Here is a 48,822-nt window from a genome sequence, read left to right as displayed (position 1 = left end):
CCCACAGCAACAACATCGTCGGCTCGCCGCACCTGCCGGCGCGGGCCATCGTCGACGCGCGCAGCAGCGCGGTGGTGGCGGTGCTCAGCGCGCAGGACCCGACCCGCGGCGGCGACTTCGAACTCAATATGCGCAGCACCCCCGGCGACCCGGACGCGCGCGCGCGCAACGTCGACTACCTGCTGCCGCTGCAGCAGCAGCAGTTCCGCATCGACCAGGGCTACGGCGGCCATTTCAGCCACAACGAGCCCGAACACCGCTACGCGGTCGACTTCGCCGCCGACATCGGCACCCCGGTGCTGGCCGCGCGCGACGGCACGGTGATGCAGGTCGAGTCCGACTTCGACAAGGCCGGACTGAACCTGGAGAAGTACGGCGACCGCGCCAATTTCGTCCGCATCCTCCACGAGGACGGCAGCATGGCCCTGTACGCCCACCTCAAGGACGACGGCGGAGTGATGGTGCGGCTCGGCCAGCGGGTGCGCGCCGGGCAGCAGATCGGCTTATCGGGCAATACCGGCTTCAGCACCGGCCCGCACCTGCACTTCGCGGTCCAGGTCAACCGCGGCATGCGCCTGGAATCCATCCCGTTCCGCATGACCGGCCCGCAAGGCCCCCTGCACCTGAGCGGCGGGGCGCGCTGACCCGGCGCCGCCTCCCCCGCCCCGGGTCCCGCCCGCCTCCGGCGGTCCGCCGCCCTGCCGCCGGCGCGGGTGCCGCCCCCGGGTATAATCGCCGCCTTCCTCTCGACTCCCGACGCGCCCCGGGCGCGCCGTCCTCATGTCCGAAGTCACCCAGCAAGCCCTCCGCCGCCGCACCTTCGCGATCATTTCGCACCCCGACGCCGGCAAGACCACCCTGACCGAAAAGCTGCTGCTGTTCGGCGGCGCGATCCAGATGGCCGGCTCGGTCAAGGGCCGCAAGGCCGCGCGCCACGCCACCTCGGACTGGATGGCGCTGGAAAAGGAGCGCGGCATCTCGGTGACCTCCTCGGTGATGCAGTTCCCCTACGAGGGCCGCATCGTCAACCTGCTCGACACCCCCGGCCACGCCGACTTCGGCGAGGACACCTACCGCGTGCTCACCGCGGTCGACTCGGCGCTGATGGTCATCGACGTGGCCAAGGGCGTCGAGGAACGCACGATCAAGCTGATGGAGGTGTGCCGCCTGCGCGACACGCCGATCATGAGCTTCATCAACAAGCTCGACCGCGAAGGCAAGAACCCGATCGAACTGCTGGACGAGGTCGAGTCGGTGCTCGGCATCCAGTGCGCGCCGATCACCTGGCCGATCGGCATGGGCCAGCGCCTGAAGGGCGTGGTCCATCTGATCAGCGGCGAAGTGCATCTGTACGAACAGGGCCGCAACTTCACCCGCCAGGACTCGACCATCTTCGCCTCGATCGACGACCCGGCGCTGGAAGCGCGGATCGGCGCCGGCATGCTGGCCGAACTGCGCGAGGAGCTGGAACTGGTCGAAGGCGCCTCGCACCCGTTCGACAAGGCCAAGTACCTCGCCGGCGAGCAGACCCCCGTGTTCTTCGGCTCGGCGGTCAACAACTTCGGCGTGCAGCTGCTGCTGGACTTCTTCGTCGAGCACGCGCCGGCGCCGAAGCCGCGCGAGACCACCAGCCGCGACGTGCAGCCGGGCGAAGACAAGCTGTCCGGCTTCGTGTTCAAGATCCAGGCCAACATGGACCCGCAGCACCGCGACCGGGTCGCGTTCATGCGCATCTGCTCGGGCAAGTTCAGCGCCGGCATGAAGGCCTTCCATCCGCGCACCGGCAAGGAAGTGAAGCTGGCCAACGCGCTGACCTTCATGGCCAGCGACCGCGAGATCGCCGAGAGCGCCTGGCCCGGCGACGTGATCGGCATCCACAACCACGGCACGATCTCGATCGGCGACAGCTTCAGCGAAGGCGAGAACCTGTCCTTCACCGGCATCCCCAATTTCGCCCCGGAACTGTTCCGCCGCGCCCGCCTGCGCGATCCGCTCAAGCTCAAGCAGTTGCAGAAGGGCCTGGCGCAGTTGTCGGAAGAAGGCGCCACCCAGTTCTTCCGCCCGCTGATGAGCAACGACCTGATCCTCGGCGCGGTCGGCGTGCTGCAGTTCGACGTGGTCGCTTACCGGCTCAAGGACGAGTACGGCGTCGATGCCAGCTTCGAGCAGGTCTCGGTCGCGACCGCGCGCTGGATCCGCTGCAACGACGCCAAGAAGCTGGAAGAGTTCCGCGACAAGAACGCACTGAATCTGGCCCTGGATGCCGCCGGCCAACTGGTCTACCTGGCGCCGACCCGGGTCAACCTGCAGCTGGCCCAGGAGCGCGCCCCCGGCGTCGAGTTCCTGGCCACCCGCGAGCACGCCCACGCGGTGGCCGTCGACTGATGTCGCGCCTGCGCCAATGGTGGTTGTACTTGTTGAGCAAGCGCAGCGAAGTCGCCGCGCTCGACTACAAGGACGCCTACATGGCCAAGGTGATCATGGACATCCACCGCCTGCGCGGCGACAAGGCGCAGGCGCTGGTGCCGCTGCGCGAACTGCAGCCGATCCACCGCATCGACCGCGAGTCGGCGCAGCAGGCCACCCGTGCGCGGGCCCAGGCGCTGGCCGCGCGGCGCGAGGAATTGCTGGCCCTCGGCCGGCTCGATCTGGCCGCGCTGAGCGAGATCATTCCCTCGGTCTCGCAGATCAAGGTGGTTCGCGACGGCGCGCGCTGGCTCGCCTTCGAAGGCAACGGCCGCCTCTATGCGATGCGCGAAGCCTTCGGCGAGGGCTGCGGCTTGCTGGTGGAAGTGGAGGAATACCGTTTCCCCAAGCCGCAGAAGATCCAACGCCGGCTGCGCAGGATCCGCCGCCTCAACGAACTCGAGTGAGCCTCGGCGTCTGCGCGCCACAGGCTCGCTGCCCCCGCCCTCCCGATGCTGCGCGGCAGCATCGACTAGCATCGACCCGGTCGGCCGAGCCGGCCGGCGTCCATACGGGAGGGGGTCATGTATTACCTGGGCATCGCGCTGTGCCTGATCGGCGGTCTGTGGATCGTCGTCAACGCGTTCCGCAAAAGCATCTGGTGGGGACTGGGTTCGCTGTTGATACCGTTCGTGGCGCTGGTGTTCGCGATCATGAATTTCGCCGCCAACAAGATTCCCTTGGTCATTTACGTGGTCGGCATCATCCTGCTGTTCGTCGGCATGCCGTCGATGTCGCAGTACGGCGCCGTGCCGGCCGGCTGAACGCCGACGCTTCCGTCCGCGGAGCCCCGCCCGGGACTCCGCGGACGACGGGTGCCGCAACGCCGGCGTGATCCGGATCGCGAAACCGGACCGGCGTCGCCTTACCCCGTCGGTCGGTTCGCGCCGGGGCCGAGCATTTGCTCCAGACCGCGCTAGGATGCTGGGACCATGACCGCCGCCCACGCCCCCGCACACGGCGACCACTCGATCCGCGAGGAAATCGCCAACGCCCTGACCCACGGCCTCGGCGCCACCGCCGCGTTGGCCGGCGGTTCGGTGATGATCACCCTGGCCGCGCTGTACGGCGATGCCTGGCAGCTCGGCAGCTCGATCGTGTTCGGGATCAGCTTGCTGCTGCTGTATCTGGCCTCGACCCTGTACCACGCGATCCAGCACCCGATCGTCAAGGGCCGGCTCAAGGTGTTCGACCACTGCGCGATCTATCTGCTGATCGCCGGCACCTACACGCCGTTCACCCTGATCGGCCTGCGCGGTCCCTGGGGCTGGGGGCTGTTCGCGGCGATCTGGGGCCTGGCCCTGGCCGGGATCGTGTTCAAGCTGTTCTACACCGGCCGCTTCAAGCTGCTGTCGACCCTGATCTACATCGCCATGGGCTGGCTGGTGCTGGTGGCGATCAAGCCGCTGATCCAGGCGCTGGAACCGTGGACCCTGGGCTGGCTGCTCGCCGGCGGCCTGTGCTACACCCTCGGCACCGTGTTCTATCACCGGCCGTCGCTGCGCTACTCGCATGCGATCTGGCATCTGTTCGTCATCGCCGGCAGCGTCTGCCACTACATCGCGGTGCTGTCGCAAGTGGTGCCGTCGCCGGCCTGAACGCCGCACAGCGCGTCCACGACGCGTTCACCCCGGCTTTACCGGTGCCTGGCGATGGTGAGGCCATCGTCGAACTGGTCCCCACGCGCGGGCCGAACGGAGCGCGCCGACGCGCGCCTCCGCCACGATCGGCCGGCGCCCGCCCGCGATGAGCCACGACAAACCGCCGATACCGCCCTCCACCGCCACCGCGACGCCGTCCTGGCGCGCGCGTTTGCGCCGTCACCCGCTCCGCGTCGGTGTCGGCCTGCTCGCGCTGGCCGTGCTGGCGTTGATCCTGCTGTGGGACTGGAACTGGTTCAAAGGCCCGATCGAGCGCGAGGTCGAAGCGCGTACCGGGCGCCGGCTCGACATCGCCGGCCCTCTCGACGTCGATCTCGGCCGGGTACCGGTGATCCGCGCCGACGGACTGAGCTTCGCCAATGCGCCGTGGGCGCGGCGGCCGCTGATGGCCAGCGCGCAACGCCTGGAACTGGCGATCGAACTGTGGCCCTTGTTCAAGGGCGAGGTCCGCATTCCCGAAATCCGCCTGCGCCAGCCGCGGCTGAACCTGCAGAGCGACGCCGAGCATGGCGGCAATTGGAAGTTCGAACGCGACGGCGACGGCGAGTTGCCGGTGTTCCGGCGGATCTGGATCGACGACGGGCGGATGGAATTCCTCGACCCGGCCGGCAAGACCGATCTGAACCTGCATGTCGCCAGCCGCGCCGCGCAACGCGCCGACGCCGCGCCGCCGGTGCAGGTCGAAGGCAGCGGACGCTGGAAAGGCAATCCGTTCAAGCTGCTCGGCCGCGCCGAATCGCCGCTGGAGCTGCGGCATGCGCAGCGCCCGTACCGCATCGACGTTCGCGCCAGCGCCGGCGCCACCCGCGCTCACGCGCGCGGCGAACTGATCGACCCGTTCCACCTGCGCGACTTCGAGCTGCAACTGGCCCTGGCCGGCACGAACCTGGCCGATCTGTATCCGCTGCTGGGGCTAGCGATTCCCGACACCCCGCCCTATGCGCTCGACGGCCGCCTCAGCCGCGAAGGCACGACCTGGCGCTATCGTCGTTTCAGCGGCCGGGTCGGCGACAGCGACCTGTCCGGCGACGCCAGCGTCGCCACCGGCGGGCCGCGTCCGTACCTGCGCGCCGACCTGGTCTCCAAGCGGCTGGACTTCGACGATCTGGCCGGCTTCGTCGGCGCGCCGCCGCAAGCCGGACGCGGCGAAAGCACCAATCCCGAGCTCGCGGCCGAGAACGCACGCCTGCAGGCCAGCGCCAAGCTGCTGCCGGACACGCCCTACCGGCTCGACAAACTGCGCGCGATGGACGCCGACGTACGCCTGCGCGCCGGGCGCATCAATGCGCCGGGCTGGCCGTTGGACGACATGCAGGCCCGTTTGCTGCTCGAAAACGGCCTGCTGAAGCTGTCGCCGCTGAACTTCGGCGTCGCCGACGGCGAGATCCGCTCGACCGTGGTCATGGACGCGCGCCAGGCGCCGATCCGCACCCGTGCCGACATCGACGCGCGCGGCCTGACCCTGGCCAAGCTGCTGCCCAACGTCAGATTGGCCAGCGACGCGGTCGGCAAGGTCGGCGGCCGCATGGCCCTCAGCGGCCGAGGCGACTCAGTCGCGCGCATGCTCGGCAGCAGCGACGGCGAGGTCGCGGTCGGCATGGGCCCGGGCCGGATCAGCAACCTGCTGATGGAATTCACCGGCATCGACCTGGCCGAGATCCTCAAGTTCAAGCTCACCCACGACCGCAAGATCCCGATCCGCTGCGCGTTCGGCGACTTCGCCGTCGCCGACGGGGTGATGAGCGCGCGCGCGCTGGCCTTCGACACCAGCGATACCTTGCTGGTCGGCAAGGGCACGATCGACCTCGCCCAGGAAAAACTCGATCTCACCATTCGCGCCCGGCCCAAGGACCGCAGCCTGCTGGCGCTGCGCACGCCGTTGTACATCGACGGTACGTTCAAGCATCCCCGCGCGCGTCCCGATTACAAGCGCCTGGGCCTGCGCGGCGCGGCGGCGTTGGCCCTGGGCAGCATCGCACCGCCGGCCGCATTGCTGGCGACGCTGGAGCTGGGACCGGGCAAGGACGCAAGCTGCGCCGGACACGCGGCGAACTGAACGCGTGCGCGGCGCCGGCTACAGTTCGGTGTCTCCACCCGGATGGGACAGGTCGTAGACCAAGTTCGCTTCCATGTGGCTGCCATCGGGCAACCGCTGGCTGAGCGCGTACTCGGTACGCCCATCGCGCAGGCGCCGTTCGCCCGCCAGGCGAATCCGATTCAGGCAGGACACGATCACCGCCGAGTTGCCGACCGTGCCGCCTTGGGCGTCGAACGCCAGGTTCTGCAGCGTCACCTCGCGGCCCTTGCGGCAGCGCCCGCGCTCGGCGTCCGGATCGCTAGAGGCTTCGACGCGCAGCAACAGGTCGAAACGCTCGCCGCGGTCTTCCTGGCCCAGGATCGCGACGCGTTCGATCCGCCGCACCGGATCGGCGAAGATCTGATCGATCGGCAGCGCAAACGTGCGCACCGCGGTCGCGATCTGCAGACTCCCACCATCGGCGGCGATGCCGACCTGCGCCGGGCGTTGTTGCGCACGTCGCGCCGGCAGCGACTTGGGGCCGGCGTCCTGTGGCGCCATCGGCCGCGGATGCGACGGCGACGGCGGCGTCGCTGCGGGCGCGCGGCCGCTCGTCTCCGGTGGTGCGTCCGCCGGCTGGCATCCCAGCATGGCGGCGACGAGGCAGGCCGCGACCGGCATGCGCACGGCAAGGAAAGAGCATCGATTCATGGCGGTCCTTCACTAAAGCCTGGGCCGCAGCCCCGTCGCCTCACGGCCCGGCGCGCGAAACCGGACACCCTGCGACCGCGCCGGACGCCGGCGGAGCCGCTGCCGCGCAAGCCGGGCCCGCGTTACATCGTGATGTCCGCGCCCGGATGGCGCAGGTCGTAGACCAGATAGACCGGCCAGGTATCGCCTTCGGCGTAGGTATGTTCGAGGTCGTATTCGACCCGGTCGCCCTCGCGGCGCTCGGCGACCAAGCGAGTGCGCTTGAGGCAGGACTCCAAGTCGTGACTGCCGCTGACCTGGTTGTCGTTGGCGTCGAACGCCAGAGTGCGCAACACCACCTCGCGGCCGTCGCGGCAACGCCCGCCCTCGGCCTTGGGATCGCTGGCGCCCTCGATGCGCAGCAGCAGATCGAAGCGTTCGCCCTTGTCCTCCTGGCCCAGGATCGTCACCCGGTCGATCTTGCGCGCGCGGCCGTCGAACACCTCGGCGATCGCGATCGGGAACGCGCGGATCGCCGTGACCACGTCGACGCGCTGGCCGTCGGCGGCGACGCTGGCCTGTGCCGGACGCGCCGGCGGCGGGGCGGGAGCCGGCTGCGCCGCGGCAGGCTTGACCGCGGCCGCGGCCGGTTCCGAGGCCGACGGCGAACACGCGGCCAGGGTAACGGCCAGGGCGGCCAACGACGACCGCAGCACAACGAAACGACTGGAACGCATGGTGATCCTTCACTCGGGCATGCGACGAAACGTCGCCGCCGCGCAGCATAGTCGAATGCGCGCGCTCTGCGGCAAGGGGCGCCGCCGCGGCCGCGCTCAGCTGACGATGTAGCGCTGCAGTTGGTCGAGTTCGAGCTGCTGGTCTTCGATCACCGCCTTGACCAGGTCGCCGATCGACACCACCCCGACCACCCGGCCCGCATCGATCACCGGCAGATGGCGGATGCGCCGTTCGGTCACCACCTGCATGCAGTGGTCGGCGCTGTCGCCGAGCCCGACCACCACCACCTCGGCGGTCATGATCGCGCGCACCGGCGTGTCCGCCGACGAGCGCCCCTGCAGCACGATCTTGCGCGCGTAGTCGCGCTCGGACAGGATGCCGGCCAGCCGCGGCCCCTCCATCACCAGCACCGCGCCGATGCGTTTCTCGGCCATCAGCCGGATCGCGTCGATCACCGGCGCGTCGGGCCCGATGGCGTGGATCTCAGGGGCTTTCGCCTCCAACAACTGTCGTACCGTGCGCATGGCCGTCTCCTTCCGCACGCTGGGGAAACCGCTTCGGTTCCGAGCATACTCCTCGCGCGGGCTGCCAGGTGTCGATCAGGTACAGCGGCCGCTGTTTGGATTCCTCGTACAGCCGGCCCAGGTACTCGCCGATCAGGCCGAGCGCGATCAGCTGCACCCCGCCCAGGAACAGGATCACCGCCATCATCGTCGGCCAGCCCTGCACCGGGTCGCCGAACAACAGCGCCTTCAGCACCACCTTGGCGCCGAACGCGAACGCGACCAGGGCCGTGGCCAGGCCGAGATAGGTGGCCAGGCGCAGCGGCGCGGTGGAGAAACTGGTGATGCCTTCCAGCGCCAGGTTCCACAGCCGCCACAGATTGAACTTGCTGGCTCCGGCCATCCGCGCCTCGCGGTGGTAAGGCAGGGCGATGCGGTTGTAGCCGACCCAGCCGAACAGGCCTTTCATGAAGCGGTGCCGCTCGCGCAGCTGGCGCAGCGCATCCAGCGCGCGCGGCGAAAGCAGGCGGAAGTCGCCGGTATCGGCCGGAATCGGAGTGCGCGAAAGCCGGCCGATCACCCGGTAGAAGGCATGCGCGGTGCTGCGCTTGAGCCAGCCCTCGCCTTCGCGCTCCATGCGGGTGCCGTAAACGTCGTCGTAGCCCCGACGCCACAGCGCCACGAACTGCGGGATGAGCTCCGGCGGGTCCTGGCCGTCGGCGTCGAGGATCAGCGCCGCGCCCTCGTCGATCCGGTCCAGGCCGGCGGTCAGCGCCGCCTCCTTGCCGAAGTTGCGCGACAGGCGCAGCAGGGCGATGCGCGGATCGCGTGCGGCGAACTCCTGCAGGAGCGCCCACGTGCGGTCGCGGCTGCCGTCGTCGACGTAGAGCACGCGCCCGTCGATGCCGTCGGCGGCCAGGACGTCCAGCGCCGCGGCGATGCGCGGCTGCAGCAGCGGCAGGCTCTGCTCCTCCTCGAAGGCGGCCAGGACGACGGTGACGCGTTCGCGATTCATGCCGCGCATAGTAGCCGCGCGGTCGCGTTGCGGAACGTGATCGGCACGGCTGCCCTCATTCGATCCGCTTGAGGTAGCCGTCGCCGCCGATGTAGCGCATCTGGCGCTGGATCGCGCCGGCCCGCCGCTGCACATAGGGCCCCGGCCGGGAGATGCTGTAGCGCTTGGGGTTGGGCAGCACCGCGGCCATGCGCGCGGCCTCGGCCGGCGCCAGCCGCGCCGCGTCCTTGCGGTAATAGGTGCGCGCCGCCGCCTGGGCGCCGTATACGCCGTCGCCGAACTCGGCGATGTTGGCGTAGACCTCGATGATCCGGCGCTTGGGCCACAGGGTCTCGATCAGCAGGGTGTACCAGGCCTCGATGCCCTTGCGCACCCAGCTGCGGCCGCTCCACAGGAACAGGTTCTTGGCGGTCTGCTGGCTGATCGTGCTGCCGCCGCGGACCTTGCGGCCGCGGGCGTTGTTCTTGCGCGCTTTCTCGATCGCCTTGAGGTCGAAGCCGAAATGCTCGGCGAAGTTCTGGTCCTCCGCCGCGACCAGGGCCACCGGCAGGTTCGGCGAGATTTCGTCCAGGTCGCGCCAGTCGTAGGCGATGCGGAAACCGAGATCGCCCTCGCCCCAGGCTTCGAACTGGCGGATCAGCATGAACGCCGACAGCGGCGGGTCGACGAAGCGCAGGGTCGCGACCTGCAGGATCGAGGCCAGCGCGAACAAGAACGGCAGCGCCATCAACCAGCGCAGCCAACGCCGCAACCGGCGCGGCCGCGGCGGGACGACGGCAGTCCCGGGGTCCGGCACCGGGGAGGTCAAGTCTTGCACCGGCACGCCTCCGCCCCCACTGTGGTGGCGACACGGCCCGCCCGCCTCGTTGCCTTCGGTACCGATCGCGTCGGCATGCTTGCCCCCCTTTCACTCAAAACGCCCACCAGAACGCGCGCATTATCCGCGAAGCCGCGCCCGCATTCGCAGCCGGGGCCGCTTCGCGCGCTCGAGACCACGACGATGACCGATTCCCAGACCGCCGCCCCCGCCGACGACCGCGACCGCCTGACCCGCTTCATGATCGAGGGCGCCGGGGTCCGCGGCGTGCGCGTCCACCTGCACGACACTTGGCGGCAGATCCGCGAACGCGCCGAGTACCCGGCCGCGGCGGCCGAACTGCTGGGCGAAGCCGCCGCGGCGGCCGCCCTGTTCACCGGCCACGCCAAAGTCGACGGCCGCCTGTCCGTGCAGTTGCGCGGCGACGGCGCCCTGCGCACCCTGTTCGCCGAGTGCACCTCCGCCGGCACCCTGCGCGGCATCGTCCAACTGGCCGAGGACGGCGGCGCGGTCTCGCGCGACCTGCGCGAACTCGGCTCCGAGGCGATGCTGGCGATCACCATCGAAAATCCCGGCCTGCACGGCCGCGAGCCGGTCCGCTACCAGGGCCTGGTCGCGCTCGAATCCGACTCCCTCGCCGGCGCCTTCGAAGGCTATTTCCGCCAGTCCGAACAGCTCCCGACCCGGCTGCTGCTGGCCGCCGACGAACACCAGGCCGCCGGCCTGATGCTGCAGAAGCTGCCCGGCGACCAGGGCGACGACGACGGCTGGGCTCGGGTCGGAGCGCTGTTCGACACCCTGCGCGCCGGCGAACTGCTGGCGTTGCCGACCGCCACCCTGCTGACCCGGCTGTTCCACGAAGACGGGGTCCAGGTGCTCGGCGGCAAGCCGCTGGGCTTCGCCTGCTCCTGCTCGCGCGAGCGGGTCGAGGCCATGCTGGTCTCGCTCGGCCGCGAAGAGGCCGACGCCGCCGCAGCCGAGGGCGAAGCCCGGGTCCGCTGCGAGTTCTGCGGCCAAAGCTACCGCTTCGACCAGGACCAGATCGCCGGCCTGTTCGCCGCCGCCGCGGCCGAGGTCGAGGCGCCGCACCGCCTGCAGTGAGCGACGAACGGTCTGGCGGATCCGAGATTTGGGACCCCTATCGGATTGTTAAATAAACATAAACCGACTATAGTCGGAGTCGCCTAACGGGGAACTTCGGCCGGCTTCATCCGGTCATAACGGTCGGTCCACGCACTGCGAGATCCATGCTCAAGCTCCTGCGCCCATTGTCGCTTGCCCTGACGCTCGCCTTCGGCGCGGTGTCGGGTGCGCACGCACAGGCGTTGCCGGGCAAGCGCGCGGAGACCACCTATCTGCCGGTCTGGAATCAGAACAACGGCAAGCTGGAGTATCTGTTGCAGCTGGAACCGGCCAAGCAGGCCGGAGGACGCTGGAAGCTGGGCAACAATTCCTTCGACGCCGCCCTCGGCCTCGATGCCGGCGACGGCCTCGGCCTGGTCTGCGACCGCAAGACCGGCCTGGCCGGCGCGATCGGCAACCTCGCCAATCACTGCCTGCTCGCGGCCGTCGACGACGACGGCGACGACAACCGCCAGCTTTCCGCCGGCGCCAGCCTCAACCGCCCCGGCGGCCGGGTCGGCGTGAGCATCGGCAGCGGCCGCGATACCCTGCCGGCCTGGCTCAGCCCCAACAGCCGCACCAGCCGGGTCGACCAGAACACCCTCACCGTCTACGCCCAGAAGAACATCGGCCGCGAGGCCATGGTCTCGATCGGCGGCACCTTGGCGCACGCACGACTGATCCCCGCCGGCGAAGTACCCAGCGTGGCCGACCGCTGGAGCAGCAAGAGCCTCAGCATCGGCGCCGGCATCGGCAACTTCACCGCCAACATCATCGGCCGCGTAGTCGACACCCCGCAGCCCGGCCAGTGGGAAGGCCTGGGCGTCGGCCTGACCTGGCGCACCCCATGGAGCGGCCAGCTCACCGTCGGCGCCGAAAACGTCGTGACCCGCGGCAAGAACCCGTTCGCGCCGGGCAACGGCGACAAGGACGAGGGCACTGTGCCCTACGTCCGTTACGAACAAGACCTGTAAGTCCGACGCCGCTCGCGGCGCATCTTCGGTCAGCATCCTTATATAAGTGGACGGCAGCACTGCCGTGCCGATCTGGCGGACATTCCGGGCGCCAGCGCCCTGGTGGCGCCCGACGACGCATGCGCAGCGGCGCCACGGCCAACCCGCTCGACTCGAAGCCGCGCCCCGCCTCCTGCCGACCACGCCGTTGCGGCGGCGAATGAGCCCAGCCGCCGTGGGGATCGCGCCGGGGACGACGGCACGACCCGACCGCATCCGCCCCCTTCCACGGCCGAATTCTCAGCGCGCCCGCAGGCACCGACCGGCCCATAGCGCGCATCGGGCACCCCGCTATAGATCGCCTCGCCCGGACCCGCGCCCAGCCGGCACTCGGGACCGCCGCCTCCGCGACAGCGCCGGCCCGGCCAACGGATCGCCCGATTCAGCAAAGCCCCTCGCCCGACGAGAATGGATTGCATTCAGGCGCCATTTCTGGGTCTGAACGCAATTTTCACCACCCTAACTCCCTATTCATCTTTTATCTAGCGACCTGTTTGCCGATTCACTTTGCACGAATCGCTCACACGAATGCCGCAAATCGACAATCTGCGACGCTTAACAACACTTTAATTTTCCGAAGTGTGCAGTTACGATCCGGCGAGCTTGCTGGATTTGGTGTGCCTATTTGCCCCACCCAGCGAGTCCACGGGTAATACAAAACAGACTCGGAGAGAGAGAAATGACCTTCAAGACCACCCAGCTCCGCGACGCGATTGCATTCGCGCTCGCGGTGGGTAGCACCGCCCTGGTCGGCACCGGCGTCGCTTTCGCCCAGGAAACCGAAAGCAAGGAAGCGACCACGCTCGATCGCGTCGAAGTGACCGGTTCGCGCATCCGCCAGGTCGACATCGAAACCGCCGCGCCGGTCCTGCAGATCAGCCGCGCCGAAATCGAGAAGCAGGGCTTCAAGTCGGTCGCCGACATCCTGCAGAACATCACCGCGGCCGGCTCGCCGGCGATCAGCCGCACCGCCCCGCTGAGCTCGGGCGAAGCCGTCGGCGGCTACTACATCGACCTGCGCAACCTCGGCGCCAACCGCACCCTGGTGCTGGTCAACGGCAAGCGCCTCGGCGCGACCAACGACGGTCTGCAGGACGTGGCCTCGATCCCCTCGGCCCTGGTCGAGCGCATCGAAATCCTGAAGGACGGCGCGTCGACCATCTATGGTTCGGACGCGATCGCGGGCGTGATCAACATCATCACCCGCAAGAACTTCGAAGGCGCCGAAGCCAACGCCTACATGGGCCAGTACGGCGAAGGCGACGGCACCCGCCAGAACTACGACTTCCTGATCGGCTTCACCGGCGACCGCGGTTCGATCACCGTCGGCGCCGAGTACTCGAAGGAAGATCCGGTGTGGGCGCGCGACCGCTGGTTCTCGCAGGCGGGCGCCCCGACCGGCCCGAAGAGCGAGCCGCGCGATTTCTTCTTCTCCAGCACCACCCAGTGGGGCGCGCTGCTGATCCCGACCGGCGCCCTGAATCCCAACGGCACCCCGGTGCTGGGCGCGCCGCGCTTCCTGCGCCGCGAAATTCCGGGCCTGGATCCGCGCAACGCCGCCAACTTCCGCGCCCGCAACAGCTCGGACGTCTCGCTGCCGTCCTCGCAGTCGACCGTCTATAGCGGCATCGAGCGCAAGTCGCTCTTCGTCAACGCCAGCTACGACATCACCGATTGGCTGCGCTTCGAAACCGACATGCTGTACACGGATCGCGAATCGTTCGCTCAGAACGCCGGCTATCCGTACCAGTCGGCCGTGCTGCCGCCGGGCTTCAACACCCCGATGTCGGTGGACAGCTACTTCAACCCGGTCGGCAACCAGGCCGTCGCCGCCGGCACCATGCCGGCCGGTCAGACCCCGACCTTCGTGCACTTCGTGCGCCGCGGCTGGGAAGTGCCGCGTGAAGTCCGCAACAGCCTGACCACCTACCGCTTCACCGGCACCTTCAGCGGCTCGTTCGAAGTCGGCGAGCGGATCTGGGATTGGGACGCCGGCTACCTGTACAACCAGAACAAGGGCGTGCAGATCAGCACCGGCAACCTCAACGTCGCCAACGTGCGCGCTGCGGTCGGTCCGTCGTTCCTCAACGCCCAGGGCCAGGTCCAGTGCGGCACGCCGGGCGCGCCGATTCCGCTCGGCAACAAGGCCGGCCAGTGCACCCCGTGGAACCCGCTGCTGCCGTTCGGCTATGCCGGCCAGAACGGCCTGAACGACCCGAACGTGCAGGCTTACCTGTATCAGCCGGGCCAGGCCGTGTCGGAGACCGAAACCAAGAACTACTTCGTCAACCTGAGCGGCGCGATCGCCACCCTGCCGGCCGGCGATCTGAGCCTGGCCGTGGGTTACGAGCACCGTAAGGAAAGCGGCTTCTTCTCGCCGGACGGCCTGTCGCAGAGCGGCGGCTCCACCGATCTGGCCAGCGGCCCGACCGGCGGCGGCTACAGCCTCGACGAGTTCTACGCCGAGTTGCAGATCCCGGTGCTGGCCGACGTCACCGGCGCGAAGGAACTGACCTTCAACGTCGCGACCCGCTACTCCGACTACGACACCTTCGGCAATACCACCAACAGCAAGTTCGGCTTCAAGTGGAAGCCGATCGACTCGCTGCTGGTCCGCGGCACCTGGTCGGAAGGCTTCCGCGCCCCGACCATCGCCGACCTGTACGGTGGCCAGAGCCAGAGCTTCTCGTTCTACACCGACGCTTGCGACTCGCTGTTCGGCGACGCGCGTGGCACCGCGGTCTGCGTTGCCAACCCGGATCCGCGTCTGCGCGTTCCGGCCGGCTTCCGCCAGTCGGCGGCCCAGCCGAGCGGTTTCGCTCCGCGTCCGAACTTCCAGACGGACACCCCGTTCCTGTCCGGTTCGAACGATCGCCTGGTTCCGGAAACCTCGACCTCCAAGACCCTGGGCGTGGTGTGGAGCCCGGACTTCGTCGAGAACCTGAACCTGTCGCTGGACTGGTGGAACATCAAGATCGAGAACGCGATCACCGCCGACAGCCCGACCCAGGTGCTGGACGACTGCTATACCCGCGGCATCACCTTCCGCTGCAACGCCGAACAGGATCCGTCGCGCTCGCGCTTCACCCGTGATCCGATCACCGGCCGCATCACCAACTTCGTGTTCGCGCCGATCAACGTGGGTTACAACGAGGTCGAAGGCTTCGACTTCGACGTCAACTACCGTCTCGACACGCAGTGGGGCCGCTTCGGCGTCGCCTGGTTGAACAGCTACACGGTCAAGAACGAGCTGCAGACCGACGTGCTGGGCCAGGCCGAGCCGTCGCAGCAGAACGGCTTCGGCGGCTTCTTCCGCCTGCGTTCGAACCTGAACCTGAGCTGGGACAAGGGTCCGTGGGGCTTCACCTGGGGCATGCGCTACTACTCCGGCGTGAAGGAAGACTGCAGCTTCGACGACCGTTGCTCGCTGCCGGATTACACCGCTCCGGAGTTCAACGGCAACATCTCGCCGAAGAACGAGCTGGGCTCCAACACCTTCCACGACATGCAGGTCCGCTTCAACGCGCCGTGGAACGCCACCATCGCGGTCGGCGCCAACAACGTGTTCGAGCACTACGCCGCTCCGAACTACGACAACCCGAACTCGGGCTATGCGTACTACGGCGGTTTCGACATCGGCCGTTTCGTGTACTTCAAGTACCAGCAGCGCTTCTAAGCAACACGGCTGCATCGCAACATGAACACGGCCCCCTCGGGGGCCGTGTTTTTTTGTGCCTTCGGAACTTGGTCTCAAAACCGCAAGCGACTCGAATTCGCTCTTAACAACACTTTAATTACCTCGCCAAGACGTCTACTATCGACGCGGCTTTGCCAATTTAGGCCTGTTTTTTCACGCCCCTTGGCCGGCCCCCATACGGGATTCGTTCGTTCAGGACACTTGGAGAGAGAGATGACCCTGAAGACCACCAAGCTGCGCGACGCGATCGTGTTCGCGTTGTGCGTGGGCGCCACCAGCCTCGCCGGTACCGGCCTGGCCACCGCCCAGGACACCCCGGCGCCCGCGCCGGCCGCGTCCGAAGAAGCCACCACCCTCGACCGCATCCAGGTCACCGGCAGCCGCATTTCGATTCCGGGTCTGACCACCAACAGCCCGGTGATGACCGTCGATCGCGAGGAAATCGCCCGTAACCAGCCGGTGGCCGCGGAAGACTTCCTGCGCGTCGTGCCGGGCGCCGTGCCCTCGATCGGCCCGGGCACCAATAACGGCTCCAACGGCGGCGCGACCATCAACCTGCGCGGCCTCGGCGACAACCGCACCGTGGTGCTGATGGACGGCCGCCGCGTGGTGCCGTTCAACCTGTTCGGCGTGGTCGACACCAACGTCATCCCGGTCGCGCTGATCGAAAGCGTCGACCTGGTCACCGGCGGCGCCTCGGCCGTGTACGGCGCCGACGCGGTCGCCGGCGTGGTCAACTTCGTGCTCAAGCGCAACTTCGAAGGCATCGAGGTCAACTCGAGCTACGGCCAGTCGAGCAAGCAGGACGCCGACCGCCGCAACACCACCGTCACGATGGGCATGAACCTCGACGACGGCCGCGGCAACTTCGTGCTGAGCCTGGGCAAGACCGACAACGACCCGTTGCTGCAGGGTTCGCGCGGCTTCTCCGAGTTCAACCTCGACTCCACCGACGGCTCGGAGGGCGGTTCCGGCACCGGCATTCCGACCCGTGCCGGCGTCCTCGGCCAGATCGATCCCGCCACCGGCCGCTTCACCGGCCAGACGGTGCCGTTCAACTACAACCCGTACAACTTCAACCAGACCGCGCTGGACCGCTGGCAGGCCACCGCGCTCGGCCGCTACGAGATCAACGAGCACGCCGAGGCCTACACCCAGCTGCTCTACACCCGCTCCAACGTGTTCTCGCAGATCGCCCCGGGCGGCCTGTTCGGCGGCCGCTTCAATGTCGGCATCGGCAACCCGCTGATCCCGGAACCGGCCCGTCAGCAGCTGTGCTCGACCTTCGGCGTGACCGGCGGTCCGTGCTCGGTCGGCAGCGCCGGCGTGGTCAGCACCACGCTCAACCGCCGCACCACCGAGCTGGGCACCCGTTCGACCGACTTCCAGAACAAGGTCTTCCAAGCCACCATCGGTCTGCGCGGCGACATCAACGACAACTGGCGCTACGACGCCTACTGGTCGCACGGCGAAGCCGATCAGCTGACCGTGTCGGCCGGCTTCCTGTCCAAGGCCCGCACCCAGCAGGCGCTGCTGTCGACCGACGGCATCAACTGCGTCGATCCGAGCGGCGGCTGCGTGCCGCTGAACCTGTGGGGTCTGGAAGGCACGATCAGCAAGGACTCGAAGAAGTTCCTCGAAGTGCTGACCTTCGCCACCCAGCGCGTCGAGCAGGAAGTGTGGTCCGGCTCGGTCAACGGCGACCTCGGCGACAGCTTCAAGAGCCCGTGGGCCGATTACCCGATCGGCGTCGCGTTCGGCTTGGAAGGCCGTAAGGTCGAGGCCATGAACAAGGCCGACGCGGCCTCGCGCGACCAGAACGAAGTGCAGGGTTCCGGCGGCGCCAACCCGGACGTCGACGGCAGCTTCACCCTGCGCGAAGCCTACGTCGAAACCATCATCCCGATCATCAGCGGCAAGACCGGCGCGCAGTCGCTGAACTTCGAAGCCGGCTATCGTCATAGCCAGTTCAAGTCCGGCCAGACCGACACCGACTACGGCAGCTACAAGTACGGCCTGGAGTGGGCGCCGATCGAACAGCTGCGCTTCCGCGGCATGTTCCAGCGCGCGACCCGCGCCCCGAACGTCAACGAGCTGTTCCAGCCGGTCGTGACCGGCCTGGACAACACCGCGGTCGACCCCTGCCAAGCGTCCGAGCTGGCCAAGCACGGCGGCATCAACGGCCCCGTCGGCCAGCTCTGCGTGGCCACCGGCGTGCCGCAGGCGATCCTCAACTCGCAGGGCGGCGTGGAAGAGCCGAGCGCCGGCCAGGCCAACGCCTTCGTCGGCGGCAACCCGATCCTGGGCCCGGAAAAGGCCGACACCCAGACCCTGGGCTTGGTGTGGCAGCCGGTGCAGGACCTGTCGATCACCCTGGACTACTGGAAGATCGACATCAAGGACGCGATCACCCGTCCGGTGCTCGGCGACGCGCTGTTCGGCTGCTACAGCCAGGAGTTCAATCCGACCCTCAGCGTCAGCCACCCGATGTGCCAGCTGATGATCGGCGCACGCGAATCGCAGGACGGCTCGCTCAACGGCGAAGCGCGCGGTCCGTTCCTGGACCGCTCGAACAAGGGCCGCATCACCACCAGCGGCTGGGATCTGGGCGTGCGCTACGGCCTCCCGCTGGCCAACGAGTGGGGCCGCCTGGACTTCTCGCTGGATCTGACCAAGACCGACAAGTACGACTACCAGGGCGACCCGGCCGTGGCCAAGCACGACTGCCTCGGCGTCTACGGCGTCTCGTGCAACGTCATCGCCGGCATCGTGTACGACTACAAGTCGAACTTCCGCGCGGTGTGGTCGATCAAGGACTTCGAGCTGGGCATGAATTGGCGTCACCTGAGCTCGGTGGACGTCGAGCCGGGCCCGATCGAATGGTTCCCGGCCTACACCTCGATCGATGCGTACGACTACTTCGATCTGACCATGGCCTACGAACTGCCGTGGAACGCGCGCATCAACCTCACCGTGAACAACATCGCCGACAAGAAGCCGCCGGTCGTGGGCAGCAACATCGGCAGCACCGGCTTCAACAGCGGCAACACCTTCCCGCAGTACTACGACACCCTGGGCCGTTACTACACCCTCGGCCTGACCATGCGCTTCTGATAAGAACGACGATCCGAGTCGATTTGAAGGCGGGCTTCGGCCCGCCTTTTTTTCTTTGTTGCCGGGATTGGAGATTCGGGATTCGGGATTGGCAGGTCGGCCGGCTCTTCCCGTCTCCGGCTCCCCCCTGAACTTCAGCCGGTCAGGAATTCCCGGTGCGCGCGCATCATCGCGTCGACCATGTCGCGCTCGGCCAGCGACAGCAGCGGGTTCCACACGTCGAAGATCAGCACCACGCGCAGTTCGTCGCTGTCGTTGCGCGCTTCGTGCTCGATCGAGTCGTCGAAGATCAAGGTCTCGCCGACCGTCCAATGCCGGCGCTCGTAGCCGACCCGGTAGCTGCAGCCTTCCGGCACGATCAGCGGCAGATGCACCACCAGGCGGGCGTTGGTCTCGCCGTGATGCGGCGGGATATGGGTATGCGGCGCCAGCGCCGAGAACATCGCGTTCGGGCAGACGTCGGCGATCTGCGCCATCTCCACCGCTTCCAGCGCGGCGCGGGTCTGCGGGCAACGCTGCAGGTGCTCGTGCACCGGCTGGGCGTAGCTCCACAGCTTGTAGGTGCTCCAGCGGCGCGAGTGGTTGAGCTCGCGCCACTGATTGACCGGATCGCCGGGCTGGTACTCGATGTAGGGCGTGAACTCGGCCTGCTCGTTGCGCAGCACTTCGCGCATCTCGCGCACGATGTCGTAGGTGCGCGCCTCCAGCTCGGGCACCCAGGGGAACCGGGCACGGTCGTAGAACGGGATCGCCGGCAGCCGCGGTACGTACAGTTGATTGCTGTCGGAATGGTAGGGCTTGCTGCGTCCGACCATGATCGACGCGGCTTCGTCCCAGCGCCCCAGCGCCCCGGCCTCCAGCGCCGCGCGCGGGCCGCCGACGCGATGGGCGAGGAACTCGGCGAACTCGTCCTGAAACTGCCCGACCCGCGCCTTGGCGTGCGAGAGCTGCTGGCGCAGCATGTCCGGCCAGTGCGGCTCCGGCGGCGCCACGGTGAGCGCGTTCTTGTAAGCCTGCGCGGCTTCGCGCGCGCGCCCATGGCGCTCCAGATAAGCGGCCTTGGCTAGCAGCCCGGCGAGGAAATACGGGTCCAGCGTCAGCGCGGCGCCGATCGCCTCCCATTCGGCCTGCGCGTCGCCGCGCTCGCGCTGCACCATGCCCAGCGACAGCAGGATCATCGGGTCGTTCGGCGCGGCGCGGTGCGCGGCCTGCAGCAGCTCGACCGCGGCGCCGGCATCGCCGCGCTGCAGCGCATGGATGCCCAGGCTGTACAGCGCCTGCGGATGCTGCGGCGCCAGTGCGCGGACCTGCTGCCACAGCCGCTCGGCCTCCTGCCAGCGTCCCGCGCGCGAGGCCAGGCCGGCGGCCTGGACCAGTTGATCGATCTGTTGGCTCAAGTGCGGCCCCGCCCCGGTGGATATCGGCGCAACATACCGCGACCGACGCGCCGCGTGGCGCGGTCCGCGCAAAAAAGCGGTGGGCAGGCGCGTCGCCGCGCCTGCCCGCCGTTCATGCCCGAGGATCGCTTGCCGCCCGCCGGCCGTGGACGCGACCGGTGCGGCTCAGTTCAAGTCCAGCCTCGCGTCGCCGGAGAAGGTCTCGATGCGGACCTTGCCGCTGCCGCTGCCGTAACGGTGCTCGAAGCTCGAGCCCGGGCCGTGCTTGGGCCGCTGGATCTGCGCGTCCGGCGCTTCCAGGTCGCCGCTGAAGCTCTGTCCGCGCACGGTCGCCGAGAGGCTGCGCGGCAGAGTCAGGCGCACGTCGCCGCTGACCGTTTCCAGCGAGATTTCGCCGCCCTGCGCCAGCGCGACATTGGCGCGCAGATCGCCGGACACCGAATTGCCCGACAGCTTGCTCAGCTGCGACTGGTGCGTGGCCAGGTCGATCTTGCCCGACACGGTTTCCACGTCGACCTCGCCGCCGAGCCGGCCGCGCAGGCTGAGATCGCCGCTGACCGTCTGCGCCGACACTTTGCGGCTGTTGAGGGTCAGCCGCAGGTCGCCGCTGACGCTGTCGATCTCGGCCTCGCGCGGCGCGCCGGCGACGGTGACGTCGCCGCTGACGCTGTCGATGCTGAGCTCGCGCGAGGCCACGCCGTTGACGTCGACCGTGGCCGAGACCGCGTCGATCTCCAGCTTGGCCTGCAGCGGCACGGTCACCCGCAATTCGGTCGGCTCGCCGCTGTCGCCGCCGCCGACCAGGAAGCCCATGCCGCTGCCGCGGTTGGGGTAGCGCACCTTGATCGACAGCTGCTGGCGGTCGCCTTCGATCTCGAGCTTTTCCACGCCTTCGCCCAGGCTGCCTTCGATCTTGACCTCCGGCCGGTCCCAGACCCGCACCTGGATCAGGCCTTTGACGTTGTCGATTTCGACGCTGCCCAGCGGGTCCAGCGGCCGGCTCTGGTTGATCGGCGTCGCCGCCAGCGCCGGCATCGCCGCGGCCAAAGCCAGGCTCAGCAAGCCGAACGCGGTGCGGGCGCGGAGAACGCGGCGGAACGAAGTAGGGACATGAGACATGAGCGTCCTCCTGGGATCAGGTGTAGGCCACGCGCTGGGCCAGCGCGAGGCGTCGTGCGTAGGTACGGCGCAGTTGCTCCAGCAGCAGCCGCGAATCGGGGTCGTGGGCGAGCGCGTCGAGAATCAGCGCCGCGTTGCGGTCGAGCTCGTCGAACGCCGGCTGCAGTTCGCCGGACTGACGCGTCGCCGGGGCGATTTCCTGCAGCGCCGCCTGGTACTGGCGGGTCATGCCGTCGGCTTCGCGCTGGACCAGGCTGGCCGGCGCGCCGCTCTGCGCGGCCAGACCGGCTTCGCCCGGACCCGCGTCCGGAGCGCGGAAGTGCGCGGCGATACCGATCGCCAACGCGGCGACGCCTGCCGCCAGCGCGACCGGCGCCATCCAGCGCGAGCGCCCGTCGCGTTCGCGACGCGGCAGCACCACGACCGTGTCGGCCTGCGCCGCCGGTGCGGGCGCCGCGGCGGGTTCCACGCCCATCGCCTGCTGCGGACCGAGCCGGGCCGCGATGCCGGGCCACAGGTCGGCGGCCGGCGGCTGGTCGCGGCGCATCGCGCGCAGTTGCCAGCGCAGCGCGTCGGACAGGTCGACATCGCGCGCCGACGGGTTGGACGGGGGAAGCTGCTCGTTCATGCCTGTTCTCCGAGCCGCGCGCGCAGCAGGCCGCGCGCGCGATGCAATTGCGCCTTGGAACTGCCGACCGCCATGCCCAGTTCGGCGGCGATCTCCTCGTGTTTCCAGCCTTCCACGTCGTATAGGACCAGCACCGCGCGGGCCCGCGGCGGCAGGGTCGCGACCGCCCGCTCCAGGTCCATCGACAGCGCGGTGACGTGACCGGCGGAGTCGGCGCTGCCGATCCCGTCGAAGGCGTCTTCGTCGTTGTCTTCCAGTGGCCGGCTGCGGCGCCCGCGCAGTTCCATCAGGGCGGTGTTGACCGCCAGCCGGTGCAGCCAGGTGCCGAAGGCCGACTCGAAGCGGAAGGTCGGCAGCGCTTGCCAGGCGCGCACGAAGGCTTCTTGGGTCAGATCCTCGGCGCGGGCGCCGGCGTGGCCGACCAGGCGCGCGATCACGCCATGGACCCGGCCGGCGTGGCGTCGGTACAGCGTCTCGAAGGCGGCCACACCGCCGGACGCGGCCGCCGCCACCAGTGCGCGGTCGTCGTCGGCCTCGGCTGGGGCGGCGAAATCGGGTAGGGAGTCGGTCACGGCGGTCAGCATACTGAGTCCGATGCGGGGCCGGGACTCAGGGTTTAAGCGCATTCGCAGCGGAACAACGCAGCCCGCCGGCTCGGCCGCCGCAACCCGCGCGCCCTCCCCTCATCCGGCCCTTCGGGCCATCGTCTCCCGCAAACGGGAGAAGGCAACTGCGGCTCGGCTTAAGCGCCTCTCCCGCTTGTGGGAGAGGGTTGGGGTGAGGGCAAACCCGCGCAGCGGCATCTCGACCACAGCCGCCCGCTCGCCCTCACCCGGCCCCTCGGGCCACCTTCTCCCGCTCGCGGGAGAAGGGAGCGCTCACCCCCGCCGCACGCGAGAGAGGCAGGTTTCGGCCATCGCTCGCTCAGCCCTTCAGCGCGGCCGCGATGCGCTGCTGCTCGTCGTGCAGGGCCTGCGGCATGCGCGGGCCGTACTCGCGCAGGTACTCGCCGATGCTGTCGAATTCGGCGCTCCAACCGGCGTGGTCGAAGCCGAACAGCTTGGCCTGGGCCTCCTCGCTCAGGCTGACGCCGTCGAGATTGAGGTCGCCGGCCTTCGGCAAGTGGCCGATCGGCGTTTCGCTGGCGCCGGCCTCGCCCTTGACCCGGCCGATCATCCACTCGATCACGCGCAGGTTGTCGCCGAAGCCCGGCCACAGGAACTTGCCGTCGTCGCCCTTGTGGAACCAGTTGACGTGGAAGACCTTGGGCAGCTGGGCGCCGGCCTGGTTGAACGACAGCCAGTGACCGAAGTAGTCGGCGAAGTTGTAGCCGCAGAACGGCTTCATCGCCATCGGGTCGCGGCGCATCACGCCGACCGCGCCGGTCGCGGCGGCGGTGGTTTCCGAGCCCATCGCGGCGCCGACCAGCACGCCGTGGGTCCAGTCGCGGGCCTCGAACACCAGCGGCACCAGCGAGGCGCGGCGGCCGCCGAACACGATCGCCGAGATCGGCACGCCGGCCGGGTTCTCGGCTTCCGGCGAGTAGCTCGGGCACTGCTTGGCCGAGACGGTGAAGCGCGCGTTGGGATGCGCGGCCGGGCCCTTGGCGGCGTCATAGGCGTTGCCGCGCCAGTCGGTGACCGGGGTCTGGCCGTTGTCCAGGCCTTCCCACCACGGCTGTCCGTCGGCGGTGACGCCGACGTTGGTGAAGATGGTGTTGTTCTGGATCGACTGGAGCGCGTTCGGGTTGGACTTGGCCGAAGTGCCCGGCGCGACGCCGAAGTAGCCGGCTTCCGGGTTGATCGCGTACAGGCGGCCGTCGGCGCCCGGACGCATCCAGCAGATGTCGTCGCCGACCGTCCACACCTTCCAGCCGGCCTGGCGGTAGCCTTCCGGCGGAATCAGCATGGCCAGATTGGTCTTGCCGCAGGCCGACGGGAACGCCGCGGCGACGTAATGGGTCTCGCCCTGCGGGTTCTCGATGCCGACGATCAGCATGTGCTCGGCCAGCCAGCCCTCCTGGCGCGCCTGGTGCGAGGCGATGCGCAGGGCGTGGCACTTCTTGCCGAGCAGGGCGTTGCCGCCGTAGCCCGAGCCGAACGACTTGATCGTCAGTTCGTCGGGGAAATGCATGATGAAGCGGCGCTCCGGGTCGAGCTCGCCGATGGAATGCAGGCCGCGCACGAACGAATCGCCGCGCTCGATGCGCGCGAGCGCCGCGGCGCCCATGCGGGTCATCACCCGCATGTTGGCGACCACGTACGGCGAATCGGTGATCTCCACGCCGCAACGCGCCAGCGGTGAGTCGATCGGGCCCATGCAGTACGGGATCACGTACAGGGTGCGGCCCTGCATGCAGCCGTCGAACAGCTCGTCCATCTTGGCGTGCGCTTCGGCCGGCGCCATCCAGTGATTGTTCGGGCCGGCGTCGTCGCGTTCGCGGGTGCAGACGAAGGTCAGGTGTTCGACGCGGGCGACGTCGTCGGGATGCGAGCGGTGCAGATAGCTGCCCGGATGAGTGTCCTGATTGAGCTTTTCCAGAGTGCCGTCGGCGAGCATCTGCGCGATCAGCGCTTCGTTCTCGGCATCGCTGCCGTCGCACCAGTGGATCTTGTCCGGACGAGTCAGCGCGGCGACCTGCGCCACCCAGTGATTGAGGGCCGGCAACGAACTGCCCGCGCTCCCCGGCACGGCAGTCGCGGGGGCGGGATCTTTCAAATTGGCATTCACGGCATTGCTCTCCAGCCGGGGAAACGATAGGGAAACTTGTTTACGACGACGGAATGAGCGTGGCCATCATGTGCTCGACATAGGCCTCGAATTCGTCGTGTTGCATGCGGGTCTGGTGCAGCTGCAGGTTCAGCTGCAGGAAGCCGACGTAGGCGGCGTAGAGCAGGCGGGCGCGATGCTGCGCATCGGTGCGGCTGAGGCCGGCCTGGCGGAAGGAAGCGGTGAGGTAATCCAGGCGGCGTTCGGAAACGCGGCCGATCACCGGCTGCACGGCGGGATGATCCAGCGCCTTGAGCAACTCGGAATAGATGATGTGCGACTTGACCTCGTGCGCGACGAGGTGGAACAGCGAGCGCAGGCGCTGGCGCGGGTCCGGAATCGGTTCGAGCTGGCCGAACACGGTTTCCTGCTCGACTTTTTCCCAACGCTCGAGCGCGGCCACCAGCAGCGCATCGCGCGAGGGGAAATGCCAGTAGAAGCTGCCCTTGGTGACGCCGAGCCGGCGCGCCAGCGGCTCCACCGCCACCGCCGCGACGCCTTGTTCGGCGATCAGATCGAGCGCGGCCTGCGCCCAATCGTCGGCGCTCAATCGTCCGCTGCGCTCGGGTTTCGCCTCGGCCTTGGACTCGGTCGCGGCGGTCGTGTCGAGCTTCGGCTCGGGCTTGGTCGGGGCGGTCTGGCTCATGGATGACAAGTTTAACCATACGCCATGGTCGGGAACAGTACGCAGTGCAGCAAAAGCGACGGGAGTAGGGATTTGGGATTCGGGATTCGGGATTCGTTCAAGCAAAAGCCCGAGTCCCATTCAGAAACCCCACGCCCTTCCGGCCGCCGCGCACGAATCCCCCAATCCCCACTCCCCAATCCCGCGCCCGGTTGACAGCTCAGAAACGCGATTCCATACTCGGCCGTATGTTACGCGTTTGATGCCAGCGTTTGAATGCCGGGGCGCCGCACGGAGGCCGGTCCCGCCATCGCCGCCGGCGTCACGCGCATCCGACTAGCTTGAGTCTTAGCCGCATCCTCCGGAGCGCCGCCATGAGTATCGCGATCCCCTTCCTTGCCTTCCTTCTCGTCGGCGCCATCGCCGCCTACCACCGCCTCCGTCTGCCGGTCTGGGCCGCGTTGACCGCCACCGTGCTGGTCGGCTGTTACCTGCTCGGCGCCAATCCGACCGCGACCGTCGTCGCCGCGGTGCTGGTCGCGCTGATCGCGGTGCCGCTGCTGATCCCGCAGATCCGCCTGCCGCTGATCACCAAGCCGCTGCTCGGCTTCTACACCAAGATCCTGCCGCCGCTGTCGGAAACCGAGCGCACCGCGCTGGAGGCCGGCACGGTCGGCTTCGAAGGCGAGCTGTTCTCGGGCAAGCCGGACTGGCAGCAGTTGCTGTCGCAGCCCAAGCCGGAGCTGACCGCCGAGGAGCAGGCCTTCCTCGACGGCCCGACCGAAGAGCTGTGCAAGATGACCAACGACTGGCAGATCACGCACATCGATGCGGACCTGTCGCCGGCGCTGTGGGACTTCGTCAAGAAGAACAAGTTCTTCGGCCTCAACATCCCGAAGGAATACGGCGGCCTGGGCTTCTCGGCGCTGGCCAACCACAAGGTGATCCAGAAGCTGGCTTCGGTGTCGAGCGTGGTCAGCTCCACCGTCGGCGTGCCCAACTCGCTGGGCCCGGCCGAGCTGCTGATGCACTACGGCACCAAGGAGCAGAAGGAGCATTACCTGCCGCGCCTGGCCGACGGCCGCGAAGTGCCCTGCTTCGGCCTGACCGGCCCCTGGGCCGGTTCCGACGCGACCTCGATTCCAGACTACGGCATCGTCACCATGGGCGACTGGAACGGCGCCCGCGTGGTCGGCGTCAAGCTCACCTTCGATAAGCGCTACATCACCCTGGCCCCGGTCGCGACCCTGATCGGCCTGGCCTTCCGCATGTACGACCCGGACGGCCTGATCGGCGACAAGCGCGACATCGGCATCACCCTGGCCCTGCTGCCGCGCGACACCGCCGGGGTCGAAGTCGGCCGTCGCCACTTCCCGCTCAACTGCACCTTCCAGAACGGTCCGATTCACGGCAAGGAAGTGTTCATCCCGCTGAGCCAGCTGATCGGCGGCGAAGCCTATGCCGGCAAGGGCTGGCAGATGCTGGTCGAATGCCTGTCGATCGGCCGCTCGATCACCCTGCCCTCCTCCGGCAGCGGCGGCGCCAAGATGGGCGCGGTCGTGACCGGCGCCTACGCCCGCATCCGCAAGCAGTTCGGCCTGTCGGTCGGCCGCTTCGAAGGCGTCGAGGAAGCGCTGGCCCGCATCGCCGGTAAGGCCTATGCGATCAGCGCGCTGTCGCAGGCCACCGCGGCCGCGGTCGCACGCGGCGAAAACCCGGCCGTGCCCTCGACCATCGCCAAGTACCACTGCACCGAGATGGCGCGCGAAGTCGCCACCGACGTGATGGACATCCACGGCGGCAAGGGCATCATCCTCGGTCCGAAGAACTACGCCGGCCGCAACTGGCAGGCGCTGCCGATCATGATCACGGTCGAAGGCGCCAACATCATGACCCGCTCGCTGATGATCTTCGGCCAGGGCGCGATCCTGTGCCACCCGTGGGTGCTCAAGGAAATGAAGGCGGCGATGCTGCCGGACAAGGCGCAGGCGCTGCGCGAGTTCGACCAGAACCTGTTCGGCCACATCGGCTTCGCGATCTCCAACGCGGTGCGCAGCTGGTGGTTCGGCATCACCGGCGCCAAGCTCGGTGCCGCCCCGGGCGACACCTACACCCGCCGCTACTACCGCAAGCTCAACCGCTACTCGGCGACTCTGGCGCTGATGGCCGATACCTCGATGCTGCTGCTCGGCGGCAAGCTGAAGTTCAAGGAGTCGCTGTCGGGCCGCCTGGGCGACGTGCTGAGCCAGTTGTACATCGCCAGCAGCATGCTCAAGCGCTACGAGGACCAGGGCCGTCCGGCCGGCGACCAGCCGCTGTTGGCCTGGGCCTTCCACGATGCCGTGCACAAGATCGAACTGGCCCTGTCCGGCGCGCTGCGCAACTTCCCGATCCGTCCGGTCGGCTGGCTGCTGTGGGCGCTGATCTTCCCCTGGGGCCGCCGCGCCCAGGCGCCGAGCGACCGCCTCGGCCACCGCGCCGCGTCGCTGCTGATGTCGCCCAACGACGCCCGCGACCGCCTCGCCGAGGGCGTGTTCACCACCCCCTGCGCGAACAACCCGGCCGGCCGCATCAACAGCTACCTGCAGAAGGTGATCCTGGCCGAGCCGGTCGAGCGCAAGTTCCTCAAGGCGCTGAAGAACAGCGACATCCAGGCGCTGGACTTCGCCAGCCAGCTCGACGAAGGCGTGCGCGAAGGCTGGATCACCGCCGAGGAGCGCAAACAGCTGGAAGAACTGCGCGAGATGACCATCGACACCATCAGCGTCGACGACTTCGACGCCGCGGAACTGCGCTCGGCGGGCTACAAGCCCTACGCCGACGACGGCGGCCATCACGGCGATACCCGCGCGGCGGCGTAAGCCTTGCGGAACCGAAAACGGCGGCCTGGGGCCGCCGTTTTCGATATGGGATTAGGGATTAGGGATTAGGGACTAGGGATTAGGGATTAGGGATTAGGGATTAGGGATTTGGGATTTGGGATTTGGGATTTGGGATTTGGGATTTGGGATTTGGGCATCCGGCATCCGGCATCCGGCATCCGGCATCCGGCATCCGGCATCCGGAACGATCATGCCTCGGCGGAGTCCAGATCCAGCCGCGCGCACATCCCGTCTACCGTCATCCTCGCGAAGGGAGGACCCCGAGCCTTCAAAGCCATCTCGCGATAGAGCCGCTGGATTCATGCCCTAGCGGGATCGACGTCCGGAAGCCATCCGCCCCTTTCATCATTCAATTCAATTCAATTCAATTCAATTCAGCCCAGCCCTGCCACCGCCATGAGCGCCAACGTCCTCGCCCTCTACCGCAAGCTCACCCGCTACCCCGCCGGCCACTGGCTGTTCAGCCGCGCCGTCTGCTTCAAGGCGCCCTACTTCGCCAGCATCTCGCCGCGTTTCGAGTCCCTCGAACCGGGCCGTTGCAGCGCGACCATGCGCCACCGCCGCGCCATCACCAACCACCTCGGCACCGTCCACGCCATCGCCATGTGCAACCTGGCCGAACTCACCGGCGGGGTGATGACCGACGTCAGCATCCCCCGGTCGATGCGCTGGATCCCGGTCGGCATGAGCGTGGAATATCTCAAGAAAGCGGTCGGCACGGTCCGCGCCGTCGCCACCCCGGCCGCACCCATCGTCGAATCCGACAGCGCCTACGACCTGCCGGTCGACGTCGTCGTCACCGATCCCGCCGGCGACGCGGTGTTCCGCGCCCGCATCGCGATGCGCGTCTCGCCCAAGCCCAAACGCGGCTGATCCCGCGCTCCGGGCACAACCTGCGGCCGCAGGCCGGCGTAGCATCCGGCCCTAAGGCACTCGGCATCGGGAGACCTGCCATGAGCGCAAGCGCCTGGATCTGGCTCGGCGGCCTGCACAGTCTGGCCTTCGCCGCCTTCCACATGGCCTTCTGGAAACTGTTCGGCTGGCGCCGCAACCTGCAGGCCGCCACCGTCGCCGACCGCGCGATCCTGCAGATCCTCAACCTGCGCCTGATCTACGTCCTGCTCGGCATCGCCGCGCTGTGCTTCTTCTACACCGACGAGCTGCGCAGCACCGCGCTGGGCCGCGCGGTGCTGGCCGGCATGGCCTTGTTCTGGGTCGGGCGGACGATCGAGCAGTTCGTGTTCCTGCGCATCAACCGGCCGATGATTCATGCGCTGACCGCGCTGTTCGTGCTCGGCGCGGCGGTTTTCGCTGCGCCGTTGTTCTATTGATCGGCACGCCCGGCAGCCCGGCGGCGACGATTCAGGCGACTGCGCCCTCGCCCGCCTGCGGCGGCCGGCCGCCCCCTGCCGCCAACAACAGCAGGCCCAGCAATACCGACACCGCCACGATCGCCGCCGCGGCATAGCCCAGCGCGCCGACGCCGATCGCGTCGATGACCCGGCCGCCGACGATGGCGCCGACGCCGATGCCGAGGTTGGCGCCGGAGATATTGAGCGAGGCGGCGAAGGCCGGGGCTTGCGGCGCCGACTTCATCACCCGCACGTGGCTGACCGGAAACAGCGCGGCCTGGGTCACGCCCCACAGGGCCAGGGTCGCTGCGAACAACGGCAACGACTGGATCGAGGGCACCACCAGGACCAGGCCAAGCGCCATCGGCACGCTGAAGATCAACGACACCGCCAGCGGGTGGCGGTCGACGTAGCGGCCGCCGAGGCTGTTGCCGATTAGGCCGACCGCACCGAAGGCCATCAGCGCCCAGCCCACCACTTGCCCGTCGAAGCCGGCCAGGCGCTCGAACAGGTCGGCCAGGTAGGTATAGGCGGTGAACATGCCGGTGAACAGGATCACCGACAGCAGCACGTGGCCGCCGACGCGCGGGTCGCGCAGCACCCGGAACTGCTCGAGCAGGCGCGGTTGCGGCTGGTCGTTGCGGTGGTCGGGCAGGAAGGCGAACAACATCGCCGCCTTGACCAGCGAGGCGATCGCCAGGGCGACGAAGGCGGCGCGCCAGCCGAAGGCGTCGGCGATCAGGGTGCCGGTCGGCACGCCGATCACGGTCGCGCATATGACCCCGAACGAGATCACCGAGATCGCGCGGCCGGCGCGCTCCTGCCCGGCCAGGTCGACCGCGGTCTCGCTGGCCAGGGCCCAGAACACCGGCACGCCGAGCGCGGGGATCAGCCGCGCCAAGGCCATCACGCCCAGGTTGGGCGCCATCGCCGCGATCGCATTGGACGCGGCGAACAGCAACAGCACCACGATGAACAAACGCTTGCGTTCGAAGCGCGAAAAATACGCGGTCAGGAACGGACCGCTGGCGGCGACCGCGAACGCGAACAAGGTCACCAGCAAACCGGCTTGCGACACGCTGACACCGAGATCGCGCGCCAGCGGCGGCAGCAGGCCGACCAGGATGAATTCGGTGGTCAGCACCGTGAACCCGGCGGCCGAAAGCAGTAGCAGGGGAAGAAGCACGACAGACTCCGCGAGACGAATACCGGAAGACGAAAGCACGCGCGACAGCGGCGCAGGGCCGCTACGCGGACGCAAGATCGGGAAGGAGGAGACAGACACCGCACCGCGAGCCGGTGCATGCGGGTCAATCTAGCGGGCGGCGGCAGGCCGATAAACCGCGTCGCATGCAGCCTCATCGTTCCGCAGCGCGAACGGCGGCCGCCGGCCTTGCGAACTGCGCACTTAGCGCGTTTGCGACGATTCGGGACTGTTTATCCCGCGATGCGGGCTGGTGCCTCCGGCTCGATTCGGTCAGTCTGGCCGACGCCTGCGCGGTCGTGGATCGCGCCCAGGCACCGCATCGACGCAGCGCGCAGCGAAGCCCGGTGCGGACAGCGGGAAAGGTCCGTGGCCGGGGCGATCAGCGCAGTCGCGCCGCACGACGCCCCTCGATGCCGGCTACAGCAGCCACAACGCCGCCAGCGCGGCCAGCGCTGGCACCGCCTGCACGTAGAAGATGCGCCGGCTGACCGTCGCCGCGCCGTAAACGCCGGCGACCACCACGCAGGCCAGGAAGAAGGTCGCCACATCGGTCCGCGCGCAGGCCAGGCCCCAGACCAGGCCCGCCACCAGGAAGCCGTTGTACAGCCCCTGGTTCGCCGCCAGCACCCGGGTCAGCTCGGCCTTTTCCGGCGTGTTGCGGAACACCTTCATGCCCAGCGGCTTGGTCCACAGAAACATTTCCAGCACCAGGAAGTACAGGTGCAGCAGCGCGACCAGGGCGATCAGGGCGATGGCGATCCAGGGCATGGCGCGGTCCTAGGCGGGAATCCACGCCAGCATAGGGCAGAAGAGAAGAAGGCCGATAGCGGACCGGAAGCGGCGCAGCGGCCGCCCACCGGGCCGCTTTCGCCATCGCCTACGTCGTCCGGGCATGCCAGGCCTTGAGCACCTCGGCCTCGCGCTCGGGCGCGATGCCCGCCTTGGGCTGGGCGCGGCGCTCGGCCGGCAATTGCCGCCAGTAGGCCAACGTATCGCGGACGGTGTCGCGCAAAGGTCGATGACGCAAGCCGGCGGCCTGGGCCTTGGCCACCGAGGTGCGGCCGAAGCCGGCGTATTCGCCGCGCGCCGGAATCCACGCCGGCATGTCCTGCCACGGCGAGACCTTCTGCGCTTCGAGGAAATCCGCCGGCACCCAGGTCAGGCTCGACTTGGCCCCGGCCGCGCGCCGCGACTCGTCCAACACCGCGCCCATGGTCAACGCGCCCGGTGCGGCGTCGGCGTTGTAGATGCCGAAGCGACGGCGCTCGATCATGGTCAACAGGAACTCGGCCAGGTCGCGCACATCGATGAACTGGGTCGGGTCCTCGGCGCTGCCGGGCGCGAGGATCTCGCCACCGCGGTCGGCGCGCGCCGGCCAGTAAGTAAACCGATCGGTGCGGTCGCCCGGGCCGACGATCAGGCCAGGACGGACGATGGTGGTGCGCCCCGGCGCCTCGCGTTCGGCCGCCGCTTCGCACAGCGCCTTGAGCCCGCCGTAGGTCTCGCCGGTCACCTCGCTCACGTTCGGATCGGCGAGCTGGGCCAAGGGCGAGTTCTCGTCCGCCGGCAGGTCGTTGCGCGCGTAGACCGAGATCGTCGACACCAGCAGATACTGGCCGATGCGCGGCGCCAGCAGGCCGGCCGAGCGGGTCACGTCGGCCGGCAGGTAGGCCGATGTGTCCAACACCGCATCCCAGCGGCGCTCGCCCTCCAGCGCCTTCATGTCGGTCTTGCGGTCGCCGTGCAGTTGTTCGATGTCGCTGAACTCTTCGCCGGCGAATTTCTCCGGCGCGGTCTTGCCGCGATTGAACAAGGTCAGCTTGTGGCCGCGACGGCGCGCCGCCTCGACGAAATGCGGGCCGAGGAAACCGGTGCCGCCGAGCACCAGCAAGCTCAGCGGTTGGGTCTTGGCCTTGATCGCGGCGCGCGCATAAGCCGGCAACGCCAGCAGGCCGGCGGCGGCCGCGCCAGCGGCGAGAAAATCGCGGCGGCGGGTAGTCATGTCTCACCTCGCAAAGGTTGGGCGGAAGTAGGCAGGGCCGAGACGGAGGCCGCCTCGCCGAGACCGCGGCGTGCGCGCAGGATCGCGCAGACGCCGCCGAGCATGCCGGCCGCGGCGATCGCGCCGGTGGCGAACACCGTGGCGGTGCCGGCCGCGGCCACCGCCTTGTGGATCCAGACGAAAGCCAGGTCGGTGCCGCGGAACACCGCGGTGTCGATCACCGCCTTGCCCTGGTAGCGGGAGGGCCGGTCGACCCGGGTGTACAAGGTCTCGCGCGCCGGCTTGGCCAGGGCGAACTCGCCGGCCCGCTGCGCCACCTGCACGATGGCGACCATTACCGGCAACGGCGAGGCCAGCAGCAGGCCGAAGCCGAGCAGCAACACCAGCGCCGGCATCAGCAAGGCCGGCGCCGGCCCGAAACGACCGAGCAGCCAGCGCGTGAGCAGCAGTTGGGTCAGGATCGCCAGCAGGTTGACCGCGCTGTCGATGCGGGCGAAGTACGCGGTCGCCGCAGCCGGATCGGGATAGAACTCGCGCGCGATCGCGGCCTGCTGGTTGTACAGCAGGGTCGCCGCGCCGACGCTGAAGAACAGGGTGATCGCCATCGCCCGCAACAGCGGCCGCTGCCAGACCAGGCGCAGGCCGGCCCAGACCGAGCCGCCCATCGCCGCTTCGCCGCTGGCCAGGCCGTGCCGGCGCTCGCGCCGGATCGCCCAGCCGCGCAGGCGCACGATGCACAACACGCACACCGACAGCAGCGCCGCTGATACCAACAGCAGATGGGCCACGCCGATGACCCCGACCAGGGCCTGGGTCAGCAACGGTCCCAGCACCGCGCCGGCGGTGCCGCCGGCGCCGATATAGCCGTACAGCCGCCGCGCCTGATGCTCGTCGAACACATCGGCCATGTAGCTCCAGAACACGGTCACCGCGAACAGGTTGAACACCGCGATCCAGACGAAGAACAGCATGCCGCGTCCGGACGCCTGGGTTTGGAACGCCCAGTGGAAACCGAGCAGGCAGACGATGAAGAACAGATACACCAGCGGCAGGAACACCCGCCGCGGGAAACGCGCCACCAAGGCGCCGTAGACCGGCTGCAACAGCAGCATGACGGCGAAGGTGCAGGTGAACAAAACCTGCAGCACGAAGTCCTTCAGCGCCCACCCGTGCGCCTGCGCCCAGTCGATCCAGGCCGCGGGAAACACCGCCGTCGCGTCCGCCGACGCGCCCATCGCGTCGCGCACCGGCCGCAGCACGTAGTACCCGCAGAGCAGGCAGAAGAAGTACAACAGCGCCCACCACAACGGCGAGGCGGAGGCCTCGCGCAGTCGCGCGGACACGCTCATGCGAACGCATCCTGCGATGGCGAATTCCCGCCGGCGACGTGCGCAGCCGCGCACGCGCGCGGCGCCGCGGCCTCGCGCATTCCGGTCCTCCCGTTACCCTTCGCTCACGCTAGCGCCGGCATCGCGGACGGCCATCTGCGGATGGTCATCCCGACCTTCGGCACGGGGGCGCGACCGCCGCCACGCTTTGTCCGGCGCAACGCCGCCGCCGCCGGACCGAGCGTCAGCGCGCGCCGGGAACGGCGCCGACCGGCGCGGGCCCGGCGCGGCGGGAAGCGCTGATCGGATGCGGCGACCGCAACGCGGCGCGCAAGGTCAGTCGGGAAATCTCCGGCGGCACACCGAAGCGCACCGGCAGAATGCTGGTACCGATGCCGGTATTGACGAACAGATGCTTGCCGCGCTCGATCAGATGGCCGGCGGCATAGCGCTGCTCGGCCGGCAGCACCGGCGTGCCGATCCAGGGCAGCTTGACCTGGCCGCCATGAGTGTGGCCGGCCAGGGTCAAGGCGGCGCGCGGCGGAATGTCGGGGAAGATGTCCGGATTGTGGGTCAGGGCCAGCGCCGGCGCGTCGTCGCTCACGCCCGAGAAGGCGCGCACCACGTCGTGGCGGGTCTCCCATTTGTCGCCGATCCCGACCACCCACAAGCGGCAGCCGCCGAGTTCGGTGGCGCGCGCCTGGTCCTCCAGCACGATCACCCCGGCCGACTCCAGCGCCGCGCGCACCCTGTGCCCGTCCTTCCACCAATCGTGGTTGCCGAGCACCGCATAGACCGGCTTGCGCGCGGTCAACGGCTTGAGGTGCGGCGCCATCTGCTCGGCGGAGATATAGGTGCCGCCGAGCACGCTGAGGATCACGTAGTCGCCGGCCATCAGCACTGCGCGCGAGTCGCTGGCGATGAGGCGGTTCACCAGCCGGTCGAGCCGGTCCAGGCCGTTGTGCGGCGAGCCGGTGTGGATGTCGGCGACCACGTCGACGCGCAGCCCGTCGCACTGCGGGCTCCAGTGCGGCAGGCGCAACTCGTAGCCGCGTTCGACCAGTTGCCGCGGCTCCCAGAAGAAGCCCCAGCTCAGGCAGCCGACCGCGATCAACACCGTGCCGACGAACAACCGTTGCAGCCACGGCTGGCGCGGCCAGGGCCGCCAACCGCGGTTCATGCGCGCGGCCCGGATTCGGCGGCGGCGCCGCGCTGGACCCAGCGCGCCAGGTTCCAGCCGATCAGGCCGGCGCCGGCGGCGACCGTGGCGCTGATGCCGGCCAATCCGGCGACGCCGACGCCGGCGCTGCGCAAGGCCACCATCGCGGTCGCCACGGCCACGTCGCCGAAGCGCCAGGCCGCGGTGTCGACCGCATTCTTGCCCTTGTAGCGCAGGGTGCGCGCGGCGCTGGCGAACAGGCTTTCGCGCGCCGGGTTGGCCATGCCGTAGGCCAGTCCGCGGCTGACGATCAGGGCCAGCGCCACCGCCGGCATCGAGCCGAGCATCGTCGCCAGCGCCTCCGGCAGCCACGAAAGGGCAGCGCCGAACGCGGGGAAGGTCCGCGCCAGCGGCGCGTGAGGATCGGCCGCCAGGGCCACGGTCAGCAGCGCCGCGACCGTGACCAACGACCAGGCGCCGATCACCGTCGCCGCGCCGCGTCGCGCCAGCAGCCACGGCGTGATCAGCAACTGGGTCGCCAGCGCCAGCAGGTTGGTCATCAGGTCCAGGTCGGCGGCGAAACGGGTGCGCGCGACCGCATCGACGAAGGTCGCCTTGGAGTAGTCCACGACCAGACCATAGTTGACCGTGCCGATCCAGTCGCCGAGCAACAGCAGGATCGCCATCGAGCGCATGAACGGGTTGGCGAACACCTGCTTGAGGCCGTCGAACATGCCGCCGCCGATCGCCGCGTCGTGCGCGGCCTCGTGCCGGCGCGCGCCGTGCACCCGCGCCCAGCGCCCGAGCAGGCCGACGAACAGCAAGGACGAAGCCAGAAGCCCCGCCGAGACCAGCAGCAGCGGCGCCACGCCGATGCGCTCGACCAGCACCCGGGTCAGTGCCGGACCGGCCAGCGAACCGACCGTGCCGGCCACCGCGATCAGCGGGAACAGCCGCCGCGCCTGGCCCTCGTTCCAGATGTCGGTCATGAAGCTCCAGAACACCGACACCACGAACAGGTTGAACACGCTGATCCAGACGAAGAACAGCGTGCCCAGCGCGCGCGGGCTCAACGGTCCGTGCTCGGCGAACAGCGGCACGAAGCCGAGCAGGCAAGCGATGAAGAAGCCGTACACCAGCGGCACCACGATCCGGCGCGGATAGCGCGAGACCAGGCCGGAGAACACCGGGGTCAACGCCAGGGTGGCGATCAGAGTCGCGGCGTAGAACCACGGCAGCTGGGTCGAGCCGACCGCAGCGCTGAGTTGGTCGCGCAGCGGCCGGATCACGTAGTACGCGGTCAGCACGCAGAAGAAATACCCCAGCGAGAACGCGACCGCGGTCCATTCTCCGGTGTGGACGCGCCCCGGCCGCAGGCTGGCGTCTTGGACTGCCGACATTCCGTCGCTCCGTGAGGGCGCCGGCTCGCGGCCGGCGCTTCGGGGGTGATCGGCGTGGGTCGGCGCGGCGCAAACCGGGCCGGACCGCATCGCCGTCGGCGGGCCGGTCGCCGCCGGTCCTCCATTGGCCGGCACGGTAGCCGAACGGCTCGAGGACCGCCACCTCCGCGGCTGGCGGCAAGCCTGGCCGCATCGCCCGACGCGCATTGGGAGCATTTGCTCTAGTTTTGCCGCTTACGGTCGCGGCACGGCGCCGCGCACGGCGCACAACGGCCTCAGATCCCGTGTCCCAAGAGTTCGACTACATCGTCATCGGCGCCGGCTCGGCCGGCTGCGTGCTCGCCAACCGGCTCAGCGAAGACCCCGATACACGCGTGCTGCTGATCGAGGCCGGCCCGCGCGACCGCCATCCGTTCCTGCATATGCCCGCTGGCCTGGCCAAACTGGTCGACAAGAAAGGCGTTAACTGGAGCTACGACACCGCGCCGGAGCCGCAGTTGAACGGCCGCAGCCTGTGGTGGCCGCGCGGCAAGGTGCTCGGCGGCTCCAGCTCGATCAACGCCATGTGCTACATCCGCGGCGTGCCCGGCGACTACGACGACTGGGCCGCGGCCGGCGCCGACGGCTGGGACTGGAACGCGGTGCTGCCGTTCTTCCGCCGCAGCGAACGCAACAGCCGCGGCGACGATGCCCTGCACGGCAGCCTCGGCCCGCTGTACGTCTCCGACCTGCGCTACACCAATCCCCTGTCGTCGGTGTTCATCGAAGCCGGCGTCCAGGCCGGCTATGCGCGCAACAAGGACTTCAACGGCCCCGAGCAGCAGGGCTTCGGCTTTTACCAGGTCACCCAGAAGAACGGCGCGCGCTGCTCCAGCGCGGTCGCCTACCTCGACCCGGCGCGCGAGCGGCGCAACCTGCACATCGTCACCGGCGCCCTGGTCAGCCGCATCACCTTCGAACGCGGTCGCGCCACCGGCGTGGTCTACAGCGCCGGCGGCCGCGCCTACCATCAGCGCGCCGCGCGCGAGGTGCTGCTCAGCGGCGGCGCGATCAATTCGCCGCAGTTGCTGATGCTGTCCGGCATCGGCCCGGCGGCGGAGCTGCGCCGGCACGGCATCGAGGTCGTGCACGACGCGCCGCAGGTCGGACAGAACCTGCAGGACCATCTCGACGTCTGCACCCTGCAGCATTCGACCCAGCGCATCACCTACGACCGGGTCAGCGACGTACGCATCGCCTTCGACTACTACCTGCGCGGCCACCGCGGCCCGGGCAGCAGCAACATCGCCGAGGCCGGCGGTTTCGTGCGCTCGGCGCTGGCGCCGGACGCGCGCGCCGACGTGCAATTCCATTTCGTGCCGGCGATGCTCGACGACCACGGCCGCCGCCGCCTCGCCGGCGACGGCTACACCGCCCACGCCTGCTTCCTGCGTCCGCGCAGCCGCGGCGCGATCTCGCTGGCCAGCGCCAGCGCCGGCGACAAACCGCGCATCCAGGCCAACTACCTCAGCGACCCGGAAGGCTTCGACCTGAAGATGATGGTCGAATGCGCCAAGCTCTCGCGCGAGCTGTTCGCACAGAAGGCCTTCGATCCCTACCGCGGCGCGCCGATCTTTCCCAAGCGCAGCGACCTCAGCGACGCCGAGTTGGTCGAGTTCGTGCGCGCCAAGGCCGAAACCGTGTATCACCCGGTCGGCACCTGCCGCATGGGCCGCGACGACGCGGCCGTGGTCGATCCGCAGCTGCGCGTGCGCGGCGTGGAGGGCCTGCGGGTGATCGACGCTTCGGTGATGCCCAGCCTGATCGGCGGCAACACCAACGCGCCGACGATGATGATCGCCGAGCGCGCCTCCGACCTGATCCGCGGGCGCCTGTAAGCCCCCGCGACGAGGATGTCTGCGTGTCGGCGCCCCGCCCGGGCGGGCGCGCCGGCTCCGTTCCGGCGGCTTTCGCGCACCGGCTTTGACGCAGCGCCGCATGCCGGCGCCGTCCGCGTCGTCGGCGCCGCCGCAACGACCCTTCGTCGGCGTTTTTCGCACGTCGGTAAGCGCGCGCGCCGCCGTTCGCCAGCCCGGCCATTAATCCCTGAAAAAACAGAAACCTGAACACGCTTGTTGTTCAACTCCCTTAGATCGGAGCTAGAATCGGCCATCCGATCCATGCAGGCGCCGAGCGATGAAACACGACTCCTCCCGACGCTCATTCACCCCCTGGCGCCTCGGCACCCTCGCCGCCCTGCTCACTCTGACCCTCGGGTCCAGTGCGCAGACCTCGCTGCGCTGGGGCAACGGCCAGGATCCGGCGACCTCGGTCGTGCGCAGCCAAGGCGCCGACGGCACGACTCAACCGGGCCAGTTCTCCGCCGCGCGCAGCGTTGGCAGCGCCCGCGCTCTGCCGCTGGCCGCGGGCTTCGACGTGCAACAGTTCGAATCCATGGCCCAGGCGCTGGTCGCCGACCAACGCATCCCCGGCATGGCGATGGCGATCGTGCACAACGGCCAGATCCTCAGCGCGCGCGGCTACGGCATCACCGATGTGCGCAACGCCGAACCGATCGACGCCCACACCGTGTTCCGCTTGGCCTCGCTGTCGAAGAGCTTCGCCGGCACCCTGACCGGCCTGCTGGTCAACGACGGCACCCTGCGCTGGGACAGCAAGCTGGTCGACTACATGCCCAGCTTCCAGTTGGTCGATCCCAACGCCGCGCGCACCGTCACCGTCGCCGACGTGCTCAGCCACCGCGTCGGCCTGAGCCACAACACCTACGACCGCGACCTCGAGAACTACGCCGACTACCGCAGCCTGACCCAGAAGCTGGCCTATGCGCCGATGACCTGCCAGCCGGGCACTTGCTACGGCTACCAGAACATCGCTTTCAGCCTGATCGGCGACGTGGTCTTCGCCGCCACCGGCGACTTCTACAGCCAGGAAGTGCAGCGCCGCCTGTTCAAGCCGCTGGGCATGAACGACGCCAGCCTCGGCCTGGAAGGCATCACCGCCAGCGCGCGGTGGGCCAAGCCGCACGTGCGCGGCCGAGGCGGCTGGGCGTCGCTGACGCCGAAGCCGACCTATTACCAGTTGCCGCCGGCCGCCGGCGTCAACGCCAGCGCCAGCGACATGGCGCAGTGGCTGATCGCCCAGACCGGCCATCGCCCCGACGTGCTGCCGCTGCCGCTGCTGGCGACCCTGCATCAGCCGCTGGTCGACACCCCGAGCGAGATCCGCGGCTCCAGCTGGCGCCGCCAGCGCATCGGCTCGGCCAGCTACGCGCTGGGCTGGCGCGTGTTCGACTACGCCGGCCACCGGGTGGTGTTCCATGCCGGCGCGGTGCAGGGCTATCGCGGCATGGTCGCGCTGCTGCCCGAACGCGATCTCGGCTTCGCGGTGCTGTGGAACAGCGAAAGCGCGCTGCCCACCGGCCTGCTGCCGACCATGCTCGACCGCGCCATCGGCATGCCGGCGCAGCGCTGGCTCGATGTCGACGGCTTCGACGAAACCCTGCTGTACGCCTCCGAAGGCGCGCCCAAGGACCCCAGCGGCAGCAACGCACAGAAGTCGACCGCCGCGCCGCAGTAACGTCCCGGCGCCCCGTCCGGTCGCCCCACGGGCCGCGGCCATGCCGCGGCCCGTTGCGTTTTCGCCGCCCGCCCCGGATCAGTGCGGGCCGTCTTCCAGGGTCTGCTTGAGCTTGAGCAAGCCCTTCTCGTAGTCCTTGCCCACCATCGAATCCATCGCCAGGCCGAACCAGCGCGAGACCAGGTTGTAGCCGTGCTGGCTGTCCAGCGACCAGGTCACCCGAGTGCCGGCGCCCTCCTCTTGCAGGTCGAAACGCGCCGTCGCCTCGGTGCCGCCGAAGTCCAGCGCGTTGACGATCCGGCTCGGCGGGACCGACTCGACGATGCGTTGGCTGCCGCTGCCGACCTTCTCGCCCTGCCACGACATCGCCGCGCCGACGCCGGCCTGCGGGCCGCTGTAGGCGTACTTCGCGGTCGGCTCCAACTCGTACCAGGGCGACCACTCGTTGAAGCGCTGGAAGGAATTGAGCATGGCGTGGACTTCGCCCGGCGGGCGCTCGATCAGGATCGAGCGTTCGACGTGACTGCTGGCGGGCAACAGGAAGCCGCCGGCCACGAACGCCAGACCGAGCAACAGCAGCAGGTACAGCGCTCCCTTCAACAAGGCCTTCATCGCGGCTCCCCCGTGTGGTTGGACTTCGGCCGATCGCGACCGGCGATCCCGACGGCCTCTCGACGACCGATCCTAACCGCTGCCGCGACGAGCCGTCGTCGTCGTCCGGATTCGGCCGACGAGAGGTCGATGGCGACAGGCCGCGCCCTACGCAGCACATTTCCTTCGCAGCCGCCGGCACCGAGATCGGTAGCCGCGTCCCCGGTCCGCCGAACGGCCCCTGCACCGCCGGGCGGCACCACCGATGCGGCGAGCGCCACGGCCGTGGTCGCCGTCGGCCTGGGCGAGGAGGCATGTGCGCGGGTCATCGTCCGGCATGCGTCCGCGGCCGGGAGCCGCAACGCGCCCGGTCCGACGCGAACGCTCACCGAGCCTCACGCGCGATGCGCGGACGTTCGCGTTCGCGGCGCCCATAAAAAAACTCTCCCCCCGCCTGGGCTGCGGGGAGAGAGCTGGATTACGGCGTATCGGGGTTTCTTATTAGATCAGCGGCGCCGGGGTGGCCGGCAGAGCAGCCGAAGACTTCGCCTTGCGGGCGCGCTTGGCGGCCTTCTTCGGGGCCTTCTTGGCGGCCTTCTTAGCCGTCTTCTTGGCGGCCTTCTTGGCGGTCTTCTTGGCGGTCTTCTTGGTCGCCTTCTTAGCCGCCTTCTTGGCGGTCTTCTTGGCAGCCTTCTTGGCCGTCTTCTTGGCGGCCTTCTTGGCGGTCTTCTTGGCGGCGGCCTTGCGGACGGTCTTCTTCACGGCCTTCTTGGCGGCCTTCTTGGCGGTCTTCTTGGTGGCCTTCTTGGCGACCTTCTTCGCGCCAGCCTTCTTGGCGACCTTCTTCGTCGCTTTCTTGGCGGCGGACTTCTTAGCGGCTTTCTTAACGGCCATGGGATGGCTCCTCGTCAGTGGTGATCAGGGATTGATCAGTGGTAGTGCGTTAGGCCCAGTGGAAAGGGACTCTGTGAAGACAGAGCCGCGGGAGTCGGACCCGCGTGCAGCCGCCGACGCGCGATGCGCGCCGGAACGGATCGGGGATCGCGTCCGGCCGCGGGTGCGGCGGGAGCGATGGCGCGTGCGCCGGGACGGCGGACGAAAGCGGCCGCCAGACGGGGCGGCCAAACAAAAACCCGGCCCGCCGAGAGCGAACCGGGTTGCAGGGAGCAGGACGCCAGCGATGTCATCGGGAATGTGGATGTCATCGGCGAAGAGAGTGCGGTCAACATTTCTGCAGAGGAAGCGAACCCTGCGTCCACCGTTTTGATTGTCCGGGCGGAGGTTCGATTTGTGCTGCGTGTTGTCGCGCTGGGTTTTCTCACTCTCGTCTGCAGGAAACGTCTGCTGGGCGAAACCTAATCACGCTTTTTCGCACTGTCAACAACCCCGCCGATTTTTCCTTCCGGCGGTCCCGCCTCGACGCCGTCCCGAACGCGTCGTCGGCGCGCGCGACAAATCCATGCGCGAATCCGGATCGTGCGTGGAAGTTTTTTTTCGATCGCGCTGAAAGCCAAGCCTGGCGCGGGTTTCAGCGCACTCGACGAAATCGCGCCGAAGATTTTCGCAAGCACGCATCGCATCCGTCGCGCACTGCGAAGACGCGTTCGGCGGTCGTCGGAGGAAGAAAAAATTCCTTCCGCTCGCCCGGTCCGATTTCGCGTCGCACAAGCCGATTTGCGCGAAACTGCGCGAACCTTTTTTCTGCCGCTCGGCACCGGCTCGTTCGCCCTCGTGCGAATCGGCCGCGCGACTCGCGCATGCGCGAGCGAGCGCGCGCCGGTCGACGCCGGCGCGCGTGCCGCCGACCCCGCGCGCGGCGGCCGCATTCCCACGCATCGCGGCCGCACCGGCGGTAACGAAAAAATCCCCGGGAAAAACGTGTTTTCTTCGTGCGCAGGAGCGGACCGCGCGAACCCGACCGGGATGCGGTGCGGTGCCGTCGACGAGGGCCGCGCGGCGCGATCGCCGCGCCGAAGCGAAGACGCGCCGAGGCGGAGCCCGTGAACGCCGCGTGTGCTGCCGCGCGGGCGCGGCCGACGACCGTTCGTCGGCGCGGCGATCGGGCGAGCGGCGAGCGGGTGCGCCGGAACGCACGGCGCACGCGGCGCCGCACACCGGCGCGACGACGCACGCGGCCGCGGACATCGGGCGCAAACGGGATGGGACGGATGCGGAATGCGCGGCGGTGCATGCGCGCCGCACCGGCCGGCGACGGCGAACCCGCCGCTGCGCGGTCCGCCGAGCGGACGCGGCGACCGCAAACGAAACGGGGAGCGCCGTGCCGGCCGCTGGGCGGCCGCAGTGCGCTCCCCGTGATGCCTGGCGTCGCCCGAGGGCGACGGCGGCGGATCAGTGGTCGTCGTCTTCGAGCAGTTCGGCGTAGTCGTCCGGGCCGAGCAGTTCGTTGAGCTGGTCCGGCTCCTCGATCGCGACGGTGAGGATCCAGCCTTCGCCGTAAGCGTCCTCGTTGATGGTCTCGGGCTTGTCGGCCAGCGCCGAGTTGACCGCGGTCACGGTGCCGGTGACCGGCGAGTAGACGTCCGAAGCCGCCTTGACCGACTCGACCACGGCGCAGGCGTTGCCGGCTTCGAGGCGGTCGCCGACATTGGGCAGCTCGACGTAGACCAGGTCGCCGAGCAGGCGCTGGGCGTGGTCGGAGATGCCGATGGTGACTTTGCCGTCGCCTTCGGCGCGGGCCCACTCGTGGGACTTCATGAACTTCAGATCGCCGGGAATTTCACTCATGGCTGGCCTCGAACGTGACGGGAGCGGCTGGTTGATGGCGCGTAGTTTAACGATGCGGAGTCGACATGCGACAGGGGCGGCGCCGGCGCCTCAGCGCGCCCCGCCGGCGAAGTCGCAGCGGAAAGGCGCGCGACCGCTGCGCAGCGCCTCGCCCAGGGCCTCGACGCGATCCTGGCCCCAGAACGGTTCGCCGCGTAGCACATATCCGGGCAGACCCGGCAGGTCGGCGGCGATCGCCGCCTCGGTATTGCGCCGGTACCGTTCGTCGGCCGCCTCGGCGTCCGCGGCGGCGAGCACCGCCGCCGCGTCGTGTCCGTGCGCGCGCAGCAGCGCGGCGACGGTGTCGCGGTCGGCGAGGTCGCGGTCCTCGGCCCAGACCGCGCGGAACGCGGCGTCCATGTAACCGGCCGGATCGGCGCCGGCCTCGCACAGGGCGATCGCGCAGCGATCGGCCAACGACGGGTCGACCGGAAAATGTTTGGGCGCCAGATTCAGCGTCAGCCCGCGCTCGGCCCGCGCGCGCTGCAGCTCGTACAGGCGGTAACGCTGGCGCGCCGGCGCGCGTTGCCCCAGGGGCAGGCCGCCGTTGGCGGCGAACAGTTCGAAGATCCGCACCGGCCGGTAGACCAGGCGCGCGCCATGCTCGCGCGCCACCGCCTGCACCGCGGCATGGCCGAGATAGGCGTAAGGCGAGAGCAGGCTGAAGTAGTAGTCGATCTCGATCACGTCCGCCGCCTCCGGCTCAGCCGAGCACGCCGTCCTGCGGCTGGCCGTCGCGCACGAACGGGAACTTGATCACCCGCACCGGCACTTCCTTGCCGCGGATGTCGACCCGCAGGTTGCCGGCTGCGCCGAGCGGGATCTCGCCGGCCGGCACGCGGGCGAAGGCGATCGACTTGTTCAGGGTCGGCGAGAAGGTGCCGGAGAGGATCTCGCCCTCGCCGTGCGGGGTCAGCACCTTCTGACCGTGACGCAGCACACCCTTCTCGTCCATCACCAGGCCGATCATCTGCCGCGCCGCGCCGCTGGCCTTGAGCTGCTCCAGCGGCGCGCGACCGATGAAGTCGCGGCCTTCGTCCAGGACCACGGTCCAGGCCAGCGCGGCTTCGTACGGAGACACCGTGTCGTCCATGTCCTGACCGTACAGATTCATGCCGGCCTCCAGGCGCAGGGTATCGCGCGCGCCCAGGCCGGCCGGCTTCACGCCGGCGGCGAGCAGCGCATCCCACAGCGCCACCGCGCGGTCTTCCGGCACCACCACTTCGAAGCCGTCCTCGCCGGTGTAGCCGGTGCGGGCGACGAACAGCTCGATGCCGTCGGCAGTGCGGGCGTTGCCGGCGACGAACTTGCCGAGCTTGCCGATCCGCGCGCGGTCTTCCTCGCGCAGCAGGCCGATCACCTTGTCGCGCGCATTCGGCCCCTGCACCGCGATCATCGCCAGCTCGGGCCGCTCGCTCGCTTCCACGCCGAAGGCCTTGGCCTGTTCGCCGATCCACGCCAGATCTTTCTCGCGGGTGGCCGCATTGACCACCAGGCGGAAATAGCTTTCGTCGAGGAAGTACACGATCAGGTCGTCGATCACCCCGCCCTGCGGGTTGAGCATGCAGGTGTACAGGGCCTTGCCCGACTTCTGCAGTTTGTCGACCGAGTTGGCCACCAGCCGGCGCAGGAACTCGCGCACGCGCTCGCCGCGCAGGTCGACCACGGTCATGTGGCTGACGTCGAACATGCCGGCGTCGCGGCGCACCTGATGGTGTTCCTCGATCTGCGATCCGTAGTTGATCGGCATGTCCCAGCCGCCGAAATCCACCATCTTGGCGCCGAGTGCGCGGTGGGCGTCGTTGAGGATGGTCTTCTGGCTCATGGGGCGCGGCCTGCTGGGTCGGGGGGATGGAGCCGCCGATTATCCCAGAAGCGCGCGTCTTGCGCGTTCCCCGCGATTGAGTACGCAGGCGCATGGAACCTGCGATGCGGCGCCGGCCGTCGCGCCGCGCGGCTCACTCGCCGTCGAGGCCCTCGTTGTAGCACTGCACCTGGCGCGGATCGAGATCGACGAAACGGCCGCTGACGCGGTCCAGGCGCACCGCCCAACGCACCGCGGCGAAGGTCTCGCGCGCCTGCGCGTCCTCGACGGCGGTATCGACGATGGCGATCACGCCGGCGTCGGCGGCGCCATCGACGGTGCAGGTCGAGATCGACACCCGCTCGCCGCGCAACAGCTTCGGGTAAGGCACCACGTCGGTGATCTTCCAGCGCGCCTCGTTGCCGTTGTGGCCGGCCAGTTCGGCGGCGTAGAGGCGCACCGAGCGGTCGTCGGCGTCGTCGATGGTGCCGATGCTGCGCGCGCAGATCTGCTCGGCGTTGCTGCCGGAGCCGACGCAACCGCCGGTGTTGGAACGGAAGCCCTCCGGGAACGGCGGCACCACCCGGCCGATCCAGCCCGCCCAGCCGGTCAGGTGGACCGGCTCGACGCCGCGCGCCGGCGACGGCTTTTGCGGGTCGTGCGGCGCGGCGCCGACGGCGCCGGCCGCCAGACTCAGCAGCGCGGCGACCGCGATGGCGCGCACTGCGTTCATTCGCGGTCCGCCGCCTCGACCTGCAGGGTCATGCCGTCGGTGCCGATCACCCGCACCGGCGTGCCGGCAGCGAGGTCGGGGCCGCTGACGTCCCAGAATGCATCGGCGATCTGCACCCGGCCCACGCCCTGCACGATCGCCCGCTCCAGCGGCACCACCCGCCCGACCAACTGTTCGGCGCGGCGGTTCAACAGCGGCTGGTCGCTGGCGCGCTCGCGGCCGCGGAACCAGGTCCGGTAGACCTGGATCGAGACGAAACTGAGCACCACGAACGCGGCCACCTGGGCCAGCACGGTCAATCCCGGAAACAGCAGCACCAGGCCGAACACCGCGGCCGCGGCGAGGCCGAGCCAGAGCATGAACGCACCGGGCGCCAGCGCTTCGGCCGCGAACAGCAGCAGCGCGATCGCGGCCCAGGCGATGGTCTGCCAACTCCAGGCCATCTCAGCCTCCCGAACGCGGCGGCACGCCGGGGCCGCGCGTCTGCGCCTGCCGGTCCAGCGCGTCCTTGGCCAATTCGGCGATGCCGGCCAGCGAGCCGATCACCCCGGCCGACTCCATCGGCATCATCACGAACTTCTGGTTCGGCGCCTCGGCCAGCGACTTGAAGGCCTCGATGTATTTCTGCGCGACGAAATAATTGATCGCCTGCACGTTGCCGCGCGAGATCGCGTCCGAGACCAGCTGGGTCGCCTTGGCCTCGGCCTCGGCCAAGCGCTCGCGCGCCTCGGCCTCGCGGTAGGCGGCCTCGCGCTTGCCCTCGGCGGCCAGGATCGCGGCCTGCTTGTCGCCCTCGGCGCGCAGGATCTCGGATTGGCGGTGGCCTTCGGCTTCGAGGATGTTGGCGCGCTTCTCGCGCTCGGCCTTCATCTGCCGCGCCATCGAATCGACCAGGTCGCGCGGCGGCTGGATGTCCTTGAGCTCGATGCGGTTGACCTTCAGCCCCCAGGGGTGGGTCGCCGCGTCGACCGCGTTGAGCACCTTGGTGTTGATCTCGTCGCGCTTGGACAGCGACTCGTCCAGGTCCATCGAACCGATCGCGGTGCGGATGTTGGTCATCACCAGGTTGAGGATCGCGATCTCCAGCTGGGCGACCTCGTAGGCCGCCTTGGCCGCGTCCTGGACCTGGAAGAACACGATGCCGTCGACCTTGACCACCGCGTTGTCCTTGGTGATCACGTCCTGGCTCGGCACTTCCAGAACCTGCTCCATCATGTTGATCTTGCGGCCGACGCCGTAGATCACCGGGACCAGGAAGTGCAGCCCGGGGTCCATGGTGTGGGTGTAGCGGCCGAAGCGTTCGACCGTCCATTGGTAGCCCTGCGGGACCATGCGCACGGTCTTGAACAGCAGCACCACCCCGGCGAACACCAGCACCATGGCCAGCAGCGTCGTACCCATGGATCCCCTCCTCCCTAGTCCGATGCGCTCAGTATAGGCCCGACGACCGGCTGCGACCCTTCACGCCCCTGCCGCATCCTTGTCCTGGAATGCCGCCCGAATCCCAGCCCACGCCGCTGTCCCCGCCCGAGCCGACGCGCCCGCTGTCGAGCTTCGCGATCGACGTCCCGGAGACGTTGCTGGCCCGTGCCCGCGCCGGCGAAGGCTCCGCCTTCGAGCAGATCTACCGCTGGTTCGAACGGCCGGTGTTCACCCTAGCGATGCGGATCGCCGGCGACCGCGAGGAGGCCACCGAAGTGCTGCAGGAGACGATGCTCAAAGTGCTCACGCGGATCGGCGACTTCCGCGGCCACCGCGACGGCAGCGGCACGCCGTTCTGGGGCTGGCTGCGCCAGATCGCGGTCAACGAGGCGCTGATGCGGCTGCGCAGCCAACGCCGCCACGAGCACTCGGTCGAAGCCGAGGACGAACACCTCGCCGACGACCGCAGTCCGCCGCCGCCCGCGGCGGCCGACGCCGCCGCCCTCGGCCGCGCGCTGGCGCAACTGCCGCCGGCGACCCGCAGCGTGCTGTGGCTGTACCACGCCGAGGGCTATACCCACGAAGAGATCGCGGCGCTGATGGAGCGCACGCCGAGCTTCTCCAAATCGCAACTGGCGCGCGGCGGACGCCGCCTGCGCCAGTTGCTGGAACCGGACATGCAACGCAACGCCCTGGAGCAGGCCCATGCCTGACCATTTCCTTTCTCCGCCGCAGGACTGGTCCGACGCCTTCGCGCGGCTCGGTCCGGAAGCCCCACCGACCGACGGCTGGGCGCGCCTCTCGGCACAGTTGCAGGCGCACGCCGCCGTCTCCGAACCGATCGCTGCGGCGCCGGCGCTGCGACGCCGCGCCGGCCCGGCCCGCCGCTGGGCCTGGGCCGCCGCCGTGGCCGCGGCGTTGCCCTTGGCGGCGCTGTGGTGGATTCAAGGCGAACGCCACGCGCCGACGGCGCCTATCGTCGCGCCGGTCGCCGCGACCGCAGCGCCCACGGCGGGAACGCCCGCGGCCACGCAGTCGACGCCCCCTGCGGCCGGCACGGCGCACGACGCCGGACGCATCGCGACGGCCGAAGCGGCGGCCGCGGACCGGCCCAGCGCCCCCGCCATCGCGGCCGCACCCGCGGCCACCGCGAGAGCCGCACTGTCGGCCGATCGGCAACCGCGCCCGCCG

At 69.1% G+C, this 48,822-nt stretch carries 43 protein-coding genes and 1 pseudogene; 19 read left to right on the top strand and 25 right to left on the bottom strand.

Features of this window, described 5'->3' with window-relative positions; genetic code table 11:
- From TX83_RS20370 to TX83_RS20345, 6 genes are all read left to right on the top strand, one after another.
- Nucleotides 1-644: M23 family metallopeptidase (locus tag TX83_RS20370; protein ID WP_064749816.1), on the top strand; the 644-nt coding region annotated here is incomplete at its 5' end.
- A gap of 136 nt (nucleotides 645-780) precedes the next feature.
- Nucleotides 781-2,385, top strand: coding sequence for a peptide chain release factor 3 (locus tag TX83_RS20365; RefSeq protein ID WP_064749815.1), 1,605 nt, complete (start codon nucleotides 781-783; stop codon nucleotides 2,383-2,385).
- The gene (locus tag TX83_RS20360; RefSeq protein ID WP_064749814.1) at nucleotides 2,385-2,873 is read left to right on the top strand and encodes a hypothetical protein; all 489 of its coding nucleotides are present in this window, start codon (nucleotides 2,385-2,387) and stop codon (nucleotides 2,871-2,873) included. Before TX83_RS20365 ends, TX83_RS20360 begins: the two co-directional genes overlap by 1 nt.
- Nucleotides 2,874-2,990: 117 nt before the next feature.
- Nucleotides 2,991-3,230 carry a hypothetical protein gene (locus TX83_RS20355; protein ID WP_064749813.1) on the top strand — a complete coding sequence of 80 codons (240 nt, stop codon included), beginning with the start codon at nucleotides 2,991-2,993 and terminating at the stop codon, nucleotides 3,228-3,230.
- 168 nt (nucleotides 3,231-3,398) lie between these two features.
- Nucleotides 3,399-4,064: a PAQR family membrane homeostasis protein TrhA gene (trhA, locus tag TX83_RS20350; RefSeq protein WP_064749812.1), complete on the top strand. Its 666-nt coding sequence runs from the start codon at nucleotides 3,399-3,401 to the stop codon at nucleotides 4,062-4,064.
- 148 nt (nucleotides 4,065-4,212) lie between these two features.
- The gene (locus TX83_RS20345; protein WP_064749811.1) at nucleotides 4,213-6,183 is read left to right on the top strand and encodes an AsmA family protein; all 1,971 of its coding nucleotides are present in this window, start codon (nucleotides 4,213-4,215) and stop codon (nucleotides 6,181-6,183) included.
- 18 nt (nucleotides 6,184-6,201) lie between these two features.
- Here the strand turns inward: TX83_RS20345 and TX83_RS20340 are convergent, their stop codons facing one another.
- The 5 genes from TX83_RS20340 to mtgA all read right to left on the bottom strand — a co-directional run bounded on the left by TX83_RS20340 (nucleotide 6,202) and on the right by mtgA (nucleotide 9,817).
- The gene (locus TX83_RS20340) at nucleotides 6,202-6,705 is read right to left on the bottom strand and encodes a hypothetical protein (RefSeq protein WP_141233603.1); all 504 of its coding nucleotides are present in this window, start codon (nucleotides 6,703-6,705) and stop codon (nucleotides 6,202-6,204) included.
- A 272-nt stretch (nucleotides 6,706-6,977) separates the two neighbouring features.
- The gene (locus tag TX83_RS20335; protein ID WP_141233602.1) at nucleotides 6,978-7,571 is read right to left on the bottom strand and encodes a hypothetical protein; all 594 of its coding nucleotides are present in this window, start codon (nucleotides 7,569-7,571) and stop codon (nucleotides 6,978-6,980) included.
- 96 nt (nucleotides 7,572-7,667) lie between these two features.
- Nucleotides 7,668-8,096, bottom strand: coding sequence for a CBS domain-containing protein (locus TX83_RS20330; RefSeq protein ID WP_064749808.1), 429 nt, complete (start codon nucleotides 8,094-8,096; stop codon nucleotides 7,668-7,670).
- Entirely contained in the window at nucleotides 8,056-9,090 is a 1,035-nt protein-coding gene (locus TX83_RS20325) for a glycosyltransferase family 2 protein (protein ID WP_064749818.1), read from the bottom strand. Before TX83_RS20325 ends, TX83_RS20330 begins: the two co-directional genes overlap by 41 nt.
- A 55-nt stretch (nucleotides 9,091-9,145) precedes the next feature.
- Nucleotides 9,146-9,817 (bottom strand): monofunctional biosynthetic peptidoglycan transglycosylase, encoded by a 672-nt coding sequence (mtgA, locus tag TX83_RS20320; RefSeq protein WP_079248359.1) that lies wholly within the window; start codon nucleotides 9,815-9,817, stop codon nucleotides 9,146-9,148.
- Nucleotides 9,818-10,090: 273 nt separating this feature from the next.
- Between mtgA and TX83_RS20315 the strand changes: the two genes are divergently transcribed.
- From TX83_RS20315 to TX83_RS20300, 4 genes are all read left to right on the top strand, one after another.
- Nucleotides 10,091-11,008 carry an Hsp33 family molecular chaperone HslO gene (locus TX83_RS20315; protein WP_064749807.1) on the top strand — a complete coding sequence of 306 codons (918 nt, stop codon included), beginning with the start codon at nucleotides 10,091-10,093 and terminating at the stop codon, nucleotides 11,006-11,008.
- A 146-nt stretch (nucleotides 11,009-11,154) separates the two neighbouring features.
- Nucleotides 11,155-12,003 carry a hypothetical protein gene (locus tag TX83_RS20310; protein ID WP_064749806.1) on the top strand — a complete coding sequence of 283 codons (849 nt, stop codon included), beginning with the start codon at nucleotides 11,155-11,157 and terminating at the stop codon, nucleotides 12,001-12,003.
- 718 nt (nucleotides 12,004-12,721) lie between these two features.
- The gene (locus TX83_RS20305; protein WP_064749805.1) at nucleotides 12,722-15,718 is read left to right on the top strand and encodes a TonB-dependent receptor plug domain-containing protein; all 2,997 of its coding nucleotides are present in this window, start codon (nucleotides 12,722-12,724) and stop codon (nucleotides 15,716-15,718) included.
- 234 nt (nucleotides 15,719-15,952) lie between these two features.
- Nucleotides 15,953-18,853 carry a TonB-dependent receptor plug domain-containing protein gene (locus tag TX83_RS20300; RefSeq protein ID WP_064749804.1) on the top strand — a complete coding sequence of 967 codons (2,901 nt, stop codon included), beginning with the start codon at nucleotides 15,953-15,955 and terminating at the stop codon, nucleotides 18,851-18,853.
- A 134-nt stretch (nucleotides 18,854-18,987) separates the two neighbouring features.
- Here TX83_RS20300 and TX83_RS20295 read toward each other — a convergent pair whose 3' ends face one another.
- The 6 genes from TX83_RS20295 to TX83_RS20270 form a co-directional block, all read right to left on the bottom strand.
- Nucleotides 18,988-20,274 carry an aspartyl/asparaginyl beta-hydroxylase domain-containing protein gene (locus tag TX83_RS20295; RefSeq protein ID WP_428992585.1) on the bottom strand — a complete coding sequence of 429 codons (1,287 nt, stop codon included), beginning with the start codon at nucleotides 20,272-20,274 and terminating at the stop codon, nucleotides 18,988-18,990.
- A 141-nt stretch (nucleotides 20,275-20,415) separates the two neighbouring features.
- Complete coding sequence (locus tag TX83_RS20290) at nucleotides 20,416-21,369, bottom strand: DUF4097 family beta strand repeat-containing protein (RefSeq protein ID WP_079248358.1); 954 nt, start codon at nucleotides 21,367-21,369, stop codon at nucleotides 20,416-20,418.
- Between the two features lie 16 nt (nucleotides 21,370-21,385).
- Complete coding sequence (locus TX83_RS20285; protein WP_064749801.1) at nucleotides 21,386-21,997, bottom strand: hypothetical protein; 612 nt, start codon at nucleotides 21,995-21,997, stop codon at nucleotides 21,386-21,388.
- Nucleotides 21,994-22,581 (bottom strand): RNA polymerase sigma factor, encoded by a 588-nt coding sequence (locus tag TX83_RS20280; RefSeq protein ID WP_064749800.1) that lies wholly within the window; start codon nucleotides 22,579-22,581, stop codon nucleotides 21,994-21,996. The genes TX83_RS20285 and TX83_RS20280 overlap by 4 nt, the downstream gene beginning before the upstream one ends.
- Nucleotides 22,582-22,921: 340 nt before the next feature.
- Nucleotides 22,922-24,715 (bottom strand): phosphoenolpyruvate carboxykinase (GTP), encoded by a 1,794-nt coding sequence (locus TX83_RS20275; RefSeq protein ID WP_261370220.1) that lies wholly within the window; start codon nucleotides 24,713-24,715, stop codon nucleotides 22,922-22,924.
- Between the two features lie 52 nt (nucleotides 24,716-24,767).
- Nucleotides 24,768-25,412, bottom strand: a complete 645-nt coding sequence (locus TX83_RS20270; protein ID WP_064749798.1) for a TetR/AcrR family transcriptional regulator — start codon at nucleotides 25,410-25,412, stop codon at nucleotides 24,768-24,770.
- A 353-nt stretch (nucleotides 25,413-25,765) separates the two neighbouring features.
- On the opposite strand from TX83_RS20270, the gene TX83_RS20265 reads away from it, so the two are divergent.
- The 3 genes from TX83_RS20265 (at nucleotide 25,766) to TX83_RS20255 (ending at nucleotide 29,604) form a co-directional block, all read left to right on the top strand.
- Nucleotides 25,766-28,252 carry an acyl-CoA dehydrogenase gene (locus TX83_RS20265; protein ID WP_064749797.1) on the top strand — a complete coding sequence of 829 codons (2,487 nt, stop codon included), beginning with the start codon at nucleotides 25,766-25,768 and terminating at the stop codon, nucleotides 28,250-28,252.
- Nucleotides 28,253-28,669: 417 nt separating this feature from the next.
- Nucleotides 28,670-29,146 (top strand): hotdog fold domain-containing protein, encoded by a 477-nt coding sequence (locus TX83_RS20260; RefSeq protein ID WP_064749796.1) that lies wholly within the window; start codon nucleotides 28,670-28,672, stop codon nucleotides 29,144-29,146.
- Nucleotides 29,147-29,226: 80 nt separating this feature from the next.
- Complete coding sequence (locus TX83_RS20255; RefSeq protein ID WP_064749795.1) at nucleotides 29,227-29,604, top strand: hypothetical protein; 378 nt, start codon at nucleotides 29,227-29,229, stop codon at nucleotides 29,602-29,604.
- 31 nt (nucleotides 29,605-29,635) lie between these two features.
- Here TX83_RS20255 and TX83_RS20250 read toward each other — a convergent pair whose 3' ends face one another.
- The 6 genes from TX83_RS20250 to TX83_RS20225 all read right to left on the bottom strand — a co-directional run bounded on the left by TX83_RS20250 (nucleotide 29,636) and on the right by TX83_RS20225 (nucleotide 36,721).
- The gene (locus TX83_RS20250) at nucleotides 29,636-30,811 is read right to left on the bottom strand and encodes an MFS transporter (protein WP_064749794.1); all 1,176 of its coding nucleotides are present in this window, start codon (nucleotides 30,809-30,811) and stop codon (nucleotides 29,636-29,638) included.
- A 438-nt stretch (nucleotides 30,812-31,249) separates the two neighbouring features.
- Nucleotides 31,250-31,600: a DUF1304 domain-containing protein gene (locus TX83_RS20245; RefSeq protein WP_064749793.1), complete on the bottom strand. Its 351-nt coding sequence runs from the start codon at nucleotides 31,598-31,600 to the stop codon at nucleotides 31,250-31,252.
- 109 nt (nucleotides 31,601-31,709) lie between these two features.
- Entirely contained in the window at nucleotides 31,710-32,834 is a 1,125-nt protein-coding gene (locus TX83_RS20240) for an NAD-dependent epimerase/dehydratase family protein (protein WP_064749792.1), read from the bottom strand.
- Complete coding sequence (locus tag TX83_RS20235; protein WP_075575287.1) at nucleotides 32,831-34,183, bottom strand: NTP/NDP exchange transporter; 1,353 nt, start codon at nucleotides 34,181-34,183, stop codon at nucleotides 32,831-32,833. Before TX83_RS20235 ends, TX83_RS20240 begins: the two co-directional genes overlap by 4 nt.
- 223 nt (nucleotides 34,184-34,406) lie before the next feature.
- Nucleotides 34,407-35,342, bottom strand: coding sequence for a metallophosphoesterase (locus TX83_RS20230; protein ID WP_064749791.1), 936 nt, complete (start codon nucleotides 35,340-35,342; stop codon nucleotides 34,407-34,409).
- Nucleotides 35,339-36,721 carry an NTP/NDP exchange transporter gene (locus TX83_RS20225; RefSeq protein ID WP_064749790.1) on the bottom strand — a complete coding sequence of 461 codons (1,383 nt, stop codon included), beginning with the start codon at nucleotides 36,719-36,721 and terminating at the stop codon, nucleotides 35,339-35,341. The genes TX83_RS20230 and TX83_RS20225 overlap by 4 nt, the downstream gene beginning before the upstream one ends.
- A 284-nt stretch (nucleotides 36,722-37,005) precedes the next feature.
- Here TX83_RS20225 and TX83_RS20220 point away from each other — a divergent pair, with 284 nt between their 5' ends.
- Together TX83_RS20220 and TX83_RS20215 are read left to right on the top strand one after the other, a co-directional pair.
- The gene (locus TX83_RS20220) at nucleotides 37,006-38,598 is read left to right on the top strand and encodes a GMC family oxidoreductase (protein ID WP_064749789.1); all 1,593 of its coding nucleotides are present in this window, start codon (nucleotides 37,006-37,008) and stop codon (nucleotides 38,596-38,598) included.
- 298 nt (nucleotides 38,599-38,896) lie between these two features.
- Nucleotides 38,897-40,297, top strand: a complete 1,401-nt coding sequence (locus tag TX83_RS20215; RefSeq protein WP_064749788.1) for a serine hydrolase domain-containing protein — start codon at nucleotides 38,897-38,899, stop codon at nucleotides 40,295-40,297.
- Nucleotides 40,298-40,375: 78 nt separating this feature from the next.
- On the opposite strand, the gene TX83_RS20210 is transcribed toward TX83_RS20215, so the two are convergent.
- Nucleotides 40,376-40,909: an SRPBCC family protein gene (locus TX83_RS20210; RefSeq protein WP_064749787.1), complete on the bottom strand. Its 534-nt coding sequence runs from the start codon at nucleotides 40,907-40,909 to the stop codon at nucleotides 40,376-40,378.
- Nucleotides 40,910-41,389: 480 nt separating this feature from the next.
- Nucleotides 41,390-41,782 (bottom strand): hypothetical protein, encoded by a 393-nt coding sequence (locus TX83_RS24010; protein ID WP_064749786.1) that lies wholly within the window; start codon nucleotides 41,780-41,782, stop codon nucleotides 41,390-41,392.
- Nucleotides 41,783-41,959: 177 nt separating this feature from the next.
- On the opposite strand from TX83_RS24010, the gene TX83_RS22995 reads away from it, so the two are divergent.
- Together TX83_RS22995 and TX83_RS22990 are read left to right on the top strand one after the other, a co-directional pair.
- Nucleotides 41,960-42,247, top strand: a complete 288-nt coding sequence (locus TX83_RS22995) for a hypothetical protein (RefSeq protein ID WP_141233601.1) — start codon at nucleotides 41,960-41,962, stop codon at nucleotides 42,245-42,247.
- 117 nt (nucleotides 42,248-42,364) lie between these two features.
- Entirely contained in the window at nucleotides 42,365-42,892 is a 528-nt protein-coding gene (locus TX83_RS22990) for a hypothetical protein (RefSeq protein ID WP_141233600.1), read from the top strand.
- Between the two features lie 345 nt (nucleotides 42,893-43,237).
- Here TX83_RS22990 and gcvH read toward each other — a convergent pair whose 3' ends face one another.
- From gcvH to TX83_RS20175, 6 genes are all read right to left on the bottom strand, one after another.
- On the bottom strand, nucleotides 43,238-43,633 hold the full coding sequence (gene gcvH / locus TX83_RS20200; RefSeq protein ID WP_064749785.1) for a glycine cleavage system protein GcvH: 396 nt from the start codon (nucleotides 43,631-43,633) through the stop codon (nucleotides 43,238-43,240).
- Between the two features lie 90 nt (nucleotides 43,634-43,723).
- On the bottom strand, nucleotides 43,724-44,359 hold the full coding sequence (locus tag TX83_RS20195) for a 2-hydroxychromene-2-carboxylate isomerase (protein WP_064749784.1): 636 nt from the start codon (nucleotides 44,357-44,359) through the stop codon (nucleotides 43,724-43,726).
- 16 nt (nucleotides 44,360-44,375) lie between these two features.
- On the bottom strand, nucleotides 44,376-45,497 hold the full coding sequence (gcvT, locus tag TX83_RS20190) for a glycine cleavage system aminomethyltransferase GcvT (protein WP_064749783.1): 1,122 nt from the start codon (nucleotides 45,495-45,497) through the stop codon (nucleotides 44,376-44,378).
- A gap of 133 nt (nucleotides 45,498-45,630) precedes the next feature.
- Nucleotides 45,631-46,209 carry a hypothetical protein gene (locus TX83_RS20185; protein ID WP_064749782.1) on the bottom strand — a complete coding sequence of 193 codons (579 nt, stop codon included), beginning with the start codon at nucleotides 46,207-46,209 and terminating at the stop codon, nucleotides 45,631-45,633.
- Nucleotides 46,206-46,652 (bottom strand): NfeD family protein, encoded by a 447-nt coding sequence (locus tag TX83_RS20180; RefSeq protein WP_064749781.1) that lies wholly within the window; start codon nucleotides 46,650-46,652, stop codon nucleotides 46,206-46,208. The genes TX83_RS20185 and TX83_RS20180 overlap by 4 nt, the downstream gene beginning before the upstream one ends.
- Before the next feature lies 1 nt (nucleotide 46,653).
- A complete protein-coding gene (locus TX83_RS20175; RefSeq protein WP_064749779.1) occupies nucleotides 46,654-47,610 on the bottom strand; it encodes an SPFH domain-containing protein in 957 nt (318 codons plus the stop codon).
- 89 nt (nucleotides 47,611-47,699) lie between these two features.
- On the opposite strand from TX83_RS20175, the gene TX83_RS20170 reads away from it, so the two are divergent.
- Complete coding sequence (locus TX83_RS20170; protein WP_064749777.1) at nucleotides 47,700-48,344, top strand: RNA polymerase sigma factor; 645 nt, start codon at nucleotides 47,700-47,702, stop codon at nucleotides 48,342-48,344.
- A 97-nt stretch (nucleotides 48,345-48,441) separates the two neighbouring features.
- Nucleotides 48,442-48,822, top strand: a pseudogene (locus TX83_RS23715) (hypothetical protein); the annotation flags it as partial.

Source organism: Lysobacter antibioticus HS124, from assembly GCF_000336385.2.
In the GTDB taxonomy this organism is placed as follows: Bacteria; Pseudomonadota; Gammaproteobacteria; order Xanthomonadales; family Xanthomonadaceae; genus Lysobacter; species Lysobacter firmicutimachus.
The sequence above is the reverse complement of the archived record's forward strand: the minus strand, read 5'-3'. Positions and strand labels throughout refer to the sequence as shown.

Excerpts from the sequence above, each read along its gene's own strand:
- TX83_RS20180 (WP_064749781.1), bottom strand. The coding sequence starts at position 46,652 with ATGGCCTGGAGTTGGCAGACCATCGCCTGGGCCGCGATCGCGCTGCTG.
- TX83_RS20345 (WP_064749811.1), top strand. The coding sequence starts at position 4,213 with ATGAGCCACGACAAACCGCCGATACCGCCCTCCACCGCCACCGCGACG.
- TX83_RS20235 (WP_075575287.1), bottom strand. The coding sequence starts at position 34,183 with ATGAGCGTGTCCGCGCGACTGCGCGAGGCCTCCGCCTCGCCGTTGTGG.
- TX83_RS20265 (WP_064749797.1), top strand. The coding sequence starts at position 25,766 with ATGAGTATCGCGATCCCCTTCCTTGCCTTCCTTCTCGTCGGCGCCATC.
- TX83_RS20300 (WP_064749804.1), top strand. The coding sequence starts at position 15,953 with ATGACCCTGAAGACCACCAAGCTGCGCGACGCGATCGTGTTCGCGTTG.
- TX83_RS20335 (WP_141233602.1), bottom strand. The coding sequence starts at position 7,571 with ATGCGTTCCAGTCGTTTCGTTGTGCTGCGGTCGTCGTTGGCCGCCCTG.
- TX83_RS20215 (WP_064749788.1), top strand. The coding sequence starts at position 38,897 with ATGAAACACGACTCCTCCCGACGCTCATTCACCCCCTGGCGCCTCGGC.
- TX83_RS20210 (WP_064749787.1), bottom strand. The coding sequence starts at position 40,909 with ATGAAGGCCTTGTTGAAGGGAGCGCTGTACCTGCTGCTGTTGCTCGGT.
- mtgA (WP_079248359.1), bottom strand. The coding sequence starts at position 9,817 with ATGGCGCTGCCGTTCTTGTTCGCGCTGGCCTCGATCCTGCAGGTCGCG.
- TX83_RS20260 (WP_064749796.1), top strand. The coding sequence starts at position 28,670 with ATGAGCGCCAACGTCCTCGCCCTCTACCGCAAGCTCACCCGCTACCCC.
- gcvH (WP_064749785.1), bottom strand. The coding sequence starts at position 43,633 with ATGAGTGAAATTCCCGGCGATCTGAAGTTCATGAAGTCCCACGAGTGG.
- TX83_RS20225 (WP_064749790.1), bottom strand. The coding sequence starts at position 36,721 with ATGTCGGCAGTCCAAGACGCCAGCCTGCGGCCGGGGCGCGTCCACACC.
- TX83_RS20310 (WP_064749806.1), top strand. The coding sequence starts at position 11,155 with ATGCTCAAGCTCCTGCGCCCATTGTCGCTTGCCCTGACGCTCGCCTTC.
- TX83_RS24010 (WP_064749786.1), bottom strand. The coding sequence starts at position 41,782 with ATGGCCGTTAAGAAAGCCGCTAAGAAGTCCGCCGCCAAGAAAGCGACG.
- TX83_RS20170 (WP_064749777.1), top strand. The coding sequence starts at position 47,700 with ATGCCGCCCGAATCCCAGCCCACGCCGCTGTCCCCGCCCGAGCCGACG.
- TX83_RS20305 (WP_064749805.1), top strand. The coding sequence starts at position 12,722 with ATGACCTTCAAGACCACCCAGCTCCGCGACGCGATTGCATTCGCGCTC.
- TX83_RS20365 (WP_064749815.1), top strand. The coding sequence starts at position 781 with ATGTCCGAAGTCACCCAGCAAGCCCTCCGCCGCCGCACCTTCGCGATC.
- trhA (WP_064749812.1), top strand. The coding sequence starts at position 3,399 with ATGACCGCCGCCCACGCCCCCGCACACGGCGACCACTCGATCCGCGAG.
- TX83_RS20340 (WP_141233603.1), bottom strand. The coding sequence starts at position 6,705 with ATGGCGCCACAGGACGCCGGCCCCAAGTCGCTGCCGGCGCGACGTGCG.
- TX83_RS20185 (WP_064749782.1), bottom strand. The coding sequence starts at position 46,209 with ATGAACGCAGTGCGCGCCATCGCGGTCGCCGCGCTGCTGAGTCTGGCG.
- TX83_RS20280 (WP_064749800.1), bottom strand. The coding sequence starts at position 22,581 with ATGCTGACCGCCGTGACCGACTCCCTACCCGATTTCGCCGCCCCAGCC.
- TX83_RS20325 (WP_064749818.1), bottom strand. The coding sequence starts at position 9,090 with ATGAATCGCGAACGCGTCACCGTCGTCCTGGCCGCCTTCGAGGAGGAG.
- TX83_RS20245 (WP_064749793.1), bottom strand. The coding sequence starts at position 31,600 with ATGCCCTGGATCGCCATCGCCCTGATCGCCCTGGTCGCGCTGCTGCAC.
- TX83_RS20290 (WP_079248358.1), bottom strand. The coding sequence starts at position 21,369 with ATGTCTCATGTCCCTACTTCGTTCCGCCGCGTTCTCCGCGCCCGCACC.
- TX83_RS20255 (WP_064749795.1), top strand. The coding sequence starts at position 29,227 with ATGAGCGCAAGCGCCTGGATCTGGCTCGGCGGCCTGCACAGTCTGGCC.
- TX83_RS20175 (WP_064749779.1), bottom strand. The coding sequence starts at position 47,610 with ATGGGTACGACGCTGCTGGCCATGGTGCTGGTGTTCGCCGGGGTGGTG.
- TX83_RS20330 (WP_064749808.1), bottom strand. The coding sequence starts at position 8,096 with ATGCGCACGGTACGACAGTTGTTGGAGGCGAAAGCCCCTGAGATCCAC.
- TX83_RS22995 (WP_141233601.1), top strand. The coding sequence starts at position 41,960 with ATGGCGCGTGCGCCGGGACGGCGGACGAAAGCGGCCGCCAGACGGGGC.
- TX83_RS20360 (WP_064749814.1), top strand. The coding sequence starts at position 2,385 with ATGTCGCGCCTGCGCCAATGGTGGTTGTACTTGTTGAGCAAGCGCAGC.
- TX83_RS20355 (WP_064749813.1), top strand. The coding sequence starts at position 2,991 with ATGTATTACCTGGGCATCGCGCTGTGCCTGATCGGCGGTCTGTGGATC.
- TX83_RS20240 (WP_064749792.1), bottom strand. The coding sequence starts at position 32,834 with ATGACTACCCGCCGCCGCGATTTTCTCGCCGCTGGCGCGGCCGCCGCC.
- TX83_RS20315 (WP_064749807.1), top strand. The coding sequence starts at position 10,091 with ATGACCGATTCCCAGACCGCCGCCCCCGCCGACGACCGCGACCGCCTG.
- TX83_RS20285 (WP_064749801.1), bottom strand. The coding sequence starts at position 21,997 with ATGAACGAGCAGCTTCCCCCGTCCAACCCGTCGGCGCGCGATGTCGAC.
- gcvT (WP_064749783.1), bottom strand. The coding sequence starts at position 45,497 with ATGAGCCAGAAGACCATCCTCAACGACGCCCACCGCGCACTCGGCGCC.
- TX83_RS20230 (WP_064749791.1), bottom strand. The coding sequence starts at position 35,342 with ATGAACCGCGGTTGGCGGCCCTGGCCGCGCCAGCCGTGGCTGCAACGG.
- TX83_RS20270 (WP_064749798.1), bottom strand. The coding sequence starts at position 25,412 with ATGAGCCAGACCGCCCCGACCAAGCCCGAGCCGAAGCTCGACACGACC.